49 protein-coding genes and 1 pseudogene (1 of these 50 cut by a window edge) are annotated in these 56,473 nt (G+C 65.0%); 28 read left to right on the top strand and 22 right to left on the bottom strand.

Annotated elements, in window-relative coordinates; genetic code table 11:
* The 3 genes from HQN78_RS15625 to HQN78_RS15615 form a co-directional block, all read left to right on the top strand.
* Positions 1 to 54 carry the end of an aspartate aminotransferase family protein gene (locus HQN78_RS15625; RefSeq protein WP_235084810.1) on the top strand. 1,263 nt of this gene lie to the left of the window's left edge, so the window shows 54 of its 1,317 coding nt (coding positions 1,264-1,317); its start codon lies beyond the left edge, outside the window; it ends in the stop codon at positions 52 to 54.
* Between the two features lie 42 nt (positions 55 to 96).
* Entirely contained in the window at positions 97 to 1,584 is a 1,488-nt protein-coding gene (locus HQN78_RS15620) for a CoA-acylating methylmalonate-semialdehyde dehydrogenase (protein ID WP_227106590.1), read from the top strand.
* 173 nt (positions 1,585 to 1,757) lie between these two features.
* Positions 1,758 to 3,395, top strand: a complete 1,638-nt coding sequence (locus HQN78_RS15615; RefSeq protein ID WP_107797935.1) for a methyl-accepting chemotaxis protein — start codon at positions 1,758 to 1,760, stop codon at positions 3,393 to 3,395.
* 168 nt (positions 3,396 to 3,563) lie between these two features.
* On the opposite strand, the gene kynA is transcribed toward HQN78_RS15615, so the two are convergent.
* The 9 genes from kynA to HQN78_RS15570 all read right to left on the bottom strand — a co-directional run bounded on the left by kynA (position 3,564) and on the right by HQN78_RS15570 (position 11,494).
* Positions 3,564 to 4,406, bottom strand: a complete 843-nt coding sequence (kynA, locus tag HQN78_RS15610; protein ID WP_227106592.1) for a tryptophan 2,3-dioxygenase — start codon at positions 4,404 to 4,406, stop codon at positions 3,564 to 3,566.
* Between the two features lie 166 nt (positions 4,407 to 4,572).
* Positions 4,573 to 6,057: an apolipoprotein N-acyltransferase gene (lnt, locus tag HQN78_RS15605; protein ID WP_227106594.1), complete on the bottom strand. Its 1,485-nt coding sequence runs from the start codon at positions 6,055 to 6,057 to the stop codon at positions 4,573 to 4,575.
* A gap of 269 nt (positions 6,058 to 6,326) precedes the next feature.
* The gene (locus HQN78_RS15600) at positions 6,327 to 7,178 is read right to left on the bottom strand and encodes an HlyC/CorC family transporter (RefSeq protein ID WP_019102982.1); all 852 of its coding nucleotides are present in this window, start codon (positions 7,176 to 7,178) and stop codon (positions 6,327 to 6,329) included.
* A gap of 3 nt (positions 7,179 to 7,181) precedes the next feature.
* A complete protein-coding gene (ybeY, locus tag HQN78_RS15595; protein ID WP_107797937.1) occupies positions 7,182 to 7,688 on the bottom strand; it encodes an rRNA maturation RNase YbeY in 507 nt (168 codons plus the stop codon).
* A complete protein-coding gene (locus HQN78_RS15590) occupies positions 7,669 to 8,655 on the bottom strand; it encodes a PhoH family protein (protein ID WP_107797938.1) in 987 nt (328 codons plus the stop codon). Before HQN78_RS15590 ends, ybeY begins: the two co-directional genes overlap by 20 nt.
* 82 nt (positions 8,656 to 8,737) lie before the next feature.
* Complete coding sequence (locus tag HQN78_RS15585) at positions 8,738 to 9,025, bottom strand: YciI family protein (RefSeq protein WP_235084807.1); 288 nt, start codon at positions 9,023 to 9,025, stop codon at positions 8,738 to 8,740.
* A 101-nt stretch (positions 9,026 to 9,126) separates the two neighbouring features.
* Positions 9,127 to 10,443, bottom strand: a complete 1,317-nt coding sequence (gene miaB, locus HQN78_RS15580; RefSeq protein WP_235084804.1) for a tRNA (N6-isopentenyl adenosine(37)-C2)-methylthiotransferase MiaB — start codon at positions 10,441 to 10,443, stop codon at positions 9,127 to 9,129.
* 72 nt (positions 10,444 to 10,515) lie between these two features.
* A complete protein-coding gene (locus HQN78_RS15575) occupies positions 10,516 to 10,908 on the bottom strand; it encodes a hypothetical protein (protein WP_107797941.1) in 393 nt (130 codons plus the stop codon).
* Positions 10,909 to 11,023: 115 nt separating this feature from the next.
* Complete coding sequence (locus tag HQN78_RS15570) at positions 11,024 to 11,494, bottom strand: GNAT family N-acetyltransferase (protein ID WP_199225787.1); 471 nt, start codon at positions 11,492 to 11,494, stop codon at positions 11,024 to 11,026.
* 238 nt (positions 11,495 to 11,732) lie between these two features.
* Here HQN78_RS15570 and HQN78_RS15565 point away from each other — a divergent pair, with 238 nt between their 5' ends.
* The 3 genes from HQN78_RS15565 to HQN78_RS15555 all read left to right on the top strand — a co-directional run bounded on the left by HQN78_RS15565 (position 11,733) and on the right by HQN78_RS15555 (position 15,859).
* Positions 11,733 to 12,776: a GGDEF domain-containing protein gene (locus HQN78_RS15565; protein WP_227106596.1), complete on the top strand. Its 1,044-nt coding sequence runs from the start codon at positions 11,733 to 11,735 to the stop codon at positions 12,774 to 12,776.
* A gap of 88 nt (positions 12,777 to 12,864) precedes the next feature.
* On the top strand, positions 12,865 to 14,085 hold the full coding sequence (locus HQN78_RS15560) for a DUF2399 domain-containing protein (protein ID WP_107801597.1): 1,221 nt from the start codon (positions 12,865 to 12,867) through the stop codon (positions 14,083 to 14,085).
* A 331-nt stretch (positions 14,086 to 14,416) separates the two neighbouring features.
* Positions 14,417 to 15,859 carry a sodium:solute symporter family protein gene (locus tag HQN78_RS15555; RefSeq protein ID WP_235084802.1) on the top strand — a complete coding sequence of 481 codons (1,443 nt, stop codon included), beginning with the start codon at positions 14,417 to 14,419 and terminating at the stop codon, positions 15,857 to 15,859.
* Positions 15,860 to 16,117: 258 nt separating this feature from the next.
* Here the strand turns inward: HQN78_RS15555 and HQN78_RS15550 are convergent, their stop codons facing one another.
* The gene (locus HQN78_RS15550) at positions 16,118 to 16,666 is read right to left on the bottom strand and encodes a cupin domain-containing protein (RefSeq protein WP_107797945.1); all 549 of its coding nucleotides are present in this window, start codon (positions 16,664 to 16,666) and stop codon (positions 16,118 to 16,120) included.
* A gap of 334 nt (positions 16,667 to 17,000) precedes the next feature.
* Between HQN78_RS15550 and HQN78_RS15545 the strand changes: the two genes are divergently transcribed.
* From HQN78_RS15545 to HQN78_RS15480, 14 genes are all read left to right on the top strand, one after another.
* Entirely contained in the window at positions 17,001 to 19,388 is a 2,388-nt protein-coding gene (locus tag HQN78_RS15545) for a transporter substrate-binding domain-containing protein (RefSeq protein ID WP_235084798.1), read from the top strand.
* Positions 19,385 to 20,014 (top strand): response regulator transcription factor, encoded by a 630-nt coding sequence (locus tag HQN78_RS15540; RefSeq protein WP_107797947.1) that lies wholly within the window; start codon positions 19,385 to 19,387, stop codon positions 20,012 to 20,014. The genes HQN78_RS15545 and HQN78_RS15540 overlap by 4 nt, the downstream gene beginning before the upstream one ends.
* Positions 20,015 to 20,161: 147 nt before the next feature.
* Positions 20,162 to 21,265, top strand: coding sequence for an ABC transporter ATP-binding protein (locus HQN78_RS15535; protein ID WP_235084795.1), 1,104 nt, complete (start codon positions 20,162 to 20,164; stop codon positions 21,263 to 21,265).
* A 40-nt stretch (positions 21,266 to 21,305) separates the two neighbouring features.
* The gene (locus HQN78_RS15530; RefSeq protein WP_235084792.1) at positions 21,306 to 22,346 is read left to right on the top strand and encodes an ABC transporter substrate-binding protein; all 1,041 of its coding nucleotides are present in this window, start codon (positions 21,306 to 21,308) and stop codon (positions 22,344 to 22,346) included.
* Between the two features lie 78 nt (positions 22,347 to 22,424).
* The gene (locus tag HQN78_RS15525; RefSeq protein WP_199225789.1) at positions 22,425 to 23,234 is read left to right on the top strand and encodes a class II aldolase/adducin family protein; all 810 of its coding nucleotides are present in this window, start codon (positions 22,425 to 22,427) and stop codon (positions 23,232 to 23,234) included.
* A gap of 68 nt (positions 23,235 to 23,302) precedes the next feature.
* Positions 23,303 to 24,331 (top strand): ABC transporter substrate-binding protein, encoded by a 1,029-nt coding sequence (locus HQN78_RS15520; protein WP_235084789.1) that lies wholly within the window; start codon positions 23,303 to 23,305, stop codon positions 24,329 to 24,331.
* Between the two features lie 65 nt (positions 24,332 to 24,396).
* Complete coding sequence (locus HQN78_RS15515; protein ID WP_235084787.1) at positions 24,397 to 25,431, top strand: ABC transporter substrate-binding protein; 1,035 nt, start codon at positions 24,397 to 24,399, stop codon at positions 25,429 to 25,431.
* Positions 25,432 to 25,496: 65 nt separating this feature from the next.
* Complete coding sequence (locus HQN78_RS15510; protein ID WP_107797952.1) at positions 25,497 to 26,531, top strand: ABC transporter substrate-binding protein; 1,035 nt, start codon at positions 25,497 to 25,499, stop codon at positions 26,529 to 26,531.
* A 58-nt stretch (positions 26,532 to 26,589) separates the two neighbouring features.
* Positions 26,590 to 27,849 carry an ABC transporter permease gene (locus tag HQN78_RS15505; protein ID WP_235084782.1) on the top strand — a complete coding sequence of 420 codons (1,260 nt, stop codon included), beginning with the start codon at positions 26,590 to 26,592 and terminating at the stop codon, positions 27,847 to 27,849.
* Positions 27,850 to 27,889: 40 nt separating this feature from the next.
* Complete coding sequence (locus HQN78_RS15500; RefSeq protein WP_227106607.1) at positions 27,890 to 28,717, top strand: ABC transporter permease; 828 nt, start codon at positions 27,890 to 27,892, stop codon at positions 28,715 to 28,717.
* Positions 28,718 to 28,815: 98 nt separating this feature from the next.
* A complete protein-coding gene (gene tpx / locus HQN78_RS15495; RefSeq protein WP_043594076.1) occupies positions 28,816 to 29,313 on the top strand; it encodes a thiol peroxidase in 498 nt (165 codons plus the stop codon).
* 267 nt (positions 29,314 to 29,580) lie between these two features.
* Entirely contained in the window at positions 29,581 to 30,309 is a 729-nt protein-coding gene (locus tag HQN78_RS15490; protein WP_227106609.1) for an ABC transporter substrate-binding protein, read from the top strand.
* A 412-nt stretch (positions 30,310 to 30,721) separates the two neighbouring features.
* Positions 30,722 to 31,012 (top strand): hypothetical protein, encoded by a 291-nt coding sequence (locus HQN78_RS15485; protein ID WP_107797956.1) that lies wholly within the window; start codon positions 30,722 to 30,724, stop codon positions 31,010 to 31,012.
* A 24-nt stretch (positions 31,013 to 31,036) separates the two neighbouring features.
* Positions 31,037 to 31,426, top strand: coding sequence for a hypothetical protein (locus HQN78_RS15480; protein WP_235084778.1), 390 nt, complete (start codon positions 31,037 to 31,039; stop codon positions 31,424 to 31,426).
* A gap of 697 nt (positions 31,427 to 32,123) precedes the next feature.
* Here the strand turns inward: HQN78_RS15480 and cynS are convergent.
* Both cynS and HQN78_RS15470 read right to left on the bottom strand, forming a co-directional pair.
* Positions 32,124 to 32,594, bottom strand: coding sequence for a cyanase (gene cynS, locus HQN78_RS15475; RefSeq protein WP_107797958.1), 471 nt, complete (start codon positions 32,592 to 32,594; stop codon positions 32,124 to 32,126).
* Positions 32,595 to 32,633: 39 nt separating this feature from the next.
* On the bottom strand, positions 32,634 to 33,269 hold the full coding sequence (locus HQN78_RS15470; RefSeq protein WP_107801599.1) for a carbonic anhydrase: 636 nt from the start codon (positions 33,267 to 33,269) through the stop codon (positions 32,634 to 32,636).
* Positions 33,270 to 33,378: 109 nt separating this feature from the next.
* Here HQN78_RS15470 and cynR point away from each other — a divergent pair, with 109 nt between their 5' ends.
* The gene (gene cynR, locus HQN78_RS15465; RefSeq protein ID WP_235084776.1) at positions 33,379 to 34,281 is read left to right on the top strand and encodes a transcriptional regulator CynR; all 903 of its coding nucleotides are present in this window, start codon (positions 33,379 to 33,381) and stop codon (positions 34,279 to 34,281) included.
* A 61-nt stretch (positions 34,282 to 34,342) separates the two neighbouring features.
* Here the strand turns inward: cynR and HQN78_RS15460 are convergent, their stop codons facing one another.
* Together HQN78_RS15460 and HQN78_RS15455 are read right to left on the bottom strand one after the other, a co-directional pair.
* A complete protein-coding gene (locus HQN78_RS15460) occupies positions 34,343 to 35,980 on the bottom strand; it encodes an APC family permease (protein ID WP_199225790.1) in 1,638 nt (545 codons plus the stop codon).
* 549 nt (positions 35,981 to 36,529) lie between these two features.
* Entirely contained in the window at positions 36,530 to 38,173 is a 1,644-nt protein-coding gene (locus tag HQN78_RS15455; RefSeq protein WP_235084773.1) for a methyl-accepting chemotaxis protein, read from the bottom strand.
* Between the two features lie 180 nt (positions 38,174 to 38,353).
* On the opposite strand from HQN78_RS15455, the gene HQN78_RS15450 reads away from it, so the two are divergent.
* Positions 38,354 to 40,660, top strand: coding sequence for an N-6 DNA methylase (locus HQN78_RS15450; protein WP_235084770.1), 2,307 nt, complete (start codon positions 38,354 to 38,356; stop codon positions 40,658 to 40,660).
* Between the two features lie 23 nt (positions 40,661 to 40,683).
* Here HQN78_RS15450 and HQN78_RS15445 read toward each other — a convergent pair whose 3' ends face one another.
* A complete protein-coding gene (locus HQN78_RS15445) occupies positions 40,684 to 42,039 on the bottom strand; it encodes an aldehyde dehydrogenase family protein (RefSeq protein ID WP_235084767.1) in 1,356 nt (451 codons plus the stop codon).
* 216 nt (positions 42,040 to 42,255) lie between these two features.
* Here HQN78_RS15445 and HQN78_RS15440 point away from each other — a divergent pair, with 216 nt between their 5' ends.
* The 3 genes from HQN78_RS15440 (at position 42,256) to HQN78_RS15430 (ending at position 44,959) form a co-directional block, all read left to right on the top strand.
* Positions 42,256 to 43,266 carry a methionine ABC transporter ATP-binding protein gene (locus tag HQN78_RS15440; RefSeq protein WP_235084764.1) on the top strand — a complete coding sequence of 337 codons (1,011 nt, stop codon included), beginning with the start codon at positions 42,256 to 42,258 and terminating at the stop codon, positions 43,264 to 43,266.
* Positions 43,266 to 43,943, top strand: coding sequence for a methionine ABC transporter permease (locus HQN78_RS15435; RefSeq protein WP_235084762.1), 678 nt, complete (start codon positions 43,266 to 43,268; stop codon positions 43,941 to 43,943). Before HQN78_RS15440 ends, HQN78_RS15435 begins: the two co-directional genes overlap by 1 nt.
* A gap of 221 nt (positions 43,944 to 44,164) precedes the next feature.
* Positions 44,165 to 44,959 (top strand): MetQ/NlpA family ABC transporter substrate-binding protein, encoded by a 795-nt coding sequence (locus tag HQN78_RS15430; protein ID WP_235084759.1) that lies wholly within the window; start codon positions 44,165 to 44,167, stop codon positions 44,957 to 44,959.
* Between the two features lie 93 nt (positions 44,960 to 45,052).
* Here the strand turns inward: HQN78_RS15430 and HQN78_RS15425 are convergent, their stop codons facing one another.
* Entirely contained in the window at positions 45,053 to 46,234 is a 1,182-nt protein-coding gene (locus HQN78_RS15425) for a nitronate monooxygenase family protein (protein WP_235084757.1), read from the bottom strand.
* A gap of 411 nt (positions 46,235 to 46,645) precedes the next feature.
* Here HQN78_RS15425 and HQN78_RS15420 point away from each other — a divergent pair, with 411 nt between their 5' ends.
* Positions 46,646 to 47,317: an acyl-homoserine-lactone synthase gene (locus HQN78_RS15420; RefSeq protein ID WP_235084755.1), complete on the top strand. Its 672-nt coding sequence runs from the start codon at positions 46,646 to 46,648 to the stop codon at positions 47,315 to 47,317.
* Positions 47,318 to 47,327: 10 nt separating this feature from the next.
* Here the strand turns inward: HQN78_RS15420 and HQN78_RS15415 are convergent, their stop codons facing one another.
* The 3 genes and pseudogenes from HQN78_RS15415 to HQN78_RS15405 all read right to left on the bottom strand — a co-directional run bounded on the left by HQN78_RS15415 (position 47,328) and on the right by HQN78_RS15405 (position 50,980).
* Complete coding sequence (locus tag HQN78_RS15415) at positions 47,328 to 48,128, bottom strand: LuxR family transcriptional regulator (protein WP_043594052.1); 801 nt, start codon at positions 48,126 to 48,128, stop codon at positions 47,328 to 47,330.
* Positions 48,129 to 48,406: 278 nt separating this feature from the next.
* Positions 48,407 to 49,114 (bottom strand): anaerobic ribonucleoside-triphosphate reductase activating protein, encoded by a 708-nt coding sequence (locus HQN78_RS15410; RefSeq protein ID WP_107797969.1) that lies wholly within the window; start codon positions 49,112 to 49,114, stop codon positions 48,407 to 48,409.
* Positions 49,095 to 50,980, bottom strand: a pseudogene (locus tag HQN78_RS15405) (ribonucleoside triphosphate reductase). The gene HQN78_RS15410 and the pseudogene HQN78_RS15405 overlap by 20 nt, the downstream one beginning before the upstream one ends.
* Positions 50,981 to 51,623: 643 nt before the next feature.
* On the opposite strand from HQN78_RS15405, the gene HQN78_RS15400 reads away from it, so the two are divergent.
* The gene (locus tag HQN78_RS15400; protein ID WP_048413744.1) at positions 51,624 to 52,589 is read left to right on the top strand and encodes a LysR family transcriptional regulator; all 966 of its coding nucleotides are present in this window, start codon (positions 51,624 to 51,626) and stop codon (positions 52,587 to 52,589) included.
* Positions 52,590 to 52,857: 268 nt separating this feature from the next.
* Positions 52,858 to 54,054, top strand: a complete 1,197-nt coding sequence (locus HQN78_RS15395; RefSeq protein WP_304502818.1) for an FAD-binding oxidoreductase — start codon at positions 52,858 to 52,860, stop codon at positions 54,052 to 54,054.
* A 1-nt stretch (position 54,055) separates the two neighbouring features.
* Here the strand turns inward: HQN78_RS15395 and HQN78_RS15390 are convergent, their stop codons facing one another.
* The 3 genes from HQN78_RS15390 to HQN78_RS15380 form a co-directional block, all read right to left on the bottom strand.
* A complete protein-coding gene (locus HQN78_RS15390; protein WP_107797973.1) occupies positions 54,056 to 54,829 on the bottom strand; it encodes a GGDEF domain-containing protein in 774 nt (257 codons plus the stop codon).
* A gap of 273 nt (positions 54,830 to 55,102) precedes the next feature.
* On the bottom strand, positions 55,103 to 55,537 hold the full coding sequence (locus tag HQN78_RS15385; protein WP_227106632.1) for an SCP2 domain-containing protein: 435 nt from the start codon (positions 55,535 to 55,537) through the stop codon (positions 55,103 to 55,105).
* Positions 55,524 to 56,453, bottom strand: coding sequence for a U32 family peptidase (locus HQN78_RS15380; protein WP_107797975.1), 930 nt, complete (start codon positions 56,451 to 56,453; stop codon positions 55,524 to 55,526). Before HQN78_RS15380 ends, HQN78_RS15385 begins: the two co-directional genes overlap by 14 nt.
* Positions 56,454 to 56,473: the final 20 nt, after the last annotated feature.

The following is a 56,473-nucleotide window of genomic DNA, read 5'->3' as shown; positions in this document are numbered from 1 at the left end:
GAGATCGACCGGCTGTTCGACACCATCGCCTCCGCCTTGCGCGCCTGCGAGTAAGCGCGGCGCCGAATACTCAACTCATTCGAATCGGAACATAAGATGCAAACCATTCCTCATTACATCGGCGGCGAACGCTGCGAAGGCCGGAGCGGCCGCTTTGGAGATGTCTACAACCCGGCGCTGGGCAGCGTCGCCGCCCGCGTGCCGCTGGCGAGCCCGGACGAGGTGCAGGCCGCGGTGGCGGCGGCGCGCAAGGCCTTTCCGGCCTGGGCGGAAACCTCGCCGCTGAAGCGGGCGCGGGTGATGTTCAAGTTCAAGGAGCTGCTGGAGCAGAACCAGCAGCGCTTGGCGGCGCTGATTTCCAGCGAGCACGGCAAGGTGGTGTCCGACGCCATCGGCGAAGTCGCCCGCGGCCTGGAAGTGGTGGAGTTCGCCTGCGGCATTCCGCAGTTGCTGAAGGGCGAGTTCACCGAACAGGTGGGCGGCGGCATCGACAGCCATTCCATGCGTCAGCCGCTGGGCGTGGTGGCCGGCATCACCCCGTTCAACTTCCCGGCCATGGTGCCGCTGTGGATGTTCCCGGTGGCCTTGGCCTGCGGCAACTGCTTCATTCTCAAGCCGTCCGAGCGCGACCCGTCCGCCGCGCTGCTGCTGGCCGATCTGTTGCAGCAGGCCGGCCTGCCGGCCGGCGTGTTCAGCGTGGTGCACGGCGACAAGCAGGCGGTGGACGCCTTGCTCGCCCATCCCGACATCGCCGCGCTCAGCTTCGTCGGCTCCACGCCGATTGCCCAGTACATCTACGAAACCGGCGCGCGCCACGGCAAGCGGGTGCAGGCGCTGGGCGGCGCCAAGAACCACCTGGTGGTGATGCCGGACGCGGATCTGGACGGCGCGGTGGAGGCTTTGATCGGGGCCGCTTACGGCTCGGCCGGCGAGCGTTGCATGGCGATCTCGGTGGTGCTGGCGGTGGGCGACATCGGCGACGCGCTGGTGGAGCGGCTGGCCGAGCGCGCGCGCAGTCTGAAGATAGGCGTGGGCGACGACGCGGCGGCGGAAATGGGGCCGCTGGTGACGCGCCAGCACTTGGACAAGGTGACGGGCTATGTCGATCAGGGCGTGGCCGAAGGCGCGCAGCTGGTGGTGGACGGCCGCGGCTACCGCCATCCCGGCCACGAGGACGGGTTTTTCCTGGGCGGCTGCCTGTTCGACCATGTGACGCCGGAGATGACCATCTACAAGGAGGAAATCTTCGGGCCGGTGCTGGCGGTGGTGCGGGTGCCGGACTTCGACAGCGCGGTCAGCCTGATCAACGCCCATCCCTTCGCCAACGGCACCAGCATCTTCACCCGTTCCGGCGGCGCCGCGCGCGAATTCAGCCACCGCATCCAGGTGGGCATGGTGGGCATCAATGTGCCGATCCCGGTGCCGATGGCCTTCCACAGCTTTGGCGGCTGGAAAGCCTCGCTGTTCGGCGACCATCATATGCACGGCCCGGAAGGCGTGCGCTTCTATACCCGGATGAAGACGGTGACCAGCCGCTGGCCGGCCAAGATGACCGCCGAATTCGTGATGCCGACGATGAAGTAAGGATGGAATGACGACTCTGGACGCGTGCTCGCGTTCAGTTGAAACCCGGAGCGATCCGGGTTTTTTTTATGCTGTTGATATTTTTCATCGAAATGTATCAAACTGGGATTAATCGCATAAAAAGAGCGATCAGCGCTGTCTAGAATAAGCTAACAAGGTGTGGGGAGATGGAAATGAACAAAACAACAATGAGCCTGCGCGGCCGTTTGCTGCTGCTTTTGGTGGCGATGGCCCTGCTGGTGACGGCGATAGGCGTGTTGTCGGTGATGCGCGAGCGGGACACCATGTTGCTGGACCGCAAGGACAAGACGCGCAATCTGGTGGAATCGGCGGCGGCCTTGGTGACGTCCTACGAGAAGATGGCGGCGGACGGCAAGATGAGCGAGCCGCAGGCCAAGCAACTGGCGGCGGCGGCGCTGAGCAGCATGCGTTACGACGAGCGCGAATATTTCTTCGCCTTCGACAAGGGCCTGACCTATGTCGCCCACGGCGTGAAGCCGGCCTTGATCGGCAAGAATCTGCACGGGGTCAAGGAGGGCAGCGGCCAGGACATGGGCCAGTTGTTCGACCAGGCGCTGAGCGCCGGCGGCGGCAAGGGTTATGCCGCTTATGTCTGGGACAAGCCGGGCTTCGACGCGCCGCAGCCCAAGATCTCCTATTTGATGACCTCGCCCGGCTGGGGCTGGGTGCTGGGCACCGGCATCTATCTGGACGATGTGGCGGCCGCCTATCACAAATCGCTGTTCAACCTGGCGCTGGAAGTCGGCGTGATCCTGCTGCTGCTGGCCGGTCTCGGCGGTTACATCATGCGCAGCGTGCTGGGCCAGCTGGGCGGCGAGCCGGCGGTCACCGTGGACATCGTCAAACGCATCGCCGCCGGACAGCTGGATATGGACGTGCCGGTGAAAGCCGGCGACCGCGACAGCCTGCTGGCCAATGTGGCCGGCATGCAGGGGCAGTTGCGGCAGCTGGTGGGCGACATCGCCGCCGCGGCCAGCCGGGTGTCGGAGATGAGCGCCGACGTCAGCAGCCACGCCAGCGAAGTGGCCAACGGTTCGGAGAAGCAAAGCGAGGCGGCCACCTCGATGGCGGCGTCGATCGAAGAACTGACCGTCAGCATCAACCATATTTCCGACCGCGCTCAGGACGCCCGCAATCTGTCCGAGCAATCCGGCGAATCGTCGCAGCAGGGCAGCGAGGTGATTTCGCGCGCGGTGGCGGAAATGCGCCGCATCAATGAGTCGGTGGAACTGGCCGCCGGCACCATCAACGAGCTGGTGGACAAGGCGCAAGTGATCTCCGGCATCATGCAGGTGATCAAGGACATCGCCGATCAGACCAATCTTCTGGCGTTGAACGCGGCGATCGAGGCGGCGCGCGCCGGCGAGCAGGGCCGCGGCTTCGCCGTGGTGGCGGACGAGGTGCGCAAGCTGTCCGAACGCACCGCCCAGGCCACCGAGGAGATCGCCGGCATGATCGCCGAGATCCAGCAAAGCTCCACCCAGTCTCACGGTTCGATGGAAGAGGCGGTGCGGCGCGCCAAGAACGGCCTGGAACTGGCCGAGCAGGGCGGCGAGGCGGTGGGCGAGATCCGTCAGAGCGCCGGCGGGGTGCTGGGCGTGGTCAACGATATTTCCCACGCGCTGAAGGAGCAGGGCACCGCCAGCCAGGACATCGCCCAGTACGTCGAACAGATCGCAATGAGCTCCAGCAAGAACGCGCAGGCGGCGTCCACCGCTTCGGCGGCGCTGGCGGACATGAACCAGCTGGCCGGCAATCTGCGCGGGCTGGTGTCGCGCTTCCGCTGTTGAGCCGGCGGCGCGCTAGGTGGCCTTAGAGCCGATTCGAAATCTCGCGGGCGCGAGCGAGACAAGGTGAAAACCGCTGAGAAAGCCGAATGCGGGTTTACTGCATGAGCGTTTCGAAGCGGTGCTCACCGTGCAACGCGTCGCGACGCGCAGCCGATCGTAAGCAGGTTCTTAGCGGCCGATCTCGGTGCGCACGTCCAGCAGTTCCGGGAAGAAGGTCAGCTCCAGCGCCTGCTTGAGGAAGCGCACGCCGCTGGAGCCGCCGGTGCCCTGCTTGAAGCCGATCACCCGCTCCACCGTCTTCATGTGCCGGAAGCGCCACAGGTGGAAGTATTCCTCCACGTCCACCAGTTTTTCCGCCATCTCATAGGCTTCCCAGTGCTGCTGGGGCTGATCGTAGATCAATTTGAACAGCGGGATCAGTTCCGGGTTGCGCTGATAGGGCTGCGACCAGTCGCGTTCCAGGCTGGAGGCCGGCACCGGCAGGCCGCGCCGCGCCAGATGGCGCAGGAATTCGTCGTACAGGCTGGGCGCGTCCAGGATGGCCTTCAGCGAAGCGTGTTTGTCCGCTTCATGGGCGAACACGTTCAGCATCGCCTGGTTCTTGTTGCCCAGCAGGAATTCGATGGAGCGGTATTGATGCGACTGGAAGCCGGAGGAATTGCCCAGCACGTCGCGGAATTCCATGTACTCCGACGGCGTCAGCGTTTCCAGCACCGCCCATTGCTCGAACAGCAGACGCTGGATCTGCTTGACCCGCGCCAGGCATTTGAAGCTGGGGCCCAGCGTGTCCTGCTGGACGAAGCGCACCGCGGCCTGCAGCTCGTGCAGCATCAGCTTCATCCACAATTCCGATGTCTGATGCTGGATCACGAACAGCAACTCGTCGTGATGCGGCGGGTTGGACAGCGGTTTCTGACAGGCCAGCAGCTCGTCCAGGCATAGATAGCCGCCGTAGCTCATGCGCTCGGAAAAGTTGGTGACGATCCCGGCTTCCAGTTTTCTCTCGTTCATGGTGTTTCCCTTGTAGAGGCGGCGCGTCGTTTCTTGGTGTGTGTCCGGTACGGGACCGGTTTCGCGTCGCCGGCGAATGATGATCGGGAATCCGGGGCCGAATGTCAAAACGCGCGATGTTCCTGTGTGGAAACATCGCGCGTTTGCGGTGTGAGGGCTACAAGGCTCAGGGCCGGTGTTTGCGGCCCAGCAGCATGGCCAGCAGCAGCAGCGCCGCGCAGCCTATCAAGACCGGCATATTGCCGTGGCGCATATAGGGCGTCAGCCCCTGGCGGCCCTGGGCGAAGCCCTGCAGCACCTGGCGGGTGTAGGGCGCGGCCACCGCGGCGATTTCGCCGTCCGGGCGGATGATGGCGGTCATGCCGTTATTGGTGGCGCGCAGCATGTAGCGGCCGTTTTCCATCGCGCGGGCCTGGGACAGCTGCAGGTGCTGGCTCATCGCCACGCTCTTGCCGAACCAGGCCAGATTGCTGACGTTGGCCATGATGCTGGCCTGGGAGGCCGGGCCTGTCAGCTCTTCGCCGAAGCTGTCCTCGTAGCAGACGTTGAAGGCGATCTTCTCGCCGGCCAGCGCCAGCGGCGGCTGATTGGCGCCGCCGCTGCTGAAGCCGGACATCGGCATATTCATGAACTGGTAGATCCAGCCGATCAGGCCGGGCACCGGGATGAACTCGCCAAAGGGCACCAGATGGTCTTTGGCGAAGAAGGGCCGGCCCGGCGTGGTCAGCGCCACCACCGCGTTCAAATAACCGCGGCCGTCGTTGGTGCGGCGTGGCACGCCGGTGGCCAGCGCCATGCCGGCGCGTTGGGCCTGGCCTTCCATCATGCTCAGATAGCCGGACGGCAGGTCGTCGAGGAAGAGCGGCAGCGCGGTTTCCGGCAGCAGCATCAGGTCGGCGCGGGTGGTGGCCACTTGCTGGTAATACACGCGCAGCGATTCTTCCAGGTTTTCCGGCGACCATTTCAGTTCCTGAGCGATATTGCCCTGGGCCAGCGCCACGCTGATCGGCTTGCCCTGCGGCTGGGTCCATTCCACGCTCTTGAGCCAGAAACCGTTGCCCCACACCGCCAGCGCGGCGACCAGCAGGCCGGCGCGCATCTTCCAGCCGCTGTGGACCATCAAGGCCAGCGCGCCGGCGGACAGCGCCACCAGGTAGGTGACCAGGTGGGAGCCGCCCAGCGGCGTATAGCCGGCCAGCGGGCTTTCCGTGATCTGCGAGTAGCCGGCGGCGGCCCACGGGAAGCCGGTCAGCACCCAGCCGCGCAGCCATTCCCCCAGTTCCCACAGCGCCGGGAAGGCCAGCAGCCAGCGCTGCCACGGCTTGGCGGTGACGCGGGCGCTCAGCCACATCGCGAGGCCCGGGTAGAGCGCCAGATAGGCCGGCAGCAAGAGCACCAGCGGCAGGGCGATCCAGGCCGGCAGGCCGGCCACGTCGTGCAGGCTGTTGTAGATCCAGTTGAAGTTGCTGGTGTAGGCGGCCAGACCCCAGACATAGCCGATCCAGAACGCGCGCTGCGGGTGGCGTTGAGTCAGGTCGGCCAGCGCCGCCAAAGACAGCGGCATGATCCAGAATAGCCGATAGGGGGCGAAGGCGAACAGTGTGAGGCTGCCAGCCAAGGCGGCTGCCAGCAGGACCAGTAAAGTGCGCATGGTAGGCATCAGGCGAAGCCGGCCGGCAAAAGCCGGCCGACGGATTGTCAAATAGCTGATCTTCATCTTAGGAGCGGGCGGCGCGGGCTCCAAGCCCAATCCGGCCGCCGGCTTCCGGCAGCGGCGTTCAGCGTCTGTTCACGCTCTTGCGAGCGTGGGCGAGACAAGGCCGGAACGGCTGGGAAAGCGCAATGCGCAGGCGGCGCATGGGCGTTTCTCAGCCGTGCTCAAGCCAGGCCTCCGCCGCGAAGCGGAAGGCGCGCCGCTTCTCAGACCTCGCTGGTTTCCCCGGCCTGAATCCGCTCCACCAGCAGGGTGTCGACGCGGCGGTTGTCGGCGCGCAGCACGGTGAAGCGCAGGCCGGCGGCTTCCACCGCCTCGCCGCGCTTGGGCAGGTGGCCGGTCAGCGAGATCACCAGGCCGCCGACGGTGTCGACGTCGTCGTCTTCGAAATCGGTTTCAAAGTAATGATTGAAGTCCTCGATCTCGGTCAGCGCCTTGACCCGGTAGCGCTGATGGCCGCGCACCGGCAGGATGTCTTCCTCGTCGTCCTCGGTGTCGTATTCGTCCTCGATGTCGCCGACGATCTGCTCGATCACGTCCTCGATGGTCACCAGGCCGGACACGCCGCCGTATTCGTCCACCACCACCGCCATGTGATTGTGGGTGGCGCGGAAATCGCGCAGCAGCACGTTCAGCGGCTTGGACTCCGGCACGAACACCGCCGGGCGCAGCACCGCCTTCAAGTCGAAGCTGGCCGGCGCGTGGAAATAGCGCAACAGTTCCTTGGCCAACAGAATGCCCAGCACGTCGTCCTTGCTGTCGCCTATCACCGGAAAACGCGAGTGTCCGGAGTCGATCACCATCGGCAGGAAGCGGGTGATCGGGTCGTCGCAGCTGATCACGTTCATCTGGCTGCGCGGAATCATCACGTCGCGCACGGTCAGCTCGCTGACTTCCAGCACGCCCTCGATCATGCCGAGCGCTTCCGCGTCCAGCAGATTGCGCTCGAAGGCGTTGTGCAAGAGCTCGATCAACTCTTCGCGATCTTCCGGCTCGCGCAGCAACATGGTGGACAGGCGTTCCAGCCAAGTCGGCCGCGGTTTACTGGGGTCTTCCATTTCTTAGAACTGCTCCTCTCGATAAGGGTCGGGATATCCTAGCCTCTGCATGATGACGGTTTCAAGCGCCTCCATGGTTTCGGCTTCGTCGTCTTGTTCGTGGTCAAAGCCTTGCAGGTGCAGCATGCCGTGCACCAACAGGTGGGCGTAATGCGCTTGCAGCGGCTTGTTTTGCTCGGCCGCCTCTTTTTCCACCACCGGCGCGCACAGCACCAGATCGCCGATCAAGGGCAGGCCGGGCACCGGCTCGCCCTCGTTGAGGGCGAAGCTCAGCACATTGGTGGCGTAGTCCTTGCCGCGGTAGTCATGGTTCATTTGGCGGCCTTCGTCGGCATCCACGATCAGGATGCTGACCTGGGCCTGTTTGACGCCGGCTTGCAGCGCCGCCTGGCTCCAGCGGCGCAGATCGGCGGGCCGCGGCAGCGCGGCGGTTTGACTGCGCACGTCCAGGCTCAGTTCCAGGCGCGCGGCCAGCCGCGCCAGCAGCGGGTTACGCTTGGCTCTTTTCATCTTGCTTGCTTTGGTATTGGTCGTAGGCGTCGACGATTTTCTGCACCAGCGGGTGGCGCACCACGTCGTCGCTCTGGAAATGGTGGAAATGGATGCCGCGGACCTTGTCCAGGATGCGTTCCACTTCGACCAGGCCGCTTTTCTGATGGCGGGCCAGATCGATCTGGGTCACGTCGCCGGTGATCACCGCCTTGGAGCCGAAGCCGATGCGGGTCAGGAACATTTTCATCTGCTCCGGCGTGGTGTTCTGCGCCTCGTCCAGAATGATGAAGGCGTTGTTCAGCGTGCGACCGCGCATATAGGCCAGCGGCGCGATCTCGATCAGGTTCTTCTCGAACAGCCGGGTCACGCGGTCGAAACCCATCAGATCGTACAGCGCGTCGTACAGCGGCCGCAGATACGGGTCCACTTTCTGCGCCAGGTCGCCGGGCAGGAAGCCCAGCTTCTCGCCGGCCTCCACCGCCGGGCGCACCAGCACGATGCGCTTGACCGCGTCGCGCTCCATCGCGTCCACCGCGCAGCCCACCGCCAGATAGGTCTTGCCGGTGCCGGCCGGGCCGATGCCGAAGGTGATGTCGTGTTGCTGGATGGCCTTGATGTAGCGGCTCTGGCGCGGCGTGCGGCCGCGCAGATCGCCGCGGCGGGTCACCAGCACCGGCGCGTCTTCGTCGTCGGTCGCTGCCGCGGCGCCGTGGGGCGCGTGGCGGCGCAGTTCCACCAGGCACAGTTGCACGTCGTCTATCGACAGCTCCTGTTTTTCCGCCAGCAGATAGAGCCGGGTCAGCGCCTCCACCGCGGTCTTGGCCTGTTCGCCCTGGACGCGGAAACTTTCGCCGCGGCGCTGCACCGTCACGTCCAGGCCGGTTTCTATCTGTTTCAGGTTTTCGTCCAGCGGGCCGCACAGGCGGGCCAGCCGTTCATTGTCGACAGGGTTGAAGCTCAGGGGTTCGGCGTGCGATGTAGTCATGCGGCTCGTAGTCTGGGTCGTTGTCGGCGGCCCGCCGCGGGGCGGGACGGCCGATGGACAAGGGTTAGGGCTGCGGCGCTCATTAAATGTTCCGCAGACAATCCAGTTCCGGCGCGCTCATGCTGGCGTGGAACTCGGTGATTTCGTAGCGGGCGAGGCCGGCGACGGCGAAGGGGTCGCGTGCCAGCAGCGCTTCCAGCTCGGCGCGTTCGCCGCGCGCCAGGATCACGCCGCCGGTGCGCGGCGTCTTGCGGCCGGAGGCCAGCAGCAGGCCGGCGGCGTAGCCCTGCTGCAGCCAGGCGACGTGTGCTTCCAGCTGCGCGTCGATGTCGGACAGCGGGGCGATGTAGCTTAGCGAAACAATGAACATGGCGGCATCAGCGTGAAGGGAAAGCGCCAAGCATACGCCGGCCCGCGGCGGCCGGCGCGAAAAAATGGCGGACGGGCGTCATGCTCAGGCGGTTTCCGCGATCAGCGCCTCGCCCACCAGCGAGTGGGGCGGGCTTCGGTGATGCGCAGATCAATCATCTGATTGAGCAGGCGCGGGTGGCCGGCGAAGTTGACCACGCGGTTGTTGGCGGTGCGCGCCGCCAGCATGGCGGCGTCCTTCTTGGACACGCTTTCCACCAGCACGCGCTGCACCGTGCCCACCATCGCCTGGTTGATGGCGAAGCCCTTGGCCTCGATCACCTCGTTCAGGGCTTCCAGCCGGCGCACTTTTTCCGCGTGCGGGGTGTCGTCCGGCAGATTGGACGCCGGCGTGCCCGGACGCGGGCTGTAGATGAACACATAGCTGAAGTCGACTTCCATGTCCTTGACCAGCTTCAGCGTCTGTTCGAAGTCGGCCTCGGTCTCGCCGGGGAAGCCGACGATGAAATCGGACGACAGACACAGATCCGGCCGCAGCGCGCGCAGCTTGCGGATGATGGATTTGTACTCCAGGCCGGTGTAGCCGCGTTTCATCGCGGCCAGCACGCGGTCGGCTCCGCTTTGCACCGGCAGGTGCAGATGGGACACCAGCTTGGGCAGCTTGCCGTAGCAATCGATGATGCGCTGGCTGAACTCGCGCGGGTGGCTGGTGGTGAAGCGGATGCGCTCCACGCCCGGCACTTCGTGCACGTATTCCAGCAGCAGCGCGAAGTCGGCGATTTCGCCGTCGGCCATCATGCCGCGATAGGCGTTGACGTTCTGGCCCAGCAGGGTGATTTCCTTGACGCCCTGGACGGCCAGACCGGCGATTTCGGTCAGCACGTCGTCGAAGGGGCGGCTGACTTCCTCGCCGCGGGTGTAGGGCACCACGCAGAAGGAGCAATACTTGGAACAGCCTTCCATGATGGACACGTAAGCCGCGCCGCCCTCCACCTTGGCCGGCGGGATGTGGTCGAACTTCTCGATTTCCGGGAAGGAGATATCCACCTGGGAGTTGCCGCTGGATTGGCGCGATTTGATCAGGTCCGGCAGTCGGTGCAGGGTTTGCGGGCCGAACACCACGTCGACGTAAGGCGCGCGCTTGACGATGGTTTCGCCTTCCTGCGACGCCACGCAGCCGCCGACGCCGATGATCAGATCGGGCTTGGCCTCTTTCAGCGGACGGATGCGGCCCAAGTCCGAAAACACTTTTTCCTGCGCCTTTTCGCGCACGCTACAGGTGTTGAACAGGATGATGTCGGCTTCTTCCGGCTTGTCCGTCTTGATCATGCCTTCGGAGTCGGACAGCACGTCGGCCATTTTGTCCGAGTCGTACTCGTTCATTTGGCAGCCGAACGTCTTGATGTATACCTTTTTCATTGCAGCTAGATTCCAGCGTGTTTCAGTTCGCCGCCGGGCCGGACCCGACAAGCGCGCCGCGAGCGGCTGAGTTTATTGGGACGGCTGGGCGGCCGCTTCGGCTTCCCTTTGCTTCAGCAAGTCCACTTCCTCGGGGCGCAGCACCCAGATCCGGTTGATCTGGCCTTGCATATTGAAGGTGACCCCCACCGGCCGGCCTTCCAGATTGTCCAGTTGGCCGCGCAGCAGGAAGCGGTTGTTCTCGTCGAAGATGCGCAGACCGGGCGCCAACGGGAATTGGCGCTCGGAGCGGATGAAGATGCCGAGCAGACTTTCCAGCAAGGAGCGGTCTTTCTTGACGAACTCGATGGTGGCGTCGTTAGCGGCGCGGACCGTGCCGGCCTTCAGTTCCATCGGCAGCAAACGGCCGGCCAGGGCCGGGGCGGCGAGCCATGCCGCGCAAAGGGCGACTATGAGTATTTTCATAAGGAATTGAATACGTTGCGCGCGATTCTATCATAGCTTGGCCATGGGGCTGGCCAAATCTTCCTTGCAGCATAGGCGTTTTGGCGCGCCGACGCGGCCCGCGTTCACCCTGCGTTCACAAGGCGCGCCGCATGCCGACCGCGTCTTCGCCGTAAGCCCGGCGGGTGTAATCGTCGCGCGCGCAGGGCTGATAGCCAAAGCGTTTCCAATAGCGCGCGGCGCCCTGAACCGCCACCAGCCGCGCCTGGCGCAGCCCGCGCCGCCGGCCCTGGCCCAGCACGGTTTGCACCAGCCGCGGCCCCAGGCCGTGGCCGCGCGCGTCCGGATGCAGCGCCAGATCGTGGATGAACAGGGTGTCCACTGCGTCCGGCAGCCTCTCCAGCGGGCGGTTGAGGCTGGGCGGCCGGCCGGCGGTCCAGGGATGGGCGAACACATAGCCCAGCAGCTGGCCGGGACGCTCCGCCACCCAACAGGTGTCCGGCGACAGGCGGTGGCGCGAGGCCAGCGCGTCCCGGCTCTCGATCAGCGACGGCGGATAGCAGTGTTGCTGAACTTGCAGCACGGCGGGAAAATCTTGAACTTGCATCGGGCGCAGGACAATGGCGTCCTGCCGGCGACAGACTGCGGACATCGGGTGCGGGCCAATCCATGGAAGACAAAAAGCAAAGCGCGCGGCCGGAGCCGCGCGGTGTCGAAGGCGGCGATTATAGCCTCCGGGAGAGCGGGGGCCAGCCGGCCCCGGAGAGGATTGCATGGGGGCGGTCCAGGCGCCTATACCACAGCAAGACGCGATGTCAGACGCGTGTGGGCGGGAGCATGATGCGATGACGATACCTGCGCCGGTGCGGCCGCTGGAACAAGATTTCGACGCTTATCTGATCGACGCCTTCCAATGGCGCAGCCTGGGCTTTCAGGGGGTGGGGGTGTTGGCCGCGCTGGGCTTTCTGCTGGTGCGCCGCCTGTACGGCGGCATGGTGCCGGGGTGGCTGTTTCTGGCGGTGGGCCTGGGTCTGGGCGGACTGATCCTGCTGCAGATCTGGGCGCGGCGCGGCCGTTCCCTGCTGTTGTGGCAGGTCTTGTTCGCCATTGGCTATTGCCTGGCGATGAAGCGCGCGCTGGATGCCGGCGGCTACGGCGAATTCCTGTTGTTGCCGACGCTGGGCGTGTCCGCGCTGGTGATGTCGATCAGCATGTCCAGCGTATGGCACACCTTGAGCTTCTGGGGGCTGCTGCTGCTGGTGTTCGACCCGGCGCGGGTGTTTCTGCGTTTGGGCGGCGAACAGACGATTTACGGCTTCGGCTTTCTGGCCCTCATCATCGGCGGCATGGTCTTGGTGCATGTGCAGGTGGTGCAAACCCTGCGCAGCAACCACCTGCTGCTGAACAAGCTGCGGCGGCAGGCCTTTTACGATTCGCTGAGCAGCCTGCCCAACCGGCGCTCCTTTTTGCAACAGGCGGAATACGCGCTGGGGCACGAGGACATCGCCTTCTATCTGGCCATCATCGATATCGATCTGTTCAAGTGCATCAACGACACCCACGGCCACGCGGTGGGGGATCAGACGATACGCGATGTCAGCGCCTTGCTGGCCGAGACCTTCCACGATCAGATTTACGGCCGCATCGGCGGCGAGGAGTTCGGCGTGCTGCTGGCGGCGCGCAGCGACGCGGCGGGGCAGGCGCGGCTGGAGTGTTTCCGCCAGCAGGTGCGCGCCGCGCCTTTTTCCCATGGCCAGGTGACGGTCAGCGCCGGCGTTTGCCAAGTGGGGAACGGCGGGCTGCAGCAGGCTTTTCACCGGGCGGATCAGGCCTTGTACCAGGCCAAGGCCGGCGGCCGGGACCGGGTGATCGCCTGGCAAGCGGCTTGAGGGCCGGCTCCCGATACGCGGCGCGGCATTGAATTTCTGGCGGAAAAATGGTCTATTCCTCATCCGCCTTTTCACCGAGTCGCCCGCTATGTCGCATTGGCTGTCCCAGATCGATCCCGATTCCGTTCGCCGCACCCCGCTGGGCGCGCGCGGCCATAATCTGCTGCTGACGCCGCAGGCCGCGCCGCAGCCGCTGTTGCTGAGCCAGGAGGAGCAGGAACTGGTGGACGGCTGGCTCAAATCGCGCCGCAATCGCATGCGCTGGAGCAGCCTGCTCGCGCTGGCGGACAGTCACGCCCTGGCGGCAAACCTGCTGCGCCGGCTCTTGGAGGCCGGCTGGTGCGAGGTGGAGCTGCACGCCGAAACCGGCCTGCGCCTCAGTCAGCTGGAACCGTTCTGGGTGCAATGGCTGGACATGTACGGCCTGCGCCATTTGCTGGGCATGGCCGACGCGCGGCCCCAGACCGAGGTGGTGGAGCTGTGGCGCGGCTGGCAGCCGCGCCATCCGCTGCTGTTGGGCTTGGCGGAAAGCCTGAGCCCGCATCTGCAATCCTCCACGCTGGAGCGCCGGCTGAAGCTGGCCCAGGCGCTGGACCAATGGCTGCTGGACGGCTGCTGGGGCACCGAGCGCCAGTTTTCGCAGCGCGCGCTGGGGCGCAGCAAAGCCTTCGGCGCGGCGGACCGGCAATGGCTGGCGGAATTCGGCATCGATCTGGAAGCCTGCGGCATCGCCCGTCACACCCCGCATGTCTTCCTGTCCGGGCCGCTGGGCCTGTGGGCCGGGCAGCAGTGCCTGCTGTCCGCCGCCTTGCTGCAACAAGGCGTGGCCCTGGGGCCGGAGGCCTTGATGAGCGTGAGCGCGGTGGAGGGCGCGATCCGCAGCGTGCGCATCGTGGAGAATCTCAGCGTGTTTCAGACGCTGAGCCAGCAGGCGCTGCCGGTGCTGACCATCTGGGTGCCGGGCCAGCCGCATCAGCGCTGGCGCGAGGCGGTGCGCCATTTATTGACCCTGCTGCGGGTGCCGGTGCAGATCGCCTGCGACCTGGCCCCGTCCGGCATCGCCGTCGCCATGGCCGCCGGCCAGGTGGCGGAGCAGGCCGGACGGCCGTGGTCGCCGTGGCGGATGCAGCCGGAGCAACTGACCCTGGCCAACGGCGCCCAGCCCTTGAGCGAGGCGGAGCAGGCGCAGCTGGCGCGCCTGATGGGCGGCGGCCTGCCGCCCTTGCTGCACGGCCTGGCGATGGAGATGCAGGAGAAGCAGTGCAAGGTGGAGCAAGAGGCGCTGTTCATCGAGGACTGGGGGGACTGAGCGCCGGCCGTCCGGCCCGCTGAAAACGGGCGCGGAAATCCGGCTTGGCCGAGGGGCGGGCGGCGGAAAATACCGGCGGGCGGCGGCGCGCCGGTAATGACATTCGGGCAAATTGGGGCGGGTGTGAAAAAACTGCCCGGCGATGGGTACACAGCGGGAAAAAGCTGCGTTATCATCGCCCCCCAAACCCTTGATGGCAAAGGCAAGATATCAGGGTTTTCAGGAATTGAGAGAGGCTGGCGGGGTGTCAGGCACCCCCGCCGGCCTCTTGCTTTTGGGCCGCCGTTTTGGCGCGTGCGCGCGCCGCCAGAAGAAGAGGAATATCCTTCCCATGTTGATTGGCTTCGTCGTCGTCTATCTGCTGCTGTCCGTGGGCATCGGCCTCTACGCCGCCACCCGGGTGCGCAACGCCCGCGATTTCGCCGTGGCCGGCCGCAGCCTGCCGTTTCCCATCGTCACCGCCATGGTGTTCGCCACCTGGTTCGGCTCGGAGGCGGTGCTGGGCATTCCGGCCACCTTCATCGACAAGGGCTTCGCCGGCATCGTCGAAGACCCGTTCGGCTCCTCGATGTGCCTGGTGCTGGTGGGCCTGTTGTTCGCGCGGCCGTTGTACCGGCTCAATCTGCTGACCATAGGCGATTTCTACAAGCAGCGCTTCGGCCGCAATGTGGAGCTGTTCGTGTCGCTGTGCATCATCGCCTCCTACCTGGGCTGGGTGGCGGCGCAGCTGACCGCGCTGGGCGTGGTGTTCAACGTGCTGTCCCAGGGCGCGATCAGCGCCAACGCCGGCATGTTGCTGGGCGCGGGCATCGTGCTGGTGTACACGCTGTTCGGTGGCATGTGGTCGGTGGCGCTGACCGACTTTTTCCAGATGACGGTGATCGTCGCCGGCCTGCTTTATCTGACCTGGTTGATCGGCGACATGGCCGGCGGCCCGGTCAAGGTGTTGCAGCACGCGGCGGCGCAGGACAAGTTCACCATGATTCCCAGCATGGCGCCCAAGGACGTGGTCGGCTTCGTCGGCGCCTTGCTGACCATGATGTTGGGCTCCATTCCGCAGCAGGATATCTTCCAGCGGGTGATGTCGGCCAAGAACGAGAACGTCGCCGCGCGCGCGTCCATCGTCGGCGGCGGCCTGTATCTGACCTTCTGCATGCTGCCCATCTTCATCGGCTTCGCCGCCACGCTGATCGATCCGACCATGGTGAGCCGCTGGATGCAGCAGGACGCGCAGATGATTCTGCCCAGCCTGATCCTGGAGCGCACGCCGCTGTTCGCGCAGGTGATGTTCTTCGGCGCGCTGCTGTCCGCCATCATGTCCACCGCGTCCGGCACCTTGCTGGCGCCGTCGGTGACCTTTACCGAGAACGTGCTCAGCCGTTTCATCCCGGTGATGTCGGACCGCCAGTTCCTGCTGGCGATGCGGCTGACCGTGGTGGGCCTGGCCATCGTCACCACGGTGTTCGCGCTCTTGTCCGACGCCACCATCTACGAGATGGTGGGCAACGCCTACAAGGTGACGCTGGTGTCGGCGGTGGCGCCGCTGTTCGCCGGCCTGTTCTGGAAGCGTTCCACGCCGCAGGGCGCCTTGCTGGCCATTGCGCTGGGCCTGGGCAGCTGGCTGGCGCTGGACTGGTTCGGCCCGGCGGATCCGTTCTGGCCGCCGCAACTGGTGGGCCTGGGCTTCAGCATTGTCGGCATGGTGGCCGGCAGCCTGCTGCCGCAGCGGCTGGGACGGCAGGCTTTGGCGGGGATGGGCCTGACCCGGCCTTAGACCCGCTAACAAAACCCCTGACCCTGCGTTGCGCCTCCTTGTCGTACGACTTGTACTGCCTACGTCGGCGCGCCTTGGCTCAGGTTCTCTGCGAGGTTTTGTGAGCGGCTCTTAGAACCGGTTTACGATCTCGCGAGCCAAGGCGATACAAGGCGAAAGCGGCCGAGACAGCGGAATGGTCATACGGTAGATGAGCATTTCGAAGCGGTACTCACCGTGTAAGGCGTCCTCGACGCGCAGCGGATCGTAAACGGATTATCAGAAGTTGGCCGGGGTGTTGGCGCTGATGATCTCCGCCTCGTCCGGCCCGATATTGCGGAATTTGTGCGGCAGGGTGCTGGGGAAGTAATAGCCGTCCCCGGCGGAGAGGATGCTGATGTGGCCGTCCACGGTCAGCTCCACGCTGCCGCGCACCACTACGCCGCACTCCTCGCCCTCGGGATGGGTGATCATTTCCTTGCCGGTGTCCGCGCCCGGCGAATACAGCTCGCGTAGCATGCGCATCTGGCGATTGGGATTGGACGCGCCGATGATCAGCAGCTTCAGGCCGTCGCGGCCCAGATCTGGTTGTTGTTCGCGGCGGAAGGTGTAAGGGTCGCTGGGCGGCGGTTCGCCAAAGGTCAGGAATTCGGTCAGCGTCATGGGGAAACCCTGAATCAGCTTCAATAGCGAACTGATGGACGGGCTGACCCGGTTCTGTTCTATCAGCGAGATGGTGGCGTTGGCCATGCCGGCCCGTTTCGCCAGCTCGCGTTGAGACAGCGCGAAGTGCTCGCGCACTTGTTTGACGCGTAATCCAATATCCATGCCTGTAACCTCGGTGGCGTGCCCTTGTCGGCCTCTGCTTAGTATTTTCGACAATTTTTCGAATAGCGTCACAGTATACTGATGTCGCCGCCGGCGATGCAGAGCAATTCGCGTTTTCCGGCCGGCGGCGGCGCATTTTCGAAGCCTGGGACCATTCTCCGGGCCGTCGCCGCGTCTGCCCGCGTTCTCAATCCTCCCGTCGCCGTCCCGCCAGGCCCGTCGCCTGCGCCGCTTGCCACAGACTTTCCCGCTTTGTGTTTGATTTTTTAGACAGCGTCGCCGCGCTGCCACAGTATGGTGGCATGCGCGCCGTCCGGCGCGCCGGAGAGACGCATTGAGAGCCTTATTGTGGATGGCGGGATGGGCGGCGCTATGGCTGGCGCCGGCGAGCTGGGCGCTGAGCCTGTCGGCGGCGGAGCGGGACTGGCTGAGCCGGCACCCGGTGCTGCGGGTGGGCGTGGTGCCGCAAGCGCCGTACGCGGTGCTGGACGCGCGCCGGCAGGCGCTGAGCGGCGCGCATGTGGAACTGATGAACCGGCTGGCCGCCGAATTGGGCCTCAAACTGGCCTGGACCTTCTATCCGAACAAGACGCAGTTGAGCGCGGCGGCGCGGGCGGGGCGGGTGGATGTCGCGCCCGGCCTGGAACAAACCCCGGCCGGCTTGCGTTACTGGCTGTTTTCCGGCCCCTTCCTGCGCATCCCCTACAAACTGGTCGGGCGCGGCGAGCCGGCGGCGGCGCTGGAACTGGAACAACTGCCGGACAGCGCGCGGGTGGCGGTGCTCGAACCGGGCGCGGCGGCGGCCTTTCTGACCGTCAATTATCCGGCCTTGCGGCGCTTGCCGGCCGGCTCGGACCGCAACGCGCTGCAGCTGGTGCAGCAGCAGCGGGCGGATTATGCGGTGGTGGACGAGGCGCAGCTGAACCAGCTGCTGCGCGAGCCGGAATTCTCGCACTTGCGCGCGGTGGGCGACAGCGGCGCCACTCGGCTGCTGCGGGTGGCGTCGCGGCAGGACTGGCCGCAGCTGGCGATGCTGCTGGACCGGGCCTTGAGCGCGCTGCCGGCCTCGCAGCGCGGCCATCTCTACACGCGCTGGGTGCAGGCGGAGCCGACGCCGCTGGCCGACAGCCTGCCGTTTTGGCGCAGGCTGAGCCAGGTATCGCTGCTGCTCATCCTGCTCTTGGCCGGCGCGCTGCTGTGGCAGGGCCGGCAGCAGCGGCAGTCGCGGCAAGCGCTGGCGGCGGCGCGGCAGGCGCTGGCCCAGCGGGAAGCCGGCGCCGAGGCCTTGCGGCTGACGCAGTTCTCGGTGGATCACAGCACGGTGGGCATTCTGTGGCTGAACTGGGAAGGCCGGCTGCGTTACGCCAATCAGGCCGCGCTGGCGATGCTGGGATGCGCGGAGGCGGAGGCGGTGGGGCAGCCGCTGTCTCGCTTCCAGCCGGGCTTGGACATGGACGGCTGGCTGGACTTGTGGGGCCGGGCGCGGAGCCGGGGCCTGCTGCAGTTTGAAACCGATAGCCTGCGCGCCGACGGCGGCAGCCTGCCGCTGGACGTCTCGCTCAGTTTTCTGCGCTTCGGCGGCGCCGACTACCTGGTGGCCTTTATGCACGACGTCACCGAAAAGCGGCAGGCGCGCGCCGCCCTGCGGGAGAGCGAGGCGCGTTTCAAGGGCATTGCCGGCAATGTGCCGGGCCTGGTGTTCCGGCTGGAGCGCGCCGACGCGGCGGAAGACCCGCGGCTGGCCTTCGTCAGCGAGGCCAGCCTGGCGCTGACCGGCTACCCGGCCGCGGACTTGCTGGCGCGGCCGGAGGGCTTGCAAGCGCTGGCGCACCCTGAGGACGCCGCGGCGCTGCGCGACAGCTGGCAAGCCGCCTGGCGCGAGCAGCGCGATTGGAGTTGGCAGGGCCGGATTCTGACCCGGGACGGCGCGGAGCGCTGGGCCGATCTGCGCGCCAGCGCCCGCCGCCACGGCGCGACGGGCATGGTGTGGGATGGCATCCTGTGGGATATCAGCGCCGGCAAGCGCAATGAACTGGAGCTGAGCGCGTCGCGCGCCATGCTGCGCGATCTGGCCGCCCACCTCGAAACGGTGCGCGAGGAGGAAAAAGCCCATATCGCGCGCGAGGTGCACGACGAGCTGGGCCAGGTGCTGACCGTGCTCAAGCTGGAAACCTCGATGCTGGAACTGAGCCTGGGGCGGCCGGAGGGCGCGGCGGCGGAGCGGCTGGCCAGCATCAAGAAGCTGATCGCCCAGACCTTCGCCCTGGTCCGCGACGTGGCCACCGCGCTGCGGCCGCCCATCCTGGACGCGGGCCTGGCCTCGGCGGTGGAATGGCAGGCGCGCCGCTTCGAGGCCCGCAGCGGCATACCCTGTCTGGTGCTGGTGCCGGACACGCCGCTGCGCCTGGACGACGCCAAGGCGGTGGGCCTGTTCCGGGTATTGCAGGAGGCGCTGACCAATGTGATGCGCCACGCCGAGGCCCACACGGTGACGCTGCACTTGCAGGCCTTGCCGGGAGAGCTGGTGCTGAGCATTATCGACGACGGCAAAGGCTTTGAGCGGCGGCCGGGGGAGGCGGGCAGCTCCTACGGCCTGGTGGGCATGCGCGAGCGCCTGCTGATGTTCGGCGGCGGCCTGGAAGTGGCCAGCGCGCCGGGGCAAGGCTGCAGTTTGACGGCCCGGCTGCCCTTGCGGCCGGATGAAGGGGAGGAGAAGACATGATTCGAGTGATTGTGGCGGAAGACCACACCATCGTGCGCGAAGGCATCAAGCAGTTGATCGGCCTGGCCGACGATTTGCAAGTGGTCGGCGAAGCCGCCCACGGCGCCGCGGTGTTCGACGCCTTGCGCGCCGCCGCCTGCGATGTGCTGCTGCTGGATATTTCCATGCCGGGCCTGAGCGGCCTGGACGTGATCCCGCGCTTGCGGGCGCTGGCGCAGCCGCCGGCCATCCTGGTGCTGTCCATGCACGACGAGGTGCAGATGGCGGCGCGCGCGCTCAAGGCCGGCGCCGCCGGCTACGCCACCAAGGACAGCGATCCGGCGCTGCTGCTGACCGCGATCCGCAAAGTGGCCGGCGGCGGCCGCTACATCGACCCGCAACTGGCGGACCGGCTGGTGTTCGAAGTCAATCTCAGCGACGAGAGGCCGCCGCACGCCCAGTTGTCCGAGCGCGAGTTCCAGGTGTTCCAGCGCCTGGCGCAGGGGGCCAACGTCAACGAGGTGGCGCAGCTGCTGGCGATCAGCGCCAAAACCGTCAGCACCCACAAGGTCAGGCTGATGCAGAAGCTGCGCGCGCAGTCGCTGGCGGATTTGGTGCGCTACGCGATCGAGCATCAGCTGTTTTAACGCGCTTGGCTGCTGCGGCGCACTAAGAATTTCCCTACAGCGCGCGCCGTTTATCCCGACGGCAAAATCCGCCGCCCGCCGATGGCGGGCGTGCGCCGCGCTCCCTAGCATGGTTGGCGTACGCATTCACTTTCAGGTGTCGCCGCCATGTCCGCAGCCAGCGATGTGCTTGTCCGCTTCCTCAACGTCCAGAAAAGCTATGACGGCGAAAACCTCATCGTCAAAAACCTGAACCTGGACATCCGCCGCGGCGAATTCCTCACCCTGCTGGGGCCGTCCGGCTCCGGCAAGACCACCAGCCTGATGATGCTGGCCGGTTTCGAAACCCCCACCGGCGGCGAGATTCAGCTGGCCGGCCGCTCCCTCAACCGGGTGCCGCCGCACAAGCGCAACATCGGCATGGTGTTCCAGAACTACGCCTTGTTCCCGCACATGACGGTGGCGGAAAACCTGGCCTTCCCGCTGTCGGTGCGCGGGGTGTCCAAGGCGGACATCCAGGACAAGGTGAAGCGGGCCCTGGCCATGGTGCAGCTGGACGCCTTCGCCGGCCGCTATCCGGGCCAGATGTCGGGCGGCCAGCAGCAGCGGGTGGCGCTGGCGCGCGCGCTGGTGTTCGAGCCGCAGCTGGTGCTGATGGACGAACCGCTGGGCGCGCTGGACAAGCAATTGCGCGAACACATGCAGATGGAGATCAAGCATCTGCATCAGCGGCTGGGCGTCACCGTGGTCTACGTCACCCACGATCAGGGCGAGGCGCTGACCATGTCGGACCGGGTGGCGGTGTTCCATCAGGGCGAAATCCAGCAGATCGACGCGCCGGCCCAGCTCTACGAGCGGCCGGACAACGCCTTCGTCGCCAACTTCATCGGCGAGAACAACCGCTTGCCAGGCACCCTGCTGAGCCGGGACGGCGAGCGCTGCCTGGTGGAACTGGAGCGCGGCGAAAGGGTGACGGCGCTGGCGGTGAAGGTGGGCGAGGCCGGCAGCCCGGTGTCGCTGTCCATCCGCCCCGAACGCATCCTGCTCAACGGCCATAGCGAGCGCTGCGACAACCGCTTCTCCGGCCGGGTGGCCGAATTCATCTACCTGGGCGACCACGTGCGCGTGCGCATGGAGGTGTGCGGCAAGCCCAACTTCTTCGTCAAACAAGCCATCGCCGAACTGGACGCCACGCTCGCCGTCGGCGACGTGGTGCCGCTGGGCTGGCAGGTGGAGCATGTGCGCGCGCTCGATCCGCTGGTTCACGAATAGCAAGGCGCGACGCCGCTCCCTTTGCACAGGAGGACCTGGAATGTCTGCAAGCATCAAGCTGGCCGTCACGGCCCTGGGTATGGCTTTCGCGGGCCAAGCCATGGCGGCCGCTCTGACCGTGATCTCGTTCGGCGGCGCGGGAAAGTCCGCTCAGGACAAGGCGTATTACCGCCCCTTCCAGCGGGAGACCGGCATCAAGGTGATCGGGGCGGAATACAACGGCGAGATGGCCAAGATCAAGGCCATGGTGGATAGCCGCAGCGTGTCGTGGGACGTGGTCGAAGTCGAGCCGGCGGCGCTGGCGCGCGGCTGCGACGAAGGCCTGTTCGAAAAGCTGGATTACAGCAAGATCGGCAAGCCCGCGGATTTTCTCGCCGGCGCGGTGCAAAGCTGCGGGATAGGCATGAACGTCTGGTCCATCGTCCTGGCCTACAACGCCGACAAGCTGAAAACGGCGCCGGCTGGCTGGAAGGATTTCTGGGACGTGAAGACCTTCCCGGGCAAGCGCGGTCTGCGCAAGGGCGCGCAGGACAATCTGGAGTTCGCGCTGATGGCGGACGGCGTCGCCCCGAAGGACGTTTACAAGGTGCTGGCCACGCCGGCGGGCGTCGATCGGGCCTTCCGCAAGCTGGACCAGCTCAGGCCGAACATCCAGTGGTGGGAAGCCGGCTCCCAGCCGCCGCAATTTCTGGTTTCGGGCGATGTGGTGATGAGCTCGGCCTACAACGGCCGCATTTCCGAAGCGAGGAAGGAAGGCAAGAACCTGAAGGCGGTCTGGAACGGCTCGGTTTACAACTACGACTACTGGGCGATTCCCAAGGGCAGCCCGCGCAAGGACGACGCGCTGAAGTTCATCCGCTTCGCCACGCAGCCGGCCAATCAGAAAGTCTATGCCGACACCATCGATTACGGCGTCACCCACCGCAAGGCGATCCAGATGCTGGACGCGACAAGGAGCCGGGATCTGCCGACCTCGCCGCGGAATCTCGCGGTGGCGCTGAGCGAGGACACGGCGTTTTGGGTGGACAGGAGCGAGGAGCTCGAGCAGCGCTTCAACGCCTGGGTGGCCAAGTCCAAGTAAGCGCGGTTGCCGCGGCGCCCGCCGGCGTCGCCAGTTGGCCCCCGGATGGGGGCGGATGCACAACACACCGAGGTCATGATGGAACGCTCAGCAAAGCTCAGCCCTGCCCCGCAGCAAGCCGCCCAGCCCGTGGAGTTGGAAGGGGAGCGGCAACTACGTCGAGAACTGGCGGCCTGTTATCGGTTGATCGCGCACTTTCGCATGAGCGATCTGATCTCGACGCATATCTCGGTGCGCTTGCCAGGGCCGGAACACCACTTCCTGATCAATCCCTACGGGCTGATGTTCGACGAAATCACCGCGTCCAGCCTGGTCAAGATCGGTCTCGACGGCCGGGCGCTGGACGAGAACGACGCCCTGGTCAATCCGGCCGGCTTCGTCATCCACAGCGCCATCCACGCGGCAAGACCGGATGCCCAGTGCGTACTGCACACCCATACCCGGGCCGGCTGCGCGGTGGCGGCGCTTGCGGAGGGCTTGTTGCCGGTGAACCAGATGTCGATGGAGTTCTACGGGAAGGCGGCGTACCACGATTACGAAGGCATCGCCCTGGACCTCAACGAGCAGGCGCGCCTGGTGCGGGATCTGGGCGACAAACCGGTGCTGATCCTGCGCAACCACGGCTTGCTGACCGTGGGGGAGACGGTCAAGCAGGCTTTCCTGCGCATGTACTACCTGGAGAAGGCCTGCGACATCCAGCTGAGCGCGCAGGCGGCCGGAGCCTTGCGCCTGCCGTCCGTGGCGGTTTGCCGGCGGACCGAGCGCCAGTTCAACGAGCCGGAGCGCGAGGTGGGCGAGCGGGAGCTGAAGGACGATAGGTTCGTCGACCTGGCCTGGGCGGCGCTGCTGCGCCTGCTGGACCGGCTCGATCCCGGCTACAAACTTTGACCGGGACGGGCGGCTGCCGCGGCCCGGGCCAGCGGGCAAGCGGCGTTGACATAAAGGAGGTAGGGGTCATGGCGATACACGGTAAATCCTTGCTTCTGGCTTGCGCCGCGCTGGCGGCCAGTCAGGCGCCGGCGCTGACCATCGTGTCATTCGGCGGCGCCAATCAGGCCGCCCAGGTTCAGGCCTATTACCAGCCCTTCCAGCGCGCCACCGGCATCAAGGTGCTGGCCGGCGAATACAACGGTGAAATGGCCAAGGTCAAGGCGATGGTGGCGGCGCGGAGCGTGTCCTGGGACGTGCTGGAGGTGGAAGCGCCGGAACTGGCGCGGGGCTGCGACGAAGGCTTGTTCGAAAAGCTGGACCCGGCGCTGGCCGGCGCGCGCGCAGAGGTGGTTGATGGCGCGCTGCAACCCTGCGGCATCGGCCTCTTCGTCTGGTCCAATGTGCTGGCTTACAGCGCGGACAAGCTGAAGACCGCGCCGCGCGGCTGGGCCGATTTCTGGGATGTGAAGCGTTATCCCGGTAAGCGCGGCATGCGCAAGAGCGCCAAATACACTTTGGAGATCGCTCTGCTGGCCGATGGCGTTGCCGCCAAGGACGTGTATCGCCTGCTGGCCACGCCGGCCGGCGTGGAGCGCGCCTTCAAGAAGCTGGCCCAGCTCAAACCTTATATCCAGTGGTGGGAGGCCGGCGCGCAGCCGCCGCAATACCTGGCCTCCGGCGATGTGGCGATGAGCTCGGCCTACAACGGCCGCATCGCCTCGGCCCAGCAAGAGGGCCGGAATCTGAAGATAGTTTGGGACGGCAGCCTGTATGACTTTGTCTACTGGGCCATCCCCAAGGGCGCGCAACAGGGCGCGGCGGCAAGGCGTTTCATCGCTTTTGCCAGCCGGCCGGAAGCCCAGGCGGCGTATTCGCGACAGATGGCCTATGGCCCGATCAATCGCCAGGCGATGGCGTTGTTGGCGCCGGCGCGACAACTCGAACTGCCCACCGCGCCGGCAAACCTGCAAAGCGCGGTACGGGTGGATTCCAACTTTTGGGCCGACCACGGCGAAAGCCTGGAGCAGCGCTTCAATGCCTGGGCCCTGCGTTGATGGTCGGTTTTGAAAGCCGCGCCGGCCTGGCCGGCGTCACGATGCAGCCAATAAGGAGAATGAGGATGGCAGTTGGACAAGGGTTCATCCTGCTGGGCGCCGCGCTGGCATTGGCCGGCGCCGCCCAGGCCCGGGATCTGACCGTGATTTCCTTTGGCGGCGCCAGCAAGGCGGCGCAGACCAAGGCCTATTACCAGCCGTTTCAGCAAGCCACCGGCATCAAGATCCTGGCCGGCGAGTACAACGGCGAAATGGCCAAGCTCAAGGCCATGGTGGACACCAAGAGCGTGTCCTGGGACGTGCTGGAAGTCGAGTCGCCGGAGCTGGCGCGCGGCTGTGACGAAGGGCTGTTCGAGCGGCTGGATTACGCGCGCATCGGCAATAAGGCGGATTTCCTGCCGGGCGCGGCCCAAGCCTGCGGCATCGGCACCCTGGTCTGGTCCACCGCGCTGGCTTACAACGCGGACAAACTCAAGACCGCGCCGCGCGGTTGGGCCGATTTCTGGGACGTGAAGCGTTATCCCGGCAAGCGCGGCATGCGCAAGGGCGCCAAATACACTTTGGAGATCGCTCTGCTGGCCGACGGTGTTCCCGCCAAGGACGTGTATCGCCTGCTGGCCACGCCGGCCGGCGTGGAGCGCGCCTTCAAGAAGCTGGCCCAGCTCAAGCCGCATATCCAGTGGTGGGAAGCCGGCGCGCAACCGCCGCAATACCTGGCTTCCGGCGATGTGGTGATGAGTTCCGCCTATAACGGCCGCATCGCCGCGGCGCAGAAAGAGGGCAAGAAACTGAAAATCGTCTGGGACGGCAGCCTGTACGACTTCGACTCCTGGGCCATTCCCAAGGGCTCGCCCAACAAGGACGCTGCTTACCGCTTCATTGCCTTCGCCAGCAAGCCGGAAAACCAGAAAGTCTATTCCCAGAACATCAGCTACGGACCCAGCAATAAGAAAGCCTTGCCGCTGCTGGACAAGGCGGAAGTGTCGGAGCTACCCACCGCGCCGCAGAACATGAGGAATGCCTTGAAGGTGGATATAGAGTTTTGGGCCGACCACGGCGAAAGCCTGGAGCAGCGCTTCAATGCCTGGGCCCTGCGTTGATGGTCGGTTTTGAAAGCCGCGCCGGCCTGGCCGGCGTCACGATGCAGTCAACAAGGAGAATGAGGATGGCGTTTAAACAAAAATGCATGCTGCTGGGCGCCGCGCTGGCTTTGGCCGGCGCGGCCTCGGCCAAGGATTTGACGGTGATTTCCTACGGCGGAGCCAACAAGGACGCCCAGGCCAAGGCCTATTACGCGCCCTTCCAGAAGAGCAGCGGGCTCAAGCTGGTCAGCGGCGAATACAACGGCGAAATGGCCAAGCTCAAGGCCATGGTGGACACCAAGAGCGTGTCCTGGGACGTGTTGGAAGTGGAGTCGCCGGAACTGGTGCGCGGCTGTGACGAAGGCCTGCTGGAGCGGCTGGATTACGCGCGCATCGGCAATAAGGCCGACTTCGTGCCCGGCGCGGCCCAGCCCTGCGGCATCGGCATCTTCGTCTGGTCCACCGCGCTGGCCTACAACGCCGACAAGCTGAAGACCGCGCCGGCCGGCTGGAAGGATTTCTGGGACCTGAAGAAATTCCCCGGCAAGCGCGGCCTGCGCAAGGGCGCCAAGGGCACGCTGGAGATTGCGCTGCTGGCCGACGGCGTGGCCGCCAAGGACGTCTATCCGGCGCTGGGCACGCCGGCCGGCGTGGACCGCGCCTTCAAGAAGCTGGACCAGATCAAGCCCTATCTGCAGTGGTGGGAGGCCGGCGCGCAGCCGCCGCAATACCTGGCCTCCGGCGATGTGGTGATGAGCTCCGCCTTCAACGGCCGCATCGCGGTGGCGCGCAAGGAGGGCAAGAATCTGAAAGTGGTGTGGAACGGCAATCTCTACGACTTCGATTACTGGTCGATTCCCAAGGGCACGCCCAAGCGCGACCAGGCTTACCAGTTCATCGCCTTCGCCAGCAAGCCGGAAAACCAGAAGGTTTATTCGCAGAACATCGCCTACGGTCCCAGCAACAAGCGGGCGATTCCGCTGCTGGACAAGAACGAGCTGCCGGATTTGCCGACCGCGCCGCAGAACATCAAGGACGCGCTGAAGATCAATCTGGAGTTCTGGGCCGACCACGCGGAGAACCTGGAGCAGCGTTTCAACGCCTGGGCGGCGAAGTAGGGCGCTCATCCTTCATTTAGCGGAGGCCGCCTTTCGGCGGCCATAACGGAGTAAGGCCATGACGGCTTCCACGGTATCCCATTCCCGCGCGTCCGCGCCGGACGAGCGGCCTCTGAAGGCGCGGCTGGCCCGGGCGGAGCGGCTGGGCAAGCTCAAGTCGCTGGCGCTGGTGTCGCCGCTGCTGCTGTTCTTGCTGCTGACTTTCATCGTACCCATCGGCGCGCTGCTGTTGCGCAGCGTGGACAACCCGGAAGTGGCGGGTTCGCTGCCGCGCACGGTGCGGGCGCTGGCGGCCTGGGACGGCAAATCGCTGCCGCCGGAGGCGGCTTACCGCGCGCTGGTCGACGATGTGCGGCTGGCCGGCGAGCGCCAGACGCTGGGCGATCTGGGCAAGCGGCTGAACATGGAGGTGCCCGGCTACCGCAGCCTGCTGGGCAAGACCTCGCGCGCCTTGCCGCTGGAGCCGGCGCCGGCCTCGTTCAAGCAGGCGCTGACCGAGCTGGACGAACGCTGGGGCGACCCGGCCTACTGGCTGGCGATACGCCGCAACCAGTCCGCCTACACGCCGTATTATCTGCTGGCGGCGCTGGATCACCGCATCGACGACCTGGGCGAACTCAGCCGCGCGATGCCGGATCAGGGCATTTACCTGAGCGTGTTCGCCCGCACGTTCTGGATGAGCCTGGTGGTGACCGCGCTGTGCCTGCTGCTGGCCTATCCGCTGGCCTATCTCTTGGCCAGCCTGCCGACGCGCCGCAGCAATCTGCTGATGATCATGGTGCTGCTGCCGTTCTGGACCTCGGTGCTGGTGCGGGTGGCCGCCTGGATCGTGCTGCTGCAGTCCGGGGGCCTGATCAACGCCGCCTTGCTGAGCCTGGGCCTGATCGAGCAGCCGCTGCAGCTGGTGTTCAACCGCGTCGGCGTCTACATCGCCATGGTGCACATCCTGCTGCCCTTCATGATTCTGCCCATCTACAGCGTGATGAAGGGCATTTCCCCCAGCTATCTGCGCGCGGCGATCTCGCTGGGCTGCCACCCCTTCGCCGGCTTCTGGCGGGTGTACGCGCCGCAGACCGTGGCCGGAGTGGGCGCCGGCTGCCTGCTGGTGTTCATCCTGTCCATAGGCTATTACATCACCCCGGCCTTGCTGGGCAGCCCCAACGACCAGATGGTCAGCTATTTCGTCGCCTTCTACACCAACACCACCATCAACTGGGGCATGGCCACCGCGCTGGGCGGCCTGCTGTTGGCGGCCACCTTGCTGCTGTACGCGGTCTACCACCGGCTGGTGGGCAGCGAACGGCTGCGGCTGGGCTGAACCGCCGCCTGGACCCAACCGATACTGGAGAGCCAAACCGATGCCAAGCCATCACACCTTGCCGGAAGAACGGCTGTGGTTTTACCTGCACCGCCTGCTGGGCGGCCTGACGCTGCTGTTCCTGGTGCTGCCGGTGCTGGTGATCATTCCGCTGTCTTTCAACGCCAGCGCCTTCCTGGTCTATCCGCTCAGCGGCTTTTCCCTGCGCTGGTATCAGGAGTTCTTCTCCTCGGCGGAGTGGATGCGCGCCTTGCAGAACAGCCTGATCGTCGCGCCGCTGGCCACCGTGCTGGCGATGACGCTGGGCACGCTGGCCGCCGTCGGTCTGACCCGCGCCGAATTTCCCGGCAAGGGCCTGCTGATGGCGGTGTTGATCTCGCCCATGGTGGTGCCGGTGGTGATCGTCGGCGTGGCCGGCTATCTGTTCTTCGCGCCCCTGGGCATGGACAACAGCTATCTGACGCTGGTGCTGCTGCACGCGGCGCTGGGCGTGCCCTTTGTGGTGATCACCGTCAGCGCCACGCTGCAGGGCTTCAACCGCAATCTGGTGCGGGCCGCCGCCAGCCTGGGCGCGTCGCCGCTGCGGGTGTTCTTCAAGGTGACGCTGCCGCTGATCGCGCCGGGGGTGATTTCCGGCGCGCTGTTCGCCTTCGGCACCTCCTTCGACGAGGTGGTGGTGACGCTGTTCGTCGCCGGGCCGGGCCAGGCGACGCTGCCGCGGGCGATGTTCGGCGGCATACGCGAAAACCTCAGCCCCGCCATCGCCGCGGCGGCCACGCTGTTGATCGGGTTTTCGGTGCTGATGCTGCTGACGCTGGAGTGGCTGCGCGGCCGTGCCGAGCGACTGCGCAGCCGGCCCGGGGTCTGAATACCGGCTTGGCCCTACTTTGGGAGGGGTTGAATTTCAGCCAAGCTGCCGCACACTAGGAGGCATTCACCCCCTGAAACCAAATGAGGAATTCCCACATGGCTACCGTTACTCTGCGCGGCAATCCGGTTGAAGTGGCTGGCGCGCTGCCGGCCAAGGGCCAGCAAGCCCCGGCCCTGACCCTGACCTCCGCCGACCTGGCCGAAGTCAAACTGGACAACTACGCCGGCAAGAACAAGGTGCTGAACATTTTCCCGAGCGTGGACACGCCGACCTGCGCGATGTCGGTGCGCAAGTTCAACGAACGCGCGGCCAAGCTGGCCGACACCGTGGTGCTCTGCGTTTCCGCCGACCTGCCGTTTGCGCAGAAGCGCTTCTGCGGCGCCGAGGGCATTGACAATGTGGTGACCCTGTCCACCTTCCGCAACCCGCAGTTCGCCGCCGACTACGGCGTCAAGCTGGCCTCCGGCCCGCTGGCCGGCCTGACCGCCCGCGCGGTGGTGGTGCTGGACAAGGACAACAAGGTGTTGCACAGCGAGCTGGTGGCCGAGATCGGCGAAGAGCCGAACTACGACGCCGCGCTGGCCGCGCTGTAAGCGACGTTGCCGCAGACCAAACCCGCCGGTGTGAATCGGCGGGTTTTTTGCGTCCCGGCTCCGGCGCCAATCCGCCATCAGGTCAAAATAATCCTATAGTGGATCCATCACAGTGGTTTTAAATCTTTATCTTCACAAGATTCGACCTTAAGCCCTGTGACAAAGGCGCTGCCCATCCCGCTTAACGGCCCACGTTCTTATGCCCCCATGCTCAAACGACACAAGGCGTCATGCTCGCTTGCATTACGGAATGCCTCTGGAGAACTCGTGGCTAAGCGGCTGCTCTTTACCCTCTTATTGCTGGGGGGCGCGCCAAGCTGCTTGGCGGAGCAGCTTCTATCCCTGCAGTATCGGGACAAACCGCCCTACAGCTATAGCCAAAATGGAAAACCGGCCGGTTTTTTATTGGAGCGGACCATTGAAATTTTACACCGCGCGGCCGTGCCGGCGGAGTTTGAAGAAGTGCCTGCCAAACGCATTCTCAGTAATATTCAAGCCAATAAGAAATTGATTTGCTCCCCAGGCTGGTATAAAACCCCTGAGCGCGAGGCCTTTGCCTTGTTTTCCTCGGCCATTCACCAAGACAAGCCGCATCTGATATTGGCGAACGTCAAATCCGCGAAAAACATCCAGAAATTGGGCACGTTAAAAGCGCTGTTCGCCAGCCATGAATTCAAGCTTGGCAAAGTTTCCGGCGTATCTTACGGCACAGAATTGGATGCGATGATTGATCATGCCGCCGCCGCCGTGATGGATTCGACGGTGACACCGGGCGAACTGGCTCAAATGATCGTCTCTCAGCGTGCCGACTATATGCTGATCGATGTCGAGGATTACAAATTTCTGCTGCAGAAAAAAGAAATCGATTCAACAAAGTTGACGATATTGACATTCAAGGATATTCCCGAGGGGCTTAAGCGCTACATCATGTGCAGCAAGCAGGCCAGTCCCGAGCTTATGCAGCGGATTGATCAATCCATACACCTCCCTCCCTGATCCGGCCTGCGGCTATCCCGCGCGCGCTGTTTCCTGCCGGCGTCCTCCCTTGACGGTCTTCACCAGCCTGTTTAGGCTTGGTCCCGCGTCGTGCCCAATCACACGGCGCAGGGTTTGCAGGCCCATCATTTAACTCTCCCGCAGACACAACGGTCCGCTTTGGCGCCGTTACGTCTGCTGCCACGCCGTACCCATTCGGGGCGGGCCGTGGCAGGGAGCCTTCGGGCTGCCGGTTTTGGTAGAGTTAGCCGGTCCTGCAACCTTGTCACGTGCCTGCCTCAGCCTCGTCTGAGCAGGTTTCCAAAGCTGACATGGAGACCGTGATGACCTTCTCTACCTTTCCCCCGCAATGCCCCCTCCCGCCTGCCCCCATGGCGCAGGAGAACGCCCCGAACCCGCCGCTGCGCCGGTGATGGAGCAACTGCGTTCCTGCGCTCAGCGCTTGCCCGCCGCCGCCGGCAATGTGCTGCTGCTGGGCGAGCTGGGCCGCCAATTGAACGATTGCTATATCCAACTGGACTCCGCCCTGTTGAGCGGGGTGATGGATATGCGCGCCGCCCATACCGGGCTGTTGGCGCTGCTGACCTTGCTGGAACGCCGCGACGAGCCCTTGCTGTTCAGCAGCGAGGAAGCGCTGGCCTTGCTGGAGCCGATACAGCAGCGTTTGCAACGCGGTCTGGAGCACGTCAACGGCGTGCTGTGACGCTTGGACAGGGAGGGCATGGCCATGATGAAGCTGCTGATCCAACACAATGAGGCGCTCAAAGGCGCGGCGCGTTTAATCGTCGATTACGAGATGCGCCTGGGAGTGATTGCGCTGAAGGACAGCAACCCGCTCCATCCGGACAACACCGCGGCGGTTCAGCGGCAGATCAAGCGGGCGTTGGCGGACTTTTATTATTGGAGCCGATGGCAGGGCAAGCACGAGCCGGCCCGCGCCGCCTTATTGGCGATGTGGGCGTCCGGGAAGTGGAGCAGCCGCGATCTCTGCGCGCGGCAATGTTATCTCTTGGCGGGCTTCCGCAACGTAACTACCGCCCGTCTGGCGTTGGTGGGCGCGCCGATACCGGACCCTGACGCCGTCCAACGCCAACGCGCCGCGTGGGAAACGCCGTAGCCGGCTATCCGGCAGCCTGTGGCGTTGAATCCGTTTCCGCGTGGGTATCGCTGCGCTCCTCCCACCCTACGGTTGAGGCCGTGTTTGGGGCCGCGTTTGGGTAGGGTGGGTGGAGCCGTCAGGCGATACCCACCAAACAGGCGGCTGTCCGGCGGCCTGTGGCGTTGAGTCCGTTTCCGCGTGGGTATCGCTGCGCTCCTCCCACCCTACGGTTGGAGCCGTGTTGGGGCCGCGTTTGGGTAGGGTGGGTGGAGCCGTCAGGCGATACCCACCAAACAGGCGGCTGTCCGGCGGCTTGTGGCGTTGAATCCGTTTCCGCGTGGGTATCGCTGCGCGCCTCCCGGCCTATGGTTGGAGCCGTGTTTGGGGCCGCGCTTGGGTAGGATGGGTGGAGCCGTCAGGCGATACCCACCAAACAGGCGGTTGTCCGGCGGCCTGTGGCGTCAAACCGTTTCCGCGTGGGTATCGCTGCGCTCCTCCCACCCTACGGTTGGAGCCGTGTTTGGGGCCGCGTTTGGGTAGGGTGGGTGGAGCCGTCAGGCGATACCCACCAAACAGGCGGCTATCCGGCGACCTGTGGCGTTGAATCCGTTTCCTCGTGGGTATCGCTGCGCGCCCCCATCCTACGGTTGAGGCCGCGTTGGGTAGGGGGAAGCCGTCAGAAGGTGTTCACGCCCTTGCGGGCGTGAACGGGTGCTTAATAGGGCTTATTGGGCAGGAACTTGCCGTCCAGGGTGATCACCGCGCGCTCGCCGCCGTCCGGGTCTTCCACTTTGCGGATGTCCAGCTTGAAGTTGATGGCGCTGATGATGCCGTCGCCAAACTTCTCGTGCACCAAGGCCTTCAACGTGGTGCCGTAGATCTGGATCATTTCATAGAAGCGGTAAATGGTGGGGTCGGTGGGGATGCCGCCGGGAATGCTGCCGCGCAGCGGAATGGTTTGCAGCTGCAGAGCGTCCGCGGCGTTCAGGCCCAGCCGTTCGCAGACCAGCTCCGCCGCGAGCTTGGACAGCGCGTGCTGGCCCAGCACGGCGGCGGTGACATAGGCCAGGCTGAGGCCGGTGCCGGCGGCCAATTGCTCCCAGCTCAGGTCTTTCAAGGCCTTGGCGGCCAGGGCGCGGGCGGTCAATTCCAGGCGGGGGTCTTGGTGGATATTGGCGTGTTGCATGGTGTGGTCCTTTCTTCAGGTTTGCGGGAGGCGCCGGTTTCAGGCGGCGCGGGTCAGCGGAAAATCCGCCAGGGAAACGAAGCGCTGGCTGGCGTGGTCCAGGGCCAGGACGGCGCCGGTTTCAATGTCGTAGACCCAGCCGTGCAGGGTCAGCCGGCCCTGGCGCATCGCCAGAGCCACCGAGGGGTGGGTCTTGAGGTTGGCCAGCTGGGCGACGACGTTTTCCTTGACCATGTCGTCCAGCCGCTGGCGGGCGTCGTCGTGATGGCGCGCCGCGTTCACCACTTTGGCGGAGTCGGCGTGGCGCAGCCAGCCGGCCACCGCTGGCAGATGGTCCAGGCAGCGGCCGTTGGCGATCGCCGTCATCGCGCCGCAGTCGGAATGGCCGCAGACCACGATGTCGGCGACGCCCAGCGCCGCCACCGCGTACTCCACGGAGGCGGTGACGCCGCCCGGTTCCGGCCCGTAGCTGGGGACGATGTTGCCGGCGTTGCGGATCACGAACAGCTCGCCGGGCTCTTGCTGAGTCAGCAGCTCCGGCACCACGCGGCTGTCCGAGCAGGTGATGAACAGCGCGCCGGGGGCCTGGCTGTCGGCCAGTTGGCGAAACAGCGCCGAACGCTGGGGGTAGGCTTCCTGTTGGAATTTCAGAAAACCGTCGATGAGGGCTTGCATGGCTTGCTCCTTGGCGGGGAAGGGATGCGCCAAGGATGAAGCTTTTTCATCATAGGGTCCAAGACCGATATAGAATGATTTCCATAATTATTTCCTATAGTTTGGACGCATGATTCTTCGACATATCCGTTATCTGCAAGCGGTGGCCGAACACGGCAATTTCACCCGGGCGGCGGAGGCGCTGCATGTGTCGCAGCCCACGCTGTCGCAACAGATCAAGCAATTGGAAGAGACGGTGGGCGCGCAGTTGCTGGACCGCAGCGGGCGGACGGTGCGGCCCACCGACGCCGGGGCCGCCTATCTGGAATACGCGCGCCGCGCGCTGCGCGAGCTGGAGGCGGCGCAGCGGGCCACCCGGGACGTGGGCGATCTGTCGCGCGGCAGCTTGCGGCTGGCGATGACGCCGACCTTCGCCAGTTATCTGCTGGGGCCGCTGGCGGCGCGGCTGCGCCGGCTCTATCCGGGCATAGAGCTATGCGTGCGCGAGGCGACGCTGGACGCGATCGAGCGGGCCTTGCTGGAGGACGAGATCGATGTCGGGATCGCTTTCGATCAGGCGCGCTCGGCGGAGATAGACGCGCGGCCCTTGTTCCGGGAAACCCTGGCCGTGGTGGTGGGTGACGGCCATCCATGGCGTCGGGCGGGGGCGATAGGCGCGGAAGCGCTGGCGCAGGCGCCCTTGGCGCTGTTGAGCGCGGATTTCGCCACCCGCGGCCATATCGATCGTTACTTCCTGGCGCTGGGTCTGAAGCCGCGGATCGCGGTCCAGGCCAACAGCATCAGCGCGGTGATGGAAATCGTCCGCCACGGCGATTGCGCCACCATTTTGCCGCGAGCGATCACGCGGCAGCATCCGGCGCTGAGCGCGGTGGGCTTGAGCACGCCCTTGCCGGCGCGCACGGCGGCGGCGCTGACGCGTAAAGACGCGTATCGCAGCGCCGCGGCGCGCGCGCTGATGCCTTTGCTGGATGCCTTGGGGAAGGAGTTGGGAGCGGAAGACGATAGGGAATAAGACGGCGCGGGCGGCGTGGAGCCGCCCGCTGCGGGGCCGACGGAGCGGCCCCCGGTAGGATTTAGGCTTGCTGGCCGGCCAGCTTGCCGCGCGGCGCGCTCTCGGCGGCCGCCATATCGGCCACCGCGCCGGCGTCGTGCTCGGCGTCCAGATAGCGGGTGCGCCAGCCGCTGTTGACGCCCCAGTAGTAGAAGCCCAGCGAGATCACCGCCACCACCGCCATGTCGGGGCCGTAGGGCAAGAGGCCGATGCCGCCGAAGTCCCGGCTGCCGATATAGGACATGAGGGCCATCGTCGGCAGGTAGAGCACCATCCACAGCGCGCCTTTCAGCTCGCGGCCGAATTCCGGCCAGCCGGCGCGGGCCTGATACCAGAAGTACACCGGCAAGGCGGCCACGATCAGGAAGATGATCTCGCCGGTCAGCGGCCAGCGCGCCCAGTACAGCACCAGAGACGCGCAGACGAAGGCGAAGGGCGCGATCACGCCGAGGCCGGCCAGGCGCAGCGGGCGCGGCAGGTCCGACGCGCAGCGGCGCAGCGAGGCCACGCTGATGGGGCCGGTCAGGTAGGAAATCACCGTGGCCACCGAGATCACCGCCGCCAGCGTGCCCCAGCCGCGGAAGAAGAACAGGAACACGAAGGAGATCGCCAGGTTGAACCACATCGCCGGACGCGGGATCTGGTACAGCGGGTGGATGCGGCCGAAGATCTCCGGCATGGTGCCGTTGCGCTGCATGCCGTAAATCATGCGCGAGGTGGTGGCCATATAGGTGGCGCCGGTGCCGCTGGGGCTGACGAAGGCGTCGAAGTACAGCAGCAGCATCAGCCAGTTCAGGCCCAGCGCCATCGCCAGTTGGGCGAAGGGGGAGCTGAAGTTCAGGCCCTGCCAGCCGTGGGCCAGGTCCGCCGGCGACAGCGCGCCGATGAAGGCCACTTGCAGCGCCACATAGATCACCGCCGCCAGCAGGATGGAGCCCACCACGCCGAAGGGCACGCTCTTGCCCGGGTTGCGGGCCTCGCCGGCCAGGTTGATCGGGCTTTGGAAGCCGTTGAAGCTGAACACGATGCCGCTGGTGGCCACCGCCGTCATCACGCTGGCCCAGCCAAAGGGCGCGAAGCCGCCCGGGGTGTCCCCGCCCAGATTGCCGGGATGGAAGCCGCTGTAGATCAGCGCGCCCACGGTCAGCGCCGGCACGATCACCTTGAAGATGGTGATGGCGCTATTGGCCTTGGCGAACAGGCGCACGCCCCAGTAGTTGAGCATGAAGTAGACGATGACCAGCAGCGCGGACAGCATCAGGCCGGGCGGGGTCAGTTCGCCGTTGGAGAACAGCTGTTGGGCCCAGGGATACGGCCAGGAGCTCATGTATTGCACCGAGGCCTCGGCCTCGATCGGGATCACCGAGACGATGGCGATCCAGTTGGCCCAGCCGGCGATGAAGCCGAGCAGGGAGCCGTGGGAGTAACGGGCGTAACGCACCATGCCGCCGCTTTCCGGGAACATGGCGCCCAGTTCCGCGTAGCTCAGCGCGATGGAGAGAATAATCACCATGCCGACTATCCAGGCGACGATGGCGGCCGGGCCGGCGATCTGGGCGGCGTGGGCGGCGCCGAACAGCCAGCCGGAACCGATGATGGAGCCCAGACCGGTCAGCATCAGGGCGATGGGGCCGATATGGCGGGAGTGTTGCTGTGTCAAAGGTATCTCCTGTCAAAAGAACCTGCTGACGATCCGCTGCGCGTCGTGAGGCGTCACACGGCGAGTACCGCTTCAGAATGCTGAAGCCGCTTTCGCCCTGTCCCGCCCTGGCTCGCGAGATCGTAAACAGCTTCTGAAAACCCGACGGTCCGGCGGAGTCAGCTCCGGACGCGGCGGGCAAGCGATGGGGACAAGTTCCGGCCACGGCGCGGCGGCTCCGCCGTCCTTGTGCGGACGGGGGCGGAGCGGGGCGGTGTCGGTGCGCTGGAGACGCCGGCGCGGAGGGCGTCGGCGAGCTTGTCCCGGGTGCCGGGTGGGCCCGGTCTGATGTGCTCTTTTATAAGAGGGGGCTAATCTACCTTTGCTTTTCATTACAGTATGTAACGAAATGTACTCGCTAGCTTATTTCAAACATGACAAAAGATTGAAAATGGCGAGTCAAAGGGCGATCTATTGCGCGCTTAGGCCAATGGCAAGCGTTTGCGTTGAATAAATGCTCTATGTTTGATCCGGCGGCAATTTCCTGCCTAATTGCCGCCGGCGCGGCGGCTAGGCCGGCTGCTGCCGCAGCGGCCAATCCGGCGCCGCGGCGGGGGAGGGGGCGGGGTCCGGTGCGTCGATGCGGAACCAGCTCAGGGTCTGGTTCAAGTCCTGGGCCGCCGCGGCCAAGTGCTGCATCACCGGCGCGGCTTGCTGCATCTGTTGATCGATGGAGGCGGCCAGATGCGCGACCTCGTGGCCGTGCTGGCGGATGTCGCCGCCGGCGCGGGCCTGGGCGGCGCTGTGTTCGCGGATGTCGGCCATCAAGCGGTTCAAGCGCTCCAGCCCGGCGTCCACTTGCAGCAGCGCCTGATCCAGCGCCTGCTGCGAATCCAGCTTGTCGGCGCAGGCGCCGCCGGCTTGCTCCAGCGCGGCGTGCAGCGAGCCGGTGGCGCCTTCCACCCGGCCCAGCGCGTCGAAGATGCTGCCGGTGGCGGCGCGGGTGCGCTCCGACAATTTGCGCACCTCGTCGGCCACCACGGCGAAGCCGCGGCCGCTTTCGCCGGCGCGCGCGGCTTCGATCGCGGCGTTGAGCGCCAGTAGATTGGTCTGTTCGGCCACGTCGCGGATCAGGCCGCTGACGCCGGCGATGTCGTCCAGGCTGTGCTGGAGCTGGCGCATTTCCGTCTGCGCGCAGCCCATATTGTCGGCCAGCGTCCGCATCGTCTCGGCGTTGAGCCGGCCCAGTTCGCGCGCGCGTCCGGTATCGTCCGCCGCCTGCCGGGTATGGGCATCCGCCTGTTGCAGATGGCCGGCCACGATCTGGGCGCTGTCGGCCACCGCGTGGGCGGCCTCGTTGCTCAGCTTGGCCTTGGCGCTTTGCTGGCGGCTGGCGTCGGCCGCTTGCAAGGTCAGCAATTGCAGCCGTTGGCAATCGGCGCCGCTGCGGCGGGCGTCGGCCTCCACCCGGCGCAGCAAATCGCTCAGCTTGTTCAGGAACTGATTCAGGCGGCCGGCGGTGGCGGCCAGCTCGTCGCGGCCCTGGGCCGGTAGCCGCATCGCCAGATTGCCTTCCCCCAGCGCGTCGGCGGAGGCGGCCATCGCTTGCAACTGCCGTTTCAGCCGCCGCGCCAGCGTCAGCTGCATCGCCGTCACCACCAGGCTGGCCAGCGCCAGCGGCCCCAGGGTCAGCCAGGCCAGGCCTTGCAGCGTGTCCTGCAGTTGCGCGGTTTCCTGGGCCAGCCGGTTTTGCTCCTGCGCCTGCTGGCGGTCCAGCAGGGCCGCCAGCGGCTGCAGGCTTTGCTGCCAAGCCTGTTCCGGTATGGACAGCGCGTCCTGCGGCGCGGTCTCGGCGATGGCCAGCGCGCTGCTCAGATTGCGCTCGTAATCCTGCCACAGCCGGCCCACGGCCTGACGGAAGGCGGCGGCTTCACTGGCGGGCAGGCCGGCGGCGATCTCGCCGGTCAGCCGCGCGACGGTCAGGCTGGTTTCACGCAGCCGCGCCGGGCTGTCCGGCAGCAGCGGGTCCAGCCGCGACAGCTGCAGCACGCCGGCCTTGAGTTGGTACAGGCCGGCGCTTAATTGTTGACGCGCGCTGTGGCGGTCCACCGCGCGGGTCAGGCCGCTCAACTGTTGTCCGGTGAGGATGAGGGCCAGCGCCAGGCTGGCGAGAGTGACGAGGATGGTCAGCCACAGACGTTTGGCCAATGTCATGATGGTGTCGTACGTTGCGATGCGGGAAGTGCCGCAGTCTAGGCGCGCGGGATGACGGGCGGATGACATGGAGATGAATTGTCTTGTCATGAAGCGTCTCGGCGCGACCATTCTTTGCCGACGCTGGGCGGCGATGCGGCTAAAATGGCCGGGTTTGTCATTTAATTTGGTTGTCGGCTTATGACTTTGCTATCCCCGGACCAGTTGGAACAGGCGCTGTGGGCGTCCACGGAACTGCTGCGCGAGCAAGTGGACCTGTACGACTACAAGAATCACGTGTTCGGCCTGTTTGTGCTCAAGCGCCTGCACGATGTGTTCGTGGAGCGGGTACAGGCCTTGGTGGCGGCCGAGGGCATGAGCCGCAAGCGCGCCGACGGCGTGGTGCAGGAGCAATACGGGATCTATCCGCAGACGGCGCGCTGGCCCGGCCTGCAGGAGCGCAAGAAGGGCATAGGCGAGGCGCTGGACAAGGCGGTGGCCGCCGTCGAGGAGCATCAACCGGCGCTGGCCGGGGTGCTCAGCGTGGCGCAATACCAGGGCCACAAGCGCCTGAGCGACGAGGTGCTGCATCCCTTGATGAACCATATCGGCGCGCTGAAGCTGGGCGACGCCGATCTGGAGGCGCCGTCCCGGCTGGGCGAGGTCTGCGAAGGGCTGGTGCGCCGCTACGCGGCGGAGTCCGGCAAGCGCGGCGGGGCCTTTTCCACGCCGGGACCGGTCAGCCAGTTGCTGCTGCGGCTGGCGGAGCCGCTGCCGGGCCACAGCCTGTACGATCCCAGCTGCGGCGCGGCCGGCACCTTGCTGGACGCCTGGCGCATGCTGGGCGGGCAGCCGGACGGCGGCGCGGCGCTGTTCGGCCAGGAAAAGCTGCCGGCCACCTGGGCGATGGCCAAGCTGTGCGCTTACTTCCACGGCGTGGACATGAGTCTGGAACTGGGGGACACCTTGGTGGAGCCCAGGCATCTGAGCCCGGAGGGCCTGCTGCCGCGTTTCGACCGCATCGTGGCGCAACTGCCGTTCACGGTGAAAAACTGGTGGACTCCGCTGGAGGCCGAGGCGGCGGAACCGCCGCCCGCCGACGGCAAGAAGCGCCGCCGCAAGCGCCCGGCCGAGCCCAATTACAAGAAGCTGGTGGATGAGCATCAGCGCTTCGGCTATGGCATTCCGCCGCGCAGCTTCGGCGATTACGCCTTCGTCCAGCATGTGCTGGCCACGCTGAAGGAGGACGGCCGCGCCGCGCTGGTGATGCCGCACGACGTGTTGTTCCGCGACGGCGACGAGGGCCGCATCCGCAATGGCCTGCTGTTTGGCAGCCAGGGCCAGTCCGGCGACCGCATCGAGGCGGTGATCGCCTTGCCGCCGGCGCTGTTCTACGGCTCGGGCATGCCCACCTGCGTGGTGGTGTTGAACAAGAACAAGCCGGCGGGCCTGCGCAACAAGGTGATCATCGTTGACGCCAGCAAGGAGTACGGCCGCGGGCGAGTGCAAAACACGCTGCGGCAGGAGGACATCGAACATATCCTGCGCGCTTACCGCGCCGCGGTGGACGAGGAAACGGAAGAGCCGGACTATCTGCGCCTGGTGGGGCTGCGCGAGATCAAGCAAGGCCACCGGGGCAATCTGAACGTGCAGCGCTACTTCGCTCAGGACGAGGCGGCCGAGGTGGTGGACGCGGAGGCGCTGGCCACTGAGCTGGCCGCCTTGACGGAGCAGGAGCAGGCGCTGGACGCGCGGCTGGCGGTCTTCTTCAGCGAAGAAGAGGGCTGGCGGGCGGAGGAGGGCGAGCTGGAGGGCTGCCTGGCCTTGACGGACGAAAAGCTGGAATTGCTGTCCAGCCAATACGCGGCCGAGCGCAAGCTGCGCCCCAGCCGCATCCAGGCCTTGCTCAATCGCGGCTACGGCACCCGGCGCATGGGCAAGTGGAGCCCGCATCAATCGTTCAAACCCAGCGCGCTGGGGGTGATTCCCGGCAACTGGGAGGTGTGCAAGCTGGGCGAACTGGCCGCGCCGCTGGCGGCCGCCGCCGAGGGCGAATTATTGGAGGCCACCGTGGGCGGCAGCTGGCGCCGGGCCGGCGCGGGCCTGGGCACGGCCTTGCCGCCCAATGCTTTCGCCTACGATCCGGCGCGCCTGTATCAGGGCGCGCTGGCGCGGCACGTCGGGGAGGCCCCGGCGCTGGCCGCGGCGGATCAGCAGGCTTTCGCGCTGGACGAGGCGCGGATCTCGCCGGCTTTCCTGGAGTGCTACCGGCAGTCGGAAGGCTGGCGCTTTTGCCTGGAGCGGCTGGGCGCGGCGGTGGAAGGCGTCGAGTTCGGCTTCGAGGCGCTGGCGGAAATGCCGCTGCCCGTGCCGCCGATGAGCGAGCAACGCAAGCTGGTGGAGGAATGGGCGCGCCAGGACGAAGCCTTGCTCGCCCTGCAACAGCGCCTGCTGCAATGGCAGGCGCGTCGCGACGCCTTGGTGGCGCGCTTCCCGGCGGAAGACTGAGGGCCGGTCGGCCGCCGGCGGGCTTATTTCTGCCAGTAGGTCTTGACGTTGACGAACTCGTACAGGCCGAACTCGGACAGCTCGCGGCCATAGCCCGAGGATTTGACGCCGCCGAAAGGCAGGCGCAGGTCCGAGCTGGTGTGGCGGTTGATGAACACGCTGCCGGCTTCGATCTGCCGCGCCAGCGTCCAGGCGCGTTCCTTGTCCGCGCTGTAAATGCTGGCGCCCAGGCCGAAGGGGGTGTCGTTGGCCAGCCGCAGCGCGTCGGCCTCGTCGCGCGCGCGCAAAATGCTGGCCACCGGGCCGAACACTTCCTCGTGGTAGACGCGACAGTCCGGATTGACCCGGTCCAGCACCGTGGCCGGATAGAAGAAGCCGGGGCTGGCCGGCATCTGCCCGCCCAGCCGCAGTTCCGCGCCGTGGGCGACGGCGTCCAGCACCTGGGCGTGCAGCGCTTCGCGCAGGTCGGCGCGGGTCAGCGGCGACAAGGTGGTGGCCGGGTGGCGCGGATCGCCGGCGCGCAGCTTGGCGGCTTCGGCGCAGAAGGCCTCGATGAAGGCGTCGGCGATTTCCGGCGCCACGATCATGCGCTTGGCGGCGTTGCAGCTCTGGCCGGCGTCGCGGAAACGGGAGTTGGCGGCGTCCTGGGCCGCGGCGGCGACATCGGCGTCGGCCAGCACGATGAAGGGATTGCTGCCGCCCAACTCCAGCACGGTCTTTTTCAGATGGCGGCCGGCCAGCGCCGCGATGGCGCGCCCGGTCTGGGTGGAGCCGGTGAAGGCCACCGCGTCGCACTGGCGGACGGCTTCTTCCACTTGATCATGGTCGATCCAGGCCACGTCCAGCACCGTCAGGCCGGCGGCGCGCGCCAGCTCCAGCAGGCTTTGGGTGGATTGCGGCACCGAAGGCGCCGGCTTGACCAGGCAGGCGTTGCCGGCCATCAGCGCCGGCACCGCGAAGCGCAGCACCTGCCAGATCGGATAATTCCACGGCATCACCGCCAGCACCGTGCCCAGCGGTTCGAAGGCCACGCCGCTGCGGCTGGCCTGGGTGGGAATCTCCAGCGAGGCCAGCAGTTCCGGCGCCAGTTGGGCGTAGTAGCGGATCAGCTGGGCGGATTTGTCGATTTCCGCCAGACATTCCGCGGTGCGCTTGCCCACTTCCAGCGTGACCAGGCCGGCCAGTTCTTCGCGATGGGCCTGCAGTTGGTCGGCCAGACGCAGCAGTTGCGCGGCGCGCTCGGCCACGCTCAGCTCGCGCCAATGGCGCTGGGCCTGGCGCAGCTGCGCCAGGGCGGCGGGCAGTTGGGATTCCGGCCAGGCGGCGCGGGTGTAGACGACTTCTCCTGTGGCGGGGTTGCAGCTGGTAAAGGCGGTCATGACGTGCTGTATTCGGTTGGCAAGCAAAGACACAATGTAGCAAAAATCCCCGGGACGGGGTGAGCGGGGTCAATTCCGCGGCGATTTCTCCTTATATTTCTAATTTGAATAAATGATTAAATTTATAGTTCTTTAGGTTTTATGTGACTTGCTTATAGACTGATTCGCAATCGCCAGGCAGTGGCGTTGACGGACGGCGGGATTCAGAGGCAAGGCATGATTGAAATAGAGAACTTATACAAGCATTACCGGGTGGACGGCCGCGACGTGCCGGCGCTGGACAATGTCAGCCTGCGCGTGGCCAAGGGCGAGGTGTTCGGCATCATCGGCCGCTCCGGCGCGGGCAAGAGCACCCTGGTGCGCTGCCTGAACCTGCTGGAACGTCCGGACCGCGGCGCGGTGCGCCTGGGCGACACTGACCTGACCGCGCTGGACGGCCGGCAATTGCAATTGCGCCGTCAGCGCATCGGTATGGTGTTTCAGCACTTCAATTTGCTGAAGTCGCGCACCGTGGCCGCCAATGTGCGTTTTCCGCTGGAGCTGGCCGGCGGCGCGTCCGCGGCCGAGATGGACGCCCGCGTTGAAGAACTGCTGGCCTTGGTGGGCCTGGCCGGCCACCGCGACAAATACCCGGCGCAGCTGTCCGGCGGCCAGAAGCAGCGCGTCGGCATCGCCCGCGCGCTGGCCAATCACCCGGAATTATTGCTGTGCGACGAGGCGACCTCGGCGCTGGATCCGGAAACCACGGATTCCATTCTGACCTTGCTGGCGGACATCAACCGTCAGCTGGGGCTGACCATTGTGCTGATCACCCATGAAATGCGCGTGATCCGCCAGCTGTGCGATCAGGTGGCGGTGCTGGAGCACGGCCGCGTGGTGGAGCAGGGGCCGGTGCTGGACGTGTTCCTGCATCCGCAGCACGAGGTGACCCGCGGCCTGCTGGCGGAAACCGGGCTGTATCAAGAAGAGGCGCGCCAGACTTGGCAGCAGCGCGTGGGCGCGCCGCTGATCAAGCTGACCTTCATCGGCGATCCCACCTTGCAGCCGGTGCTGGACGTGGTGGGCAAGCAGGCGGGCGCTCGCTTCAATCTGGTCAGCGGCACGCTGTCCGAGATCAAGGGCACGCCGTTCGGCCAATTGGTGGCCGGCGTGATCGAATCGGAGGCCCCGCTGGAGAGCCTGCCCGAGTTATTCGCCCGTCTGGGCGTGCGTTGCGAGGTGCTGTGATGGAAGGTTTCGACTGGGCCCAATTATTGAGCATGGACTGGCTGGAGATAGGCCAGGCCACGCTGGACACCTTGACCATGCTGGGCGCCTCGCTGCTGTTCACCGTGCTGTTCGGCCTGCCGCTGGGCGTGGTGCTGTACGTCAGCTCGCCGGGGCAATTGCTGTCGCGGCCGCGCCTGTACGCGACGCTGTCCTTCCTGGTGAATGTGTTCCGCTCCTTGCCCTTTGTGATTCTGCTGATCGTGATGATCCCGCTGACCTTGAAGCTGGTGGGCACCTCGATTGGCGTGGCCGGCGCGATTCCGCCGCTGGTGGCCGGCGCTTCGCCCTTCTTCGCGCGGCTGGTGGAAAACGTGCTGCGCGAAGTGGACCGCGGAGTGATAGAAGCCAGCCAATCCATGGGCGCCAGCCTGTGGCAGATCGTGCGCCATGTCTTGCTGCCCGAGGCCTTGCCCGGCCTGGTGGGCGCGGCGACGGTGACCACGGTGGCGCTGGTGTCCTACACCGCGATGTCCGGCGTCATCGGCGGCGGCGGCCTGGGAGACTTGGCGGTGCGCTACGGCTACCAGCGCTTCCAGACCGAGGTGATGGTGGTGACCGTGGTGTTGCTGCTGTTGCTGGTGCAGTTGATCCAGAGTTTTGGCGACCGGCTGGTGCTGCGCTGTCAACGCGGCTGAGAACCTGTTCACGATCTGCCGCGCGTCGTGAGACGTCACACGGTGAGTGCCGCTTCGAAATGCTCATGTACCGTGTGTACATTCCGCTTTCTCAGCCGCAACGCCTTGTCTCGCCTTAGCTCGCGAGATCGTGAGTTGGCTCTGAGCGCCCGGCGCTGCGGCCGCATTGGAAACCCAAGAGATTTGAACCCAACATTGTGTTGAATAGAGGAAATCGCATCATGAAAAAGAATATCGCTCGCTTCGCCTTTACCGCCGTCACCGCGCTGTGGGGCGCGCAGGCGCTGGCCGCCGACCTGGTGACCGTCACCGTGGCCGCGTCTCCGGTGCCGCACGCGGAAATCCTGGAAGCCTTGAAGCCCACCCTGGCCAAGCAAGGGGTCAAGCTGGAGGTGAAGGTGTTCAACGACTACGTGCAGCCCAATCTGCAAGTGTCCGAGAAGCGTCTGGACGCCAACTTCTTCCAGCACATTCCCTATCTGGACAAGTTCAACAAGGACCGCGGCACCAAGCTGGTCGTGGCCAGCAAGCCGGTGCACATCGAGCCGTTCGGCGCTTATTCCAGCAAGTTCAAGAAAGTGGCTGACCTGCCCAAGGGCGCGACCGTGGCCATTCCCAACGATCCGACCAACGCCGGCCGCGCCTTGCTGCTGCTGGACCAGGGCGGCGTGATCAAGCTGAAGGACCGCAACAATCTGTATCCGACGGTGAAGGACATCGCGGCCAACGCCAAGCAGGTGAAGATCAAGGAACTGGAAGCCGCCACGCTGCCGCGCGTGCTGCCGCAGGTGGATCTGGCGCTGATCAACGCCAACTACGCCTTGGAAGCCAAGCTCAATCCCAAGCGCGACGCGTTGTTCATCGAGACCACTTCGCCGTACGCCAACCTGCTGGTGGCGCGCGCCGACAACAAGGACAGCGTCGGCGTGAAGAAGCTGGCCGCCGCGCTGGCCAGCCCGGAAGCGCGCAAGTTCATCGAGAGCAAGTATCAGGGCGCGGTGATCCCCGCTTTCTGAGCCTCTTGTTTAGGAGGCGCCCGGCATGCCTGGGTTTGAACGACAAAGCCCCGCAGAGCGGGGCTTTGTCTTGTCGGCGTCTTCCGCGCCGGCTCATGACGCGGCGAGATCGGCCGGCTTCTCCCCGGTCAGGAAGTAGCGGATGGTTTCGCTGACGCTGCGCATCGAACTACCGAAGGGCAGCGGATCGGCGCCGCGGAAGAACAGGCCCTTGCCCACTTCGCCGCGGAAAGCGGCCGCCAGTTTGAGGTCGATGCAGAACTGACCCATCTTGGCCACGCCGTCGCGCAGGCCGCAGGCGCTCAGGCAGTTGAGGTTTTGGGTGCAGCGCGCCGGATCGGCCTTGGCGTTGGCCTGCAGCTTGGCCTCGCGCTTCAGATAGCTTTTCAGGAAGGGCGTCAGCACGCCGCGCGCCGGCAAGCCGGCGACGCTCATGAATTCCGCGATGTCTTCCGGCTTGGCTTCGGCCAGCGTGCGCTTGAAGTTGTCGTGCGCGTCGCCCTCGCGGGTGACGGCGAAGGCGGTGCCAATCTGCACCGCGGACGCGCCGAAGTCCTGGATGCAGGCCTTCATCTTTTCGAAGCTGTTGACGCCGCCGGCGACGATCAGCGGAATCCGCTCGCTCTCCAGTTGCAGGCTTTTGAACAGCTGGCGGGTGTCGTCCAGCACTTTCTGGAAGCTGAAGCGCTCGGCGTCCAGTTCGGCGAGGCTGGCCGCGCCCAGGTGGCCGCCGGCGTGCTTGGGATGCTCGATCACGATGGCGTCCGGCAGCCGTCCCTTCTTCATCCAGCGCTTGAGCACGATGCCGATGCCGCGCGCCTCGGACAGGATGGGAATCAGGGCCACCTTGGGAAAGGCCGCGGTCATGTCTGGCAGATCCAGCGGCAGGCCGGCGCCCATCACCACCGCGTCGGCGCCGGATTCGCAAGCCTGGCGGACATAGTCCGGATAGGAGGCCACGGCCTTCATCACATTGACCGCCACCATGCCGCGGTCCTGGGCGTAGCACAGCGCGCCCTTCACTTCGCGATCCAGCGCGATCAGGTTGAGGCGGTCCAGCTCGGCCTGGCCGCGCGCGTATTGCGACTGCTCGACCAGATCGGCGTGCAGATGACGCAGGTCGACGCTGGCGACCGTGCCCAGCGCGCCTTCGCGCGCGACATGGCCGGCCAGGCTTTTGGCTGAGACGCCTATGCCCATGCCGCCCTGCACGATGGGAAGCAGGACGCGTTGTCCTATCTGCAAGGGAGCGTAGAGCGGGAAATTTGTGGTCATTTAGCAACGATGCCGGGGCGGATGAATAAAAGGCGATCTTAGGCATGGCGGCCTTAAGAGTCTTTGCTCTAGAGCAAAAAACTAAGGATGGCTCGCTTTTTAACTCGGAAAAACTATTGACGCTTCAAAGACTTGAGTATTTTTATGCTTAGCATAAGAGAGTGCAAGCTTTTGATTTCAGTAAGGATATTTCTAAGTCATTTGTTTTTGATTTTCTGATTATGGCCTTGTCATTACATTTTGACGAAAAATGGATTGCATAGGCTTTTTTCATCGAGGGCACTAAAGGGCCGCGCCAAAAACGGCTAGCACATCTTTCAACTCCATTTCCTGGCCATTCGGTCAGATTTCTCTGTGGAAACCAGCACTTACATTGCCTCTGCGGTTAGAAAAACGGATTAGGAGATAGTTATGGCGCGTTTTTTTCCTATCAAGCTAGGCAATACGCTGATCAGCAGAGTGAATGGAATGGATCGGGAGACGGACTTGTTGAAATTCCGTCATCATGTTTTTCGCGAACAGCTGCACTGGGTGGCGCCAAGCGCCGATGGCCTGGACCGTGACGAGTATGATGATTTTTCCGACAATCTCGCCGTCCAAGACATGCATGGGGTATTAGGGTCGGTGCGTCTGACCCATGGCACGCACCCTTTTATGATAGAGAGAGAATTTTCCCGATTATTGGCCTCGGGCGAGAAAATCCTGAAAGGCGCGAGAACAGCGGAGATCACTCGCTTTGCGGTAGACAAACGCATTTCGCCGCAGCAAATGAAGGAAGTTGGGCGCTTGCTCTATCTGAGCCTATTGGAATGGTCGTTGCCGCGAGGCATTGAACGCATGTATTTCGTGGTTGAGCCGGTTTTTTACCGACATATTGTCCGGATGGGCTTCCCCGTGGTGCCGGTGGGCGTACCCATGCATCTGGATGGCGGGGTGCTTTCCATGGCCGGCTATGTGGACTGGTCTCAGGCGGAGCCCGAGTTCATCCTGGGGCTGCGGAAGGGCATTGAGGCGCCAAGGGAATTGGCTCGCGCTTGGCGGGAATTTGAAGCGCAGCACGCCTCAATGCCGCATCTAATTTGACACGATTAAGCTAAGGGCCGCTGACGACAAGACCAGGAGGCGGCAAAAGATGCATGCCAAGCACAATGGCGTGGGTGCGATTGTTGGCGTTCAGCTTGCGGATGACGTTGGCGACGTGGAACTTCACCGTACGTTCGCTGATATCCAGAATGGTGGCGATCTCCCAGTTGGTCTTGCCGCGGCTCATCCAGTGGAAAATATCGTATTCCCGCTGGGACAGGGGCATGGAGCTGGGAGTTGCCGGCGGTAAGTTCGCTACGCGAACCGCGGCCTGATGCAAGTGCGGAGTCAGGCAATCCAGCATGGCCACCAGATTGCTGTCATTAATCGTTTCGCTGCCGCTCAGCGAGAAAATGCAGCCGAGGTTGTTGCGTTGCGACACCGCGCTAAAACTCAAACCATCGCCTAAGCCGACGGACGAGGCCTCGGCAATGAATTTCTTCTCATCCTTGCCCTTTGCGCGGCTAAACCTGTCGTTCCACGAGACCGGGCCCTGACCCAAGTGAATGCGCAGAATGGGGTCGCATTGGGAGTAGTTTTCCTTCATGTATTGCTCGGTCCACTCAACCGGATAACTAACGTTCACCACGCGTTCCAAGCGTTGGATCTGCTGTTGTTGGTTGACTCGACCCAAAGCCAGAACAATGTGCTCGGAAGGCGCCTGGCTGATGATGACGTCAAGGAAAGCCCTGAGCTCGGCTTCGGTTTCGATTTGTCCTGCAAGGTGAATCCATTCCAGCAACGTCCATTGCTGACTCGCGGACAAGCCGCTGGGCAGCGGCCGTGCTATCGCGGAATTTGAGATGACCATGAGCAAATCTTTCTTGATCTTGTGGTTTTACGCTGCTGGATAGTAGCCCACATGCAAAAGGCATGGGAAGCGCTAACTCCTTGTTCTGGTGCTAAGAACAGCGACTGTTGCATTCGTCGCCGACATTATAACAAATTGCCTGTCCAAAAATCCGTAAGTAGAAATAATTATATTGATCAATGACTTATTTGGTGCTATTTGGCGGGGGACAAACTAGGCGGGAAGTTGGGGCGTCATAAGGATGGCGCCGGGACAAGCTTGGAAAACTGGACCTTCTGTCAGTGTTCCCGATAACTGAAGCGCTGGAACAAAGGCGCGATCTCTTCTATCAGTTGCGGCGCGGGCCAGCCGGCCGGGGCCGGAGGCAGGGCGAAGGAGGGCGGCGGACGCAGTTGCTGCCAGTGATAGTCGGCGACGCCCAGCGCCGCCAGCCGCCGCGCCAGCGCGGCCAGTTGGATCTCATTGTGCCAGTGCGGATGTATGCTGCTGCGACATTCAAAATTGCTGTTGTTTTGCAACAAACAGTGCAGCGAGGCCTCGGTCTGTTCGCCGCTGCGGGGCAAGCCGGTCAGCGCCGGATAGGCGCCGAAATCGGTCTTGATGTCCAGGCCGACCCAATCCAGCAACGGCAGAACCCGCCGCAAGCGCTGCGGGTACGCGCCGCCGGTATGCAGGCCGGTGGCGAAGCCCAGCGCCCGGGTCTGTTCCAGCAGCGCCGGCAGCGCCGGCTCCTGCAGCGGTTCGCCGCCGGAGAACACCACGCCGTCGAGCAGGCCGACCCGGCTTTGCAGCCAGCGCAGGGTGTCCGGCCAGCGGGTTTCGCCGTTTTGGCGCCGCAGCAGGTGGGGATTGTGGCAATAGCCGCAACGCCAGGGGCAGCCGGCGAGAAAGACCACGGCGCACAGTTTGCCCGGCCAGTCGCAGCTGGAGAACGGCGTCAGCCCGCCGATGCGGGCTGCTGCGGGGTCAGCGGGCGGCGTGTTCACTGAAGCAGACCCGTTCGTCGAATTCTCCGCGTTTGCCGATATTGAAAGACTGCACCGGGCGGTGATAACCCATTACGCGGGTCCAGACTTCGCAGCGGGTGCGCTGTTCGTCGTTGAGCGGGGCGGCGTCTTGGCCGGGGATGCGGGTGGGGGGAGTCATGAGCTTTCCTTTCTTAAGGGCTTATGAAGGCTGGCGCGCCAGCAGTTCCGCGTCGCAGCGCGGGCAGAATTCGTGGTGACCGGACAGATAGCCGTGCTTGGGGCAGATCGAGAAGGTCGGGGTGACCGTGATATAGGGCAGGCGGAAGCGGGATAACGAGCGGCGCACCAGTTCGCGGCAGGCGTCGGCGCTGCTGACCGCCTCGGTCATATAAAGGTGCAGCACGGTGCCGCCGGTGTATTTGCGCTGCAGCTGTTCCTGGCGCTGCAGGGCCTCGAAGGGGTCGTCGGTGAAGCCCACCGGCAGTTGGCTGGAGTTGGTGTAATAAGGATGGGCGTCGCTGCCGGCCTGCAGGATGCCGGGGTAGCGTTTGCGGTCTTCCTTGGCGAAGCGGTAGGTGGTGCCTTCCGCCGGGGTGGCTTCCAGGTTGTACAGGTGGCCGGTGCTTTCCTGGAACTCCACCATGCGCTGGCGGATGTGATCCAGGTAGTCGCAGGCCAGTTGGTGGCCTTCCTCGCTGGTGATGTCGATGCGGTCGCCGCTGAAGTTGCGGATCATTTCATTGATGCCGTTGACGCCTATGGTGCTGAAATGATTGCGCAGCGAGCCCAGGAAGTGACGGGTGTAGGGGTAGAGGCCGTCGTCTATCCGCGCTTGCACTTCGCCGCGTTTTTTCTCCAGCGCGTCGCGGGACAATTCCAGCAAGTGGTCGGTTTCGGCCAGCAGCGCGGCGTAGTCGCCGGCGAAGCGGTGGCCCAGACGCGCGCAATTGACGGTGATCACGCCGACGGAGCCGGTTTGTTCGGCGCTGCCGAACAGGCCGTTGCCGCGTTTGAGCAGTTCCCGCAAGTCCAATTGCAGCCGGCAGCACATACTGCGCACCATCTGCGGCTCCAGGTCGGAGTTCACGAAGTTCTGGAAATAGGGCAGACCGTATTTGGCGGTCATCTCGAACAAGAGATCGGTGTTTTCGCCGTGCCAGTCGAAGTCGCGGGTGATGTTGTAGGTGGGAATCGGGAAGGTGAAGGAGCGGCCCTTGGCGTCGCCGGCCAGCATCACTTCGATGTAGGCGCGGTTGATCATCGCCATTTCGCGCGCGCAATCGCCGTAGCGGAAGCTCATTTCCTCGCCGCCTATCACTGGAATCTGCTCGGCGATGTCGTCCGGGCAGGTCCAGTCGAAGGTCAGGTTGGTGAACGGGGTCTGGGTGCCCAGCGGCTGGGCACGTTGAGGTTGTAGATCAGTTCCTGGACGCACTGGCGCACGTCCGCGTAGCTCAGCCCGTCTTTTTTGACGAAGGGGGCCAGATAGGTGTCGAAGGAGCTGAAGGCCTGGGCGCCGGCCCACTCGTTTTGCAAGGTGCCGAGGAAGTTGACGATCTGGCCGCAGGCGGAGGACAAGTGGCGCGGCGGCGCGGATTCCACCTTGCCGGGAATGCCGTTGAAGCCATTTTGCAACAGGGTGCGCAGCGACCAGCCGGCGCAGTAGCCGGACAGCATGTCCAGATCGTGGATGTGCAGATCGCCCTGGCGGTGGGCGAGGGCGGCTTCCGGCGCCAGCACCCGCTCCAGCCAGTAATTGGCGGTGAGTTTGCCGGCGATGTTGAGAATCAGGCCGCCCAGGCTGTAGCCCTGATTGGCGTTGGCGTTGACCCGCCAGTCGGCCCGGTCCAGATATTCGTCGATCGCGGAGATGGCATCCACCATGGCGGTGGGCGCGGAGGCTGTGCTCATTTCTATATCTAGTGAAGTTATCGAATGAGCGACACTATAAATTGTGTTTTGTGCGCTGTGTGGCTGAGGTGGCGATAACTTGACGCGGATCAAGCGAGGCGCTTTTGACGACGGCGGAGGCTGGATTCCGGGGCGAAAACCTGGCCATTGGGAGCGCAATGTCATGTTGTTTGCGACAGCGCATGACTTATGCTGGATTGGGGCCGGCTGTGGCGCTCAAGGGCGACGCGGGCGGGGCTGCGGCATATTGTTGCCAACTTGATGCTGTTTCATTGAGTCTGTTGCAACAAACTCATGGCATTCAGACCGAATCAGGTGCATACTTGGATTGCATAGAAAATAGGGCAATGTATTTTCAACTAAGCTGTAAAACTATATGACAAAGTGCGCTCCGCGAGCGGTGCAGTGGGGAAGCTGCGGTCGGTTCTGTTCCTGGCGTGGATTTGTCCATGAAGATGCATTCACAACAATTTGCAAGTTCTTCTTTAATCATCAAAGGGTATGGTGTACCCTTTTTAAAGAGATACTACTTAATAATGTTATCAGCATTGTCAAATCCAGGGCGTCCGTCCGGGCGTGAAGGGTAGGCGATGCCGAGCCTGGAACATCCCTGATTATGGACACCTTAAAAGCATTGATGGTCTTCATGACCACGGCGGAAAACGGCAGTTTCTCCGACGCCGCGCGCAAGCTGGGCGTATCGCCGGCCGCTATCAGCCAGAGCATCGCCCGGCTGGAGCAGGAACTGGAGGTTCGCCTGTTCAACCGCACCACGCGCCAATTGACGCTGACCGAGGACGGGCGCCGTTTCTACGCCCAGTGCCGCGGGCCGGTGAACAATCTGGATTCGGCGATCAATCAGTTGAAAGCCAGCCGCGACGAGCCGGCCGGCCATCTGCGGGTCAGCATGCCGAACTCCTTTGGCCGGCGTTTCATCCTGCCCATCATGGGCGAGTTCTGCGAGCGCTATCCCAAGGTGCGGGTCTTCTTCGGCCTGGACGATCATTTCAGCGATCTGATCGAGGACGGCTACGATGTGGGCGTGCGTTCCGGCATGATGCCGGACAGCCGCATGGTGGCGCGCAATCTGGCGCAGATGCCGCTCTATGTGGTGGCTTCGCCCGGCTACTGGGATTTGCACGGCCGCCCGAGCGCGCCGGAGGAGTTGAGCAACCACGATTGCATCAACTTCCAGTTCCCCACGTCCGGCCGTCTGTTCAAGTGGGAGTTCGACCGCAAGGGCGAGCGGATTCCGCTGGAGGTCAACGGCACGTATACGCTGAACGAGATGGAGGCGGTGGCCGAGCTGGCGCGGCTGGGCATGGGCGTGGCCCAGTTGCCGGGCCATGAGGTGGTGCATCTGATCCGCTCCGGCGAACTGGAGCCGGTGCTGACCGATATGGTGTCGCTGGAGCGCTCTATCTACATCTGTTTCCCGCATCGCGACCACATCGCGCCGCGTACCCGGGTCTTCGTTGATTTCGTGGTGGAGAAGTTGGCCGACCATCCGGATATCATGGCGGACCTGCCGGGCCTGGATTTGAGCGCCAAGCGCAAGGCGGCCCAGAAAAACGCGATCTGATCCCGTCTCCGTCTGAACCCGAAGCCAGCGCTTGCGCTGGCTTTTTTCATGTCTTTTTGTCGCCGCGACCCATCCTTTCTCCCAGGTGTTGTTAAATATAATGAGCGCGTGTATTGTATTTTTATACCAATCATGAACGGACGCTCCGCGTTCGCTTCGCCAAGGAGACAGCCATGAACGCGCCGGCCAGACTGGAACACACGAGCTCTTATTACGCCGCATCCGCCCATCCGTCGCCGGAGCGTCCATCTTTGCAAGGGCGGAGCAGGTGGACGTCTGTGTGATCGGCGCCGGCTATACCGGGGTGTCCGCGGCGCTGCATCTGGCGGAGCGCGGTTATCAGGTGGCGGTGCTGGAGGCGGCGCGGGTGGGCTGGGGCGCGTCGGGCCGCAACGGCGGGCAGATCGTCAACAGCTATAGCCGCGACATGGACGTGATCGAGCGGCGGCACGGCAGGGCGGCGGCCGAGGCGCTGGGCGCGATGGCTTTCGAAGGCGGCCGCATCATCCGCGAGCGCATTGCGCAATACGGCATTCAATGCGATCTGAAAACCGGCAATGTGTTCGCCGCCTTCACTCAGAAGCAGCTGGACGAGCTGGCGGCCAAGAAGCGGCTGTGGGAGCGCTACGGCCATACCGGCCTGCAACTGGTGGATCGAGAGGGCATGCGCGGCATCGTGGCGTCGGACCAGTACGCCGGCGCCTTGCTGGACAATTGGGGCGGGCATATCCATCCGCTTAACCTGGTCTTGGGCGAGGCGGCGGCGCTGGAGTCGCTGGGCGGGCGGATTTTCGAGCAGTCGGCGGTCTTGAAGATTCATCCGGGCGGCCGGGTGCGGGTGGAGACCGCCGGCGGCGAGGTCAGTTGCCGCTTCCTGGTGGTGGCCGGCAACGCTTATCTGGGCGAGTTGCTGCCGGCGCTGGCGGAGAAGAGCCTGCCCTGCGGCACTCAGGTGGTGACCACCGAGCGTTTGCCGGAGGCGCTGGCCAAGAGCTTGCTGCCGGGCGATCACTGTGTCGAGGATTGCAACTTCCTGCTGGATTATTACCGGCTGACCGCCGACAACCGGCTGTTGTACGGCGGCGGCACCGTGTACGGCGCGCGCGATCCGGGCGAAGTGGAGCGGCTGATCCGTCCCAAGATGCTGAAAACCTTTCCGCAGTTGGCGGATTACAAGATCGAGTTCGGCTGGACCGGCAATTTCTCGCTGACCCTGTCGCGGCTGCCGCAGGCCGGGCGCATCGGCGACAATGTCTATTACTCTCAGGGTTGCAGCGGCCACGGCGTCACGTATACCCATTTGGCCGGTCGCTTGCTGGCGGAGGCCATCCACGGCGACAGTCGGCGCTTCGATCAATTCGCCGGTCTGCCGCACTATCCCTTCCCCGGCGGACGCGCGCTCCGCGTGCCGATGCTGAGCATGGGGGCGTGGTGGTACGGGCTCCGGGACCGTCTGGGGCTGTGAGTTATTCGTCGGGGGCGAGGCGGCGTTCGCGGCTGGCGCTGCCGGCTTCGCCCACCGCCCGGTTGCGGCCCGCGTTCTTGGCCGCGTACAGATACATGTCGGCGCGGTGCAGCAAGGTTTCCGGCATATCGTCCACGGTCTGGGTGGCCACGCCTATGCTGGCGCTCAGGCGTTTCACCGCCGGCAGCTCGGTCTGAGCCAGCCGCTGGCGGATGTCGTCGGCCAGCGCCAGCGCGCCGCTTTGCTCGGTCTCAGGGCAAATCACCAGGAATTCGTCGCCGCCCCAGCGCGCCACCGTGTCCAGCTGGCGCGCGCGTTTTTGCAGCAACTGGCCAAAGGCGGCCAGCACCTGGTCGCCGGCCAGATGGCCGTAGTTGTCGTTGACGTCCTTGAAGTGGTCGATGTCCAGCAGCAGCACCGAAAACGGTCGCCGGGTACGGTAAGAGCGCTCGGTTTCGCGCTCCAGTATGGTGTTGGCCTGGCGGCGGTTGGCCAGGCCGGTGACCGCGTCCTGGCCGGCGATGGTGTTGAGCTCTTGCAGCATGGCGTGGGATTCGCGGGCCCGGCGGTAGGCGAACAGCGCCAGCGACACGGCCAGGTTCACGCATAGCAGCAACGCCAGCGCCATGGTTTGCGCATTGCCGTCGCCGGGCCCCGTCCCCAGCGCGGACAGCAGTTGGTAGCGCTGGGCCAGCCAGAGCAGCAGCAGATTGGCCATGAGCAGGATGGCCAAGTCGAACAAGATCTGCCGCAGGCTGAACAGGCGTGGCTTCATGGGGCTTGGGCCGTTTCCGATGAGTGCAGGCCGCCGGGAGGCGGCTTGATTGCGTTGATTCTTTTCGGATTAGCCCAAACTTGGCTCAGCCACAAGGGGCGAGCGCCGACGAGGCGCTCCAAGAAGCGCGTCAAAGTCCGCCGCGCGCCGGCGGGATGGATGGAAAAGGGCCTTGAAAACGCCTTGGAAAGGCTTGCGCGCCATCCGCGCCTCCCGCTTGCTCGGCGGTTTCGGCCTTGCCTCGTCCCTGGCCGCGAAAGCTTGAACAGGGGATTACACGGCCATGAAGCGCGCCAGCGGCGTGGCGCTCCAGTCCACGCTGTCCAGCAGGTTCTTGACGATGAGCCCCAGCTCGGTGTCGCCTTCAATCAGCAGCTTGCGGTGGAAAAACAGCGTGTCCGGGTCTTCCTCGCGCAGCATCATCCGGGCGAAGTCGGCCAGCGTGGCGGAGAGCTGCAAATCGGCGGCGCCGTCGTCCCGGTCGCGGTGGAAGCCTTGTTCGTCGGCGCGGAAGCGCAGGGTCAGGCCGGCGTCCAGCACGCGGATGGCGAAGCGGCGGCCGGCCAGCAGCGCCATGTCGGCCGGCAGCACGCCGCGCCGCGCCAATTGATTGAGGCTGGCGACCAGCAGCCAGGCCGGCGGCGCGGCGGGCAGCCGGGACAGCAGCGCGGCGGCGGCGGCGGGCAGGGCGAGATCAGGAATGCGCATGGGGGGCTCCTATGGCTTGGTTGCCGGCCTGGCCGCGCCAATAGCCGTCCACCAGTTCGGCGTCGGCGTGCCGGCCGCTGGCGGCTTGCAGCGCCGCCGGGTCGGCGCCGTCCAGCGCTTGGCGGAACAGGGCGACGATATCGCCGGTGGCGCGGGACTGCGGACTGACGCGCACGGCGTCGACGCCGATGGCGGCCAGCTCGCGCAAATGCGGCAGCAGGCTGTGGCAGCCGGCGGACAGGGTCTGGATGCCGTTGAGGGTGAGGAAGTCCTGCTGGTCCTGGGTGCGCATGGCGAGGCCGTCCGGGTGTTCCAGGCAGCGGAACTGGCAATCGTCCTTGCTCAGATTGTAATGACGGGCGGTGAAGCAGCGCGCGGACAGGGCCAGGGGCAGCTTGCCCCAGGCGAACAGCTCGGTGGCGATGGGCGCGCCGATCTCGGCGTAGCGCGCCAAGAGCTCGGCCAGCGTGGCGCGGTCCATTTCCACCGGGGGCACCCAGCGTTCGGCGCCCCAGTCGCGGATCAGCTTCAGGGTGTCGGCGTTGTAGATGTTCAGATGCGGGCCGGCGACGAAGGGCAGGCCGTGTTCCCGCGCCAGCTTGATCGCGCCCAGGTCGTTGGCTTCCAGCGCGATATCGCCGTTGGCGGCCAACTGGCGCGCGCGGCGCAGATCGGATTCGCTCTCCAGCAGCGCCTGGCAGCTGAGCGTGACGCGCTTGCCGGCGGCGGCCAGATCGCGCGCCAGTGAAATCCAGTCTTGCGGCCGCATTTGCTGGCGGCGGGAGCACACCACCTCGCCCAGGTAGATCCGGTCCAGCGGCCAGTCGGCGGCGGCGGCGTAGAAGTCCAGCAGGGTGTCGCGCGGCCAGAAGAACAGCACCGGGCCCAGCGTCAATTGCAGATTAAGGCTTGTCATTGGCGGTTTTCCATCGGGGG

Source organism: Chromobacterium sp. Beijing, assembly GCF_021496765.1.
GTDB lineage: Bacteria > Pseudomonadota > Gammaproteobacteria > Burkholderiales > Chromobacteriaceae > Chromobacterium.
Note: the sequence above shows the minus strand (reverse complement) of the source record. Positions and strands in the feature narration are given on the sequence as shown.

Coding starts and splice junctions, on each gene's coding strand:
- kynA (WP_227106592.1), bottom strand. CDS start 4,406: ATGAACGAGAGAAAACTGGAAGCCGGGATCGTCACCAACTTTTCCGAG.
- HQN78_RS15585 (WP_235084807.1), bottom strand. CDS start 9,025: ATGTTCATTGTTTCGCTAAGCTACATCGCCCCGCTGTCCGACATCGAC.
- HQN78_RS15430 (WP_235084759.1), top strand. CDS start 44,165: ATGAAAAAGAATATCGCTCGCTTCGCCTTTACCGCCGTCACCGCGCTG.
- HQN78_RS15485 (WP_107797956.1), top strand. CDS start 30,722: ATGGAGCAACTGCGTTCCTGCGCTCAGCGCTTGCCCGCCGCCGCCGGC.
- HQN78_RS15385 (WP_227106632.1), bottom strand. CDS start 55,537: ATGCGCATTCCTGATCTCGCCCTGCCCGCCGCCGCCGCCGCGCTGCTG.
- tpx (WP_043594076.1), top strand. CDS start 28,816: ATGGCTACCGTTACTCTGCGCGGCAATCCGGTTGAAGTGGCTGGCGCG.
- HQN78_RS15400 (WP_048413744.1), top strand. CDS start 51,624: ATGGACACCTTAAAAGCATTGATGGTCTTCATGACCACGGCGGAAAAC.
- cynS (WP_107797958.1), bottom strand. CDS start 32,594: ATGCAACACGCCAATATCCACCAAGACCCCCGCCTGGAATTGACCGCC.
- HQN78_RS15500 (WP_227106607.1), top strand. CDS start 27,890: ATGCCAAGCCATCACACCTTGCCGGAAGAACGGCTGTGGTTTTACCTG.
- HQN78_RS15570 (WP_199225787.1), bottom strand. CDS start 11,494: ATGCAAGTTCAAGATTTTCCCGCCGTGCTGCAAGTTCAGCAACACTGC.
- HQN78_RS15390 (WP_107797973.1), bottom strand. CDS start 54,829: ATGAAGCCACGCCTGTTCAGCCTGCGGCAGATCTTGTTCGACTTGGCC.
- HQN78_RS15470 (WP_107801599.1), bottom strand. CDS start 33,269: ATGCAAGCCCTCATCGACGGTTTTCTGAAATTCCAACAGGAAGCCTAC.
- HQN78_RS15520 (WP_235084789.1), top strand. CDS start 23,303: ATGGCGATACACGGTAAATCCTTGCTTCTGGCTTGCGCCGCGCTGGCG.
- HQN78_RS15560 (WP_107801597.1), top strand. CDS start 12,865: ATGTCGCATTGGCTGTCCCAGATCGATCCCGATTCCGTTCGCCGCACC.
- lnt (WP_227106594.1), bottom strand. CDS start 6,057: ATGCGCACTTTACTGGTCCTGCTGGCAGCCGCCTTGGCTGGCAGCCTC.
- HQN78_RS15620 (WP_227106590.1), top strand. CDS start 97: ATGCAAACCATTCCTCATTACATCGGCGGCGAACGCTGCGAAGGCCGG.
- HQN78_RS15565 (WP_227106596.1), top strand. CDS start 11,733: ATGACGATACCTGCGCCGGTGCGGCCGCTGGAACAAGATTTCGACGCT.
- miaB (WP_235084804.1), bottom strand. CDS start 10,443: ATGAAAAAGGTATACATCAAGACGTTCGGCTGCCAAATGAACGAGTAC.
- HQN78_RS15600 (WP_019102982.1), bottom strand. CDS start 7,178: ATGGAAGACCCCAGTAAACCGCGGCCGACTTGGCTGGAACGCCTGTCC.
- HQN78_RS15480 (WP_235084778.1), top strand. CDS start 31,037: ATGATGAAGCTGCTGATCCAACACAATGAGGCGCTCAAAGGCGCGGCG.
- HQN78_RS15415 (WP_043594052.1), bottom strand. CDS start 48,128: ATGGTCATCTCAAATTCCGCGATAGCACGGCCGCTGCCCAGCGGCTTG.
- HQN78_RS15435 (WP_235084762.1), top strand. CDS start 43,266: ATGGAAGGTTTCGACTGGGCCCAATTATTGAGCATGGACTGGCTGGAG.
- HQN78_RS15455 (WP_235084773.1), bottom strand. CDS start 38,173: ATGACATTGGCCAAACGTCTGTGGCTGACCATCCTCGTCACTCTCGCC.
- HQN78_RS15445 (WP_235084767.1), bottom strand. CDS start 42,039: ATGACCGCCTTTACCAGCTGCAACCCCGCCACAGGAGAAGTCGTCTAC.
- HQN78_RS15380 (WP_107797975.1), bottom strand. CDS start 56,453: ATGACAAGCCTTAATCTGCAATTGACGCTGGGCCCGGTGCTGTTCTTC.
- HQN78_RS15540 (WP_107797947.1), top strand. CDS start 19,385: ATGATTCGAGTGATTGTGGCGGAAGACCACACCATCGTGCGCGAAGGC.
- HQN78_RS15575 (WP_107797941.1), bottom strand. CDS start 10,908: ATGAAAATACTCATAGTCGCCCTTTGCGCGGCATGGCTCGCCGCCCCG.
- ybeY (WP_107797937.1), bottom strand. CDS start 7,688: ATGAAAAGAGCCAAGCGTAACCCGCTGCTGGCGCGGCTGGCCGCGCGC.
- HQN78_RS15420 (WP_235084755.1), top strand. CDS start 46,646: ATGGCGCGTTTTTTTCCTATCAAGCTAGGCAATACGCTGATCAGCAGA.
- HQN78_RS15590 (WP_107797938.1), bottom strand. CDS start 8,655: ATGACTACATCGCACGCCGAACCCCTGAGCTTCAACCCTGTCGACAAT.
- HQN78_RS15525 (WP_199225789.1), top strand. CDS start 22,425: ATGGAACGCTCAGCAAAGCTCAGCCCTGCCCCGCAGCAAGCCGCCCAG.
- HQN78_RS15550 (WP_107797945.1), bottom strand. CDS start 16,666: ATGGATATTGGATTACGCGTCAAACAAGTGCGCGAGCACTTCGCGCTG.
- HQN78_RS15615 (WP_107797935.1), top strand. CDS start 1,758: ATGAACAAAACAACAATGAGCCTGCGCGGCCGTTTGCTGCTGCTTTTG.
- HQN78_RS15530 (WP_235084792.1), top strand. CDS start 21,306: ATGTCTGCAAGCATCAAGCTGGCCGTCACGGCCCTGGGTATGGCTTTC.
- HQN78_RS15440 (WP_235084764.1), top strand. CDS start 42,256: ATGATTGAAATAGAGAACTTATACAAGCATTACCGGGTGGACGGCCGC.
- HQN78_RS15555 (WP_235084802.1), top strand. CDS start 14,417: ATGTTGATTGGCTTCGTCGTCGTCTATCTGCTGCTGTCCGTGGGCATC.
- HQN78_RS15450 (WP_235084770.1), top strand. CDS start 38,354: ATGACTTTGCTATCCCCGGACCAGTTGGAACAGGCGCTGTGGGCGTCC.
- HQN78_RS15425 (WP_235084757.1), bottom strand. CDS start 46,234: ATGACCACAAATTTCCCGCTCTACGCTCCCTTGCAGATAGGACAACGC.
- HQN78_RS15505 (WP_235084782.1), top strand. CDS start 26,590: ATGACGGCTTCCACGGTATCCCATTCCCGCGCGTCCGCGCCGGACGAG.
- cynR (WP_235084776.1), top strand. CDS start 33,379: ATGATTCTTCGACATATCCGTTATCTGCAAGCGGTGGCCGAACACGGC.
- HQN78_RS15510 (WP_107797952.1), top strand. CDS start 25,497: ATGGCGTTTAAACAAAAATGCATGCTGCTGGGCGCCGCGCTGGCTTTG.
- HQN78_RS15535 (WP_235084795.1), top strand. CDS start 20,162: ATGTCCGCAGCCAGCGATGTGCTTGTCCGCTTCCTCAACGTCCAGAAA.
- HQN78_RS15515 (WP_235084787.1), top strand. CDS start 24,397: ATGGCAGTTGGACAAGGGTTCATCCTGCTGGGCGCCGCGCTGGCATTG.